Source organism: Serratia sp. Ag1 (genome assembly GCF_000743355.1).
GTDB lineage: Bacteria > Pseudomonadota > Gammaproteobacteria > Enterobacterales > Enterobacteriaceae > Chania.
This window is the reverse complement of the sequence record NZ_JQEI01000014.1, coordinates 57393-115063: the sequence shown is the minus strand read 5'-3', so window position 1 is coordinate 115063 and position 57671 is coordinate 57393. Positions and strand designations below refer to the sequence as shown.

The following is a 57671-nucleotide window of genomic DNA, read 5'->3' as shown; positions in this document are numbered from 1 at the left end:
ATCTGGCTTCGGTGCTGGAGCAACTGCTGCAAGAACTGCATCATCCCGATACCGATAAATACCGTTTGGCGCGTATCCTGCAGCTTATCGCACCACAAGATCCGGCTAATTACCGTCATCGGGCTTTTTTCCTGCGCTTACGGCATTTTTGCTGGCTTTATTTGCGCTGCAGCCGCTGGTTACAACGGCTGGAAAGTGCGACACCGGCGAGTGAGATCAAACCACCGCGAGTCACCGCGCTGGCTCGTCATACTGACAGCTATGAAGCCGCCTATAACGGGTTGCGTACTTTTCTGTGCATTCTGATTGGCTGTGCTTACTGGATCAGCACTCAGTGGGATTCGGGCAGTTCGGCCCTGACGCTGGCGGCCATCAGTTGTGTACTCTATTCATCCACGCCCTCACCGACCAAGTCCGTCGCTACCCTGCTGAAAGCCGTCGCTCTGCTGTCTGTTTTTTGCTTTTTGATCAAATTCGGTCTGATGATTCAGCTCGACGACTTCTGGCTATTCTGCGCCTTTCTGTTGCCGATTCTGGTAACGATGCAAATGATGAAACTGCAGCATCCCCCTTACGCACCGCTATGGGGACAGTTGATTGTGTTTATGGGATCGTTTCTCGCCGTCACCAATCCCCCGAGCTACGACTACCAATCGTTTATCAATGAGAGTATCGGCAAGATTGTCGGGGTGCTGCTGGCCGGGCTGGCGTTCCAGATTCTGCGGCCCAGCTCAGACAAACGTAAAGGCCGGCGTATTATTCGTGCATTACGCCATGACTTTATCGACCAGCTAAGTACCATACCCCAGCAGAGCGAGAGTCAGTTTGAGTCACGGATCTATCACCGTATCAGTCAATTGAGCCAAAGCCAGGATCAAGAGGCCCGAACCTGGTTGCTCCGTTGGGGGGTGGTGCTTCTGAACTGTAGCCATGTCGTTTGGCAGTTGCGCGAATGGCAAACCCGTTCGGATCCGCTTTCTGCCGTCCGTGATGTCTGCATTCATTGCCTGAAAGGCATTATGACGGAGAAAGGGGTACAGCACAGTTCATTGGACGCTACGTTACAGGAACTGCAACGTATGAGTAATACGCTGGCGCACCACCCGGAACAGGCCGCGCGTGATTTGGCAGGGTTGATTTGGCGGTTATACTGCTCGCTGCAACAACTACAGCAGGCAATTACTCCACCTGAGGCGGCGGTGATTTCGCCCGCGACAACTTAACGCGGGCGGTTTAACTTACTTGATAACACCACAGGCAAAACGATCGCCCCCACCACCCAATGGTTTTGGATGATCAGAGTGGTTATCGCCACCTGCGTGAACCATCAGGGCTTTGCCCTCGATCTCACTGATTTTCTTCAACCGTGGTGCCAGAACCGGATCGCTGGACATACCATCCTGAGTGACATAGATAGCCGGTAGATCGCCCAAATGCCCATCGGCGTATGGCCCAAGGTGTTTACCGGTTTTTTGTGGATCAAAATGCCCACCTGCCGATAAAGCGGCCACGGCTTTACCCTCTTTCATGCCCGGCTCACAACTGCCTTTCTCATGCACGTGAAAACCATGCACCCCACCAGGCAACGCCTTAAGCTGCGGTGTAAACAACAGGCCATAAGGTGTTTCACTGATAGTGATTTTACCGATGTCCTGACCAATTCCCTGGGCAGTCACCAGATTCATTTCAACATCAACCGTAGCAGCTTGCGCAACACCGCAGGCCATCAGGCCCAGTGCCGCATACCAATAACGTTTCATCAATCAACCTCCATGCGATAGTTGTAAGCGAGCACTCAGTATAGTGGGTCTGTGAAATTATTCAATTTCCTTTAGATTCAAACAACTACAATTAACACCGATACTATACCTAACGGTTCGAATGGTATAACTTTTGAAATACTGATAGAATAATCAAATAATAAATAGGTGAAAAAGCAATGCGCGGAAAAACAGCAGACGAGATCATATCGAGAGATGGTAACAATTTAGATATTATCAGATTACTTGCCGCTATCTCAGTGATTATTTATCACTCATTCGCCCTCAACCCACAATGGGCTCTGACTGATCCAATAAAAAATCTACTTGGCTATGTTACAACGGGTGGGTTAGCAGTAAAAATATTCTTTTTTATTAGCGGAATTTTAGTAACAAACAGCATATTAACCCGAAAATCCGCTTATCAATTTATAGTCTCGCGCGTTTTAAGAATTTTTCCTGCACTTGTTTTTGTTGTATTCTGCAGTGGATTTATTATAGGACCAATATTCACATCGCTACCCATAAAAGATTACTTTTCCTCCAGTCAACTTTATAGTTACGTTTTCAATAACATTATTTTAAGCACACAGTATTTCCTACCAGAAGTGTTAACAGGAAATAAATATGGCATTAATGGTTCACTTTGGACTATATATTATGAAGTCATTGCATATATTGTTTTGCTTTTGCTTTATTTGGTGGGTTTTCACAAAAGTACATTTATCTCCTCAATAATATGTATGATCATAATCATTGAACCTGTAACACCATTAAAAGGTGTTCTTTTTGCAACCTCAAGTCATAATGCTATATATTTACTTGCCCCATGCTTCGCTCTCGGCGCTCTAGTTGCACTTAACAAAAAGTGTTATAAATCAAATATTAAAATACCAGCTATGCTTTTTTTGCTCCAATTTTTACTCCCTGGTGAAGAAATAAAACCCACGCTGATGTGTTTCTCATTGTGTCTTGCTGCACTACATTTATCATCTTTAGATCTCGTAAAAAAAATCAAAATAAAGCATGACATATCTTATGGTGTTTACCTGTGGGGTTTCCCTATTCAACAAATTTTTTCACAATACTTCAGTTTTGGATTTGTTATCAATGTAACAATCTCGGTAATAGTAACTATGATTATTGCATTAGCATCATGGCTTTTTATTGAAAAACCCTCAATGAATCTTGCCAAAAGAATAGCCCCTTCGAAGTATTTACCTAATTGCACTAAAACCATGCATAATCAGTAATTACCAGACTCTAACTAGGTCTATGACATTCACTTTAGGTCGAAGGTGCATTCTAACGTACTCTTTATAAACAATAAGGTTACCTAAAGCGTTTTTTTTGCTAGAATGCGAGAAGTTTTTTAAGATTACTTTTTTGGAATCAACATGAATGGAAAGTTAAATCCTTGGCTAGATGTTTGCAGAGCAAGTGCGATTCTCCTAGTTTTACTCTCACACGGCAGAGTTTATCTTATTCCATCGATTCCTGACGCTCAATTACTTAAATTTGGCGGTTTTCTAGGTGTTGAGTTATTTTTTGTATTATCCGGTTTCTTAATCGGTCAGATCATTATCAATAAAGTTGAAAACCATTCATCTCCTTTTGGCTGGATCCCAGGATTTTGGTTCCGTAGATGGATGCGAACTTATCCCAGTTACATATTATTTTTAATCATCAATCTACTATTGATTACTACAATACGCAAAGATTCATTCCCTGACTTATTGAAATTTGTTACTTTCACTCAAAGTCTGATCTCACCTCACCCTAGTTTTTTTGGTGAAGCATGGAGTCTTGCCGTAGAGGAGGTTTTTTATTTTATTACTCCTTTAGTTATTTCGCTCTTTCTTTTTTTGACTAAAAACAAAAATAATAGCCTATTTCTCGCTATAGCTATTATGTTACTCATACCATTTTTACTTAGAGTAAACGCAGCCTTTAACACAAATATGACATTTAATGAGATAAGAGCAACTGCATTGTTTAGAGTAGATTCCATTATGATTGGAGTCGTATTTTCATGGGCGCATCTCAAAAATAAAATACCAAGCCAGGTTAAATTTGGTACATTACTCATTCCCATATCTATATATATCGCTTCAAAACCAGATTCCTATATGGATCAGAGTGAGTTTCTTAAGATATTTTTATTTAGTATGGCAAATATCGGATTTGCCTGTCTTATTATTTCAGGTTACAAACTCGAAGTTTACGCAAAATTACGAGGGATAACAGCCAACTTGGCAAGATGGTCTTATGCTGCTTACCTGACTAACTTACCCGTTTTAATGACTATTCGTTATTTTCTATCCCCACCTACAACGCTTATTGACTGCTTACTCCAATGGACATTATTCATCTCAATCACTCTATTGAGTGCTTTTATTGTATACACCATTTTTGAGCGAAATGTACTCAACCTTAGAGACTCAATTATTAAGAAATAGTATAGTTCCTTAATTGTGATACCAAACATCAACCGGGCCGTTCACTCAGCCCGGTTGATGACGATATTTATGGCACGTCGTAACCCAATGCCGCCTTACGGATACGGAACCACTGCTGGCGATTCATTGTTAACTCGCATGCTTTAATCGCTGAACTTACGCGTTCAATTTTACCTGAGCCGATAATCGGTAATGGCGCAGACGGTAAACACATTACCCAGGCATAAACCACCTGTTCAATCGTTTCAGCCCCCATTTCCTGTGCCACAAGCTGTAGTTCATCGCGCAGCGGTTGGAATTCCGCATCGCTGAACAAGCGACCGCCCCCCAGGCAAGACCAGGCCATAGGTTTGATGCGCAATTGCTGGCTCTGATCCAGAGTCCCATCCAGGATCGCTGGCTGATGAATTGGCGAAATTTCTACCTGATTAGTCACCAGCGAGAACGGCAGGCGCGACTGTAACAGGGTAAATTGGGCCGGAGTAAAATTAGAAACGCCAAAATGACGCACTTTGCCAGTTTTGTGCAATGCAACAAAGGCTTCAGCCACTTCGTCAGCATCCATCAACGGATCGGGGCGATGAATCAACAGCAAATCCAGATAGTCGGTATGCAAATGGCTCAACGACTGTTCAGCGCTACGCACGATATGATCGCGATCGGTAATGTAATGGCCGATAGGATTACCCGGCTTGGCGGTGGTCGCAATACCACATTTCGATACCAGTTCAATACCTTGGCGCACCGAGGGTTTCAGCTTGATCGCCTCACCAAACGCCTGTTCACAAGCGTATCCGCCGTAAATATCAGCATGATCGACCGTCGTCACACCGAGTTCAACGTGTTGCTCGATAAACTTCAGCAGTTGCTGGGGGGACATTCCCCACTCCATTAAACGCCAGTAGCCGCAAATCATCTGTGAAAATTCAGGCCCTTGTGGTGCAAGCTTAATACGGTTCAGCATCTCTAAAACTCCATAAGGTTATTCTGCGTCAGCATACACAAGCCCCCAGAGAGTAGAAAGCTGTAAAACGGCGTTAGCCGATGTCAGATCGAGTCATACTTAAAAAAGCGAAGGTTGTTCCGGTGGGGTTTCATCCGATGGTTTACTGACACGCTGCATACGCAGATAACGCTGGCGGCATAAGCGCAAAACATCACGCTTTTGTGCATCACTCATTTGCATCCAGCCAAAACGTTCCTCGCGGCTGCGCAGGCAACCACGGCAAAAACCGCGCTCATCTGTCTGGCAAATGCCTCGGCACGGGCTGGGAATGTCAAAAAACTCAAGTTGCTGCGCCACACGACCTCCTGCGTTTAGGCCGTGCTTTACACTGCCTTACCTAATTGAAGACGTCATCAGCGCCGATAGCAAGTGACTTTTCAACACGACGTGAAAATAGCGGGTTGATTGAACAGTGGCAACTCCACCGCTGTCTTTTCTGCCAGAACTCGAGTTCTGCAGCTCTAAGGTTATCTTAAGTTTCATTTGCTAAATTTCAGCCTATTAAACCATGGCAGGATTAAGATTTAGCAATGCAGTTACGTCGATTTTTACAGTGCAACAGTTTGGAGTTTATTCTTTCCTGCGCTCTATTTTTTACCCTCTTCCAGAACGCTTTATTTTTCCATACCGCCTGGTCGTACATCCATTTCGATAGCATCCATAGCGTCTTTTTTGCAGCCACCATGCCGGTGGTGGTTTTCTGTGCGCTAAACATAATTTTCAGCATCCTGACCATACCGTTCCTGCGTAAGCCGTTGATCATTGCCCTGTTGATCGGCAGTGCTATTACTAATTACTTTATGTACAGCTACGGTGCGGTGATCGACGGCAATATGATGCAAAATGCCTTCGAAACCAACTCGCAAGAGGCTACTGCGCTGTTGACACCGCGTATGGTGCTGTGGGTCTTGTTACTGGGGATTATTCCTTCAGTAGCCGTATGCCTGGCACAAATCCATAAGGTTCACCCTTGGTGGTACATGATGGGTTTACGCGCGGCGAACGTCATGCTTTCCATCGTGGTGATCATGTTGGTTGCTGCCCTGTTTTACAAAGATTATGCCTCACTGATCCGCAACAATAAGAGCGTGGTGAAAATGCTTACGCCCTCAAACTATGTGGCTGGCACCATTAAATTTGCCGAGCATCGCTATTTCAGCAGCAATCTCCCGTTGGTCAAGATTGGTGAAGATGCCCAGTTAGGCGCGGCTATCCGTGGGCAAGAGAAAAAGACGCTGGTGATTCTGGTGGTAGGTGAAACCGCACGGGCAGAGAATTTCTCACTCAACGGTTACCCACGTGAAACCAATCCTCGCCTTAAACAGGATAATGTGGTGTATTTCAAAAACGCCAGCTCTTGCGGAACGGAAACCACCGTCTCCGTTCCCTGTATGTTCTCCAATATGCCACGCAACGACTACGACGCCACTTTAGCGGCTCATCAGGAAGGGTTGATGGATGTGCTGGCTCATGCAGGAGTCAATGTGTTGTGGCGCGACAATGACGGCGGTTGCAAAGGTGCCTGCGATCGTATCCCACATATCGACATGACCAAACTGCAGTTACCGCAGGATTGTGATGGTGATGTCTGCATGGACAATGTGCTGCTACATCAGTTGAAGGACTACATCAACGGATTGAAAGGTAACGGCGTTATCGTGCTGCACCAGATGGGTAGCCATGGACCCGCCTACTATCGCCGCAGTACGCCTGAACTCCGCCAGTTTGCACCGACCTGCGACAGTAATCAGATTCAGGACTGCACGCATGAGCAATTGGTAAACAGCTATGATAATTCGTTGTTGTACACCGATGCCATGCTGGATAACACCATCAAACTGTTGCAGCAATACGGTGATAAATTCAACACCGCAATGATTTACCTTTCCGATCATGGTGAATCATTAGGGGAGAACGGTATCTATCTGCACGGCACACCTTATATGTTTGCGCCTTCTCAGCAAACCCATGTGCCTTTCCTGATGTGGATGTCGGCAGAATATGAGCGTAATTTTGCGATCGACCGCCAATGCCTGACGCGGCTGGCTGAAAACGATAAGGTTTCGCAGGACAATCTGTTCCACACTGTATTGGGTATGCTTAACGTGCAAACGCATGAGTACCAATCCCATCAGGATATTCTGCAAAACTGCCGTACCCTCGCCCAAGGTAAGGCTTAACTTTTATAATCTCCCGGGGCACAATATACCCATTCTAAAGCCGGTATTTTTCACCGGCTTTTTATTTTTCTTGACCTAGACCAATTGGTCTATTACGCTCAATACCATTATGACGAAACCTCTGCATTGCAACGTGGATACACGTGAACATCTGCTCGCGACTGGCGAAACCCTCAGCCTGCGTCTTGGCTTTACAGGCATGGGGCTGAGCGAATTGCTGGCGACCGCTGGCGTGCCAAAAGGCTCGTTTTATCACTATTTTCGTTCGAAAGAAGCCTTTGGCGAAGCCATGCTGCAACGTTACTTTGAGCACTATGATGCGGAAATGCAGAGATTATTCGGCGATACAAAACGCGATGCGCGTCATCAGTTGTTAAGCTATTACGCACAGGCTATCAGCCATCACTGCCTCAGCGAATGCCATAACTCCTGTTTAGCCGTGAAGCTTTCTGCCGAGGTCAGCGATCTGTCTGAACCCATGCGTCATGCGCTGGAAGTCGGCACCGCACGCGTTATTGGTCATTTGCAAGAGGCTCTTGAACGTGGGAGCCGTGAAGGTTCACTGGCGATAGCTATGAGCCCATCAGCAACGGCGGAAACCCTCTATTCTTTATGGTTGGGAGCTTCGCTGCGTGCCAAAATCCGCCGTTCGGTTGCCCCACTGACCAGTGCGTTGGAAACTATCGAATTACTGCTGCGCCCAACGCAGCCCTAATCCCTTTGATTTACCCTGAAAGTGCCATTGCTAAAATACGTTCAACACCAACTAGTCGACCGGTCTATTAAATAGGATGCATTATGAAGATTGAAAAGTTGTTCTCTCCCCTGAAGGTTGGCTCTACAACGCTGCCCAATCGTGTATTCATGGCCCCACTGACTCGCTTGCGTAGCATTGAACCTGGCGATGTTCCGACCGCATTAATGGCAGAATACTATGCACAACGCGCCAGCTCTGGCCTGATCATTACCGAGGCTACGCAGATTTCTTTCCAGGCGAAAGGTTACGCGGGCGCCCCCGGTCTGCATACGTCAGAACAGATTGCCGCCTGGAAAAAAATCACCCAGGCAGTGCATGACAAGCAAGGGCATATTGCTGTGCAACTTTGGCACGTTGGCCGCATTTCTCATAATAGCCTGCAACCGGGCCAGCAAGCGCCGGTCGCCCCTTCCGCCATCGCCGCAGAAACCCGTACCACAATACGCGATAAGAACGGCGCCTGGGTGCGTGTGCCCACATCCACCCCGCGTGCGCTGGAAACGGCAGAAATCGCCGGGATCGTGAGCGATTTCCGTCAGGCAACCGCTAATGCTCGTGAGGCGGGCTTTGATTATATTGAATTACACGCCGCACACGGTTACCTGCTACATCAGTTCATGTCTCCGGCTTCTAATCAGCGTACCGATCAGTATGGTGGCAGTATTGAAAATCGCACCCGTCTGACGTTGGAAGTGGTTGATGCCAGCATCGCTGAAATTGGCGCGGACCGCGTCGGTATTCGTATTTCCCCACTCGGCCCATTCAACGGCCTGGATAACGGTGAAGACCAAGAAGAGGCTGCACTGTATCTGATCGAAGAGCTTAACAGACGTGGCATCGCCTATCTGCACATCTCTGAACCTGATTGGGCCGGTGGCAAGCCTTATTCAACCGCATTCCGTGATGCTGTTCGTTCCCATTTCAAAGGCGTGATTGTTGGTGCAGGTGCTTATACCGCCGAGAAAGCAGAAGAACTGCTTGAAAAAGGCTTTATTGATGCCGTCGCTTTTGGCCGCAGTTATATCGCCAACCCGGATCTGTTAGAACGCTTCAAACAGAATGCCCCATTGAATGAGCCAGATAACAACACCTTCTACGGCGGTGGCGCTGCCGGTTATACCGACTATCCTACCCTGTAAGTGATTTATCTGATATTCAGCCGGTCAACAGCCGGCTGAATTTATCAGTGACAATGTCACGCAAACCACTTCTGCACCCGATGCGTTGAATTGCTTTATATGACAAGGCTATACTGCTCTTCGCGTTCATCTATCTGCCGCTCACTGCGGCACATCCAATCAGAGGAAATTATGCGCCTACTCCATACCATGATCCGTGTCGGTGATCTGCAGCGTTCCATCGATTTCTATACCAAGGTATTAGGCATGCGCCTGCTGCGCACCAGCGAAAACACCGAGTACAAATACTCACTGGCGTTCGTTGGTTATACCGATGAAAGCGAAGGCTCCGTGATCGAACTCACCTACAACTGGGGAGTTGACAGCTACGAGATGGGTTCCGCATTTGGCCACCTGGCGCTGGGCGTAGACAACGTAGCGGCCACCTGTGAAAACATCCGCAATGCTGGCGGCAACGTAACCCGTGAGGCTGGCCCGGTTAAAGGCGGCACCTCAATTATCGCTTTCGTTGAAGATCCCGATGGTTACAAGATCGAGCTGATCGAGAATAAACATGCCAGCCAGGGCCTCGGCAACTGACGTTTCTTCAGGGCGCAATCTAGCGCCCTGCTTTTATCCCCGCTGCATCAAGGCAAGAAATTTGTCATAATGCCCGCTGAATTCGATGAAGATAAGAAACTGATGGCCGAAAAAAGTGATCTTAACGCCCTGAGTGGCCGTTTTCGTGGGTTTTATCCCGTTGTTATTGATGTAGAAACCGCAGGTTTTAATGCCCAGACCGATGCCTTGCTGGAAATAGCCGCAGTCACGTTAAAAATGGATGAAAACGGCTGGTTACAGCAGGATGAAACCCTGCATTTTCACGTTGAGCCCTTCGAAGGGGCTAATCTGCAACCAGAAGCATTGGCCTTCAACGGTATCGATCCGCATAACCCGCTGCGCGGTGCGGTAAGCGAATACGATGCGTTGCACGCTATTTTCAAGGCAGTGCGCAAAGGGATTAAGGATCAGGGCTGTAACCGAGCCATTATTGTTGCCCACAATGCCAACTTTGATCACAGCTTCCTGATGGCAGCCGCAGAACGCGCCAGCCTGAAACGCAATCCATTCCATCCGTTTGCCACGTTTGATACTGCCGCACTGAGCGGGCTGGTATTAGGCCAAACCGTATTAGCCAAGGCTTGTATCGCCGCTGGTATGCCGTTCGACAGCAGCCAGGCACATTCCGCCCTGTATGATACCGAACAGACGGCCCTGTTATTTTGTGAGCTGGTGAATCGTTGGAAACGCCTTGGCGGCTGGCCGCTCGGCAGCACTAGCGCGGAATAAACGCCATAAACAATTCGGGCGGCACCTGCAACAGGGCCGCCCGAAATTTTCAGTAAAATCTTTCGCCATTAAGGCTGCTGATCGTCCTGCTGTTTGTATTTCTCAGCAGTCTCTTTGATCAGGGGTTGCAATTCACCACGCTGGTACATCTCGATAATAATATCGCATCCGCCCACCAGTTCACCGTCAACCCACAACTGCGGGAACGTTGGCCAATTGGCATATTTTGGCAGTTCGGCACGAATATCCGGGTTTTGCAGAATATCAACATAAGCGAAACGCTCACCACACGCAGAAAGCGCCTGGACCGCTTGCGCGGAGAAACCGCAGCTAGGCAGCTTAGGTGAACCTTTCATGTACAGCAAAATAGGGTTGGCAGAAATTTGCTGCTGAATTTTTTCAATCGTCGTCATTATTGCTTCCTCAAGCCACATCTTGGCTACAACATCACATTAGCTATTGTAGCGGCAGGAACAGTATCAAGAAAACGCCATCTTTTGCAGGGACATTTCCAGTTACCGGGTGAGTGCTGAAAACCACACTTTTCCGGTTAAAACATACTCACAGAATAACATTGTTAACCCGACGACTTCACTATTATATTTTCGCATTTGGCCGGTGACGAATAATAAACCGCACCTTGATTTTGGTGTTTTTTTACACATCAATTGCTTGATTTGAAATCAAAAAAAATGCCATTAACGTTTTCTCACAATATGGATTACTATTTATGAGTTCTCCGCTGTTTTATATGGCGAATTTCGGGAATACTGTAGCCCATTAGATATGTGCTTTGAGGCCAAGGTTGGTAACATCGACATGCGCTTAATTATTACACTTTTTATGCTATTGCTCTCACAACTGTTCGCAACTCTGGTGCATGCTGCGCCCAAGGCGCATGTTTCTGCCGAGCAGCGTAAAGGGCATGCTAACGCGGCCCAGCCAGGCGATCGCAAAAAAAAGAAAGCGGACAAAAACAGCAAAAAAGTAAAGGCCGTCACCCCTCAAAAAGCAGCTCAGAAAACCTCGCAACTTAAATCGAAGAGTAAATCTACCCACACTGCCAACATCAAAGTGACTCCACCGAAAAAGGGTTACAAGAAAGGGTATGGTCGCCATCGTGAGCCGGATATGGCTACCGCGAAACTGACCAAGAATGAAAAGCCGCTAAAACTCAGCCCTGCTCACAAAAAACGCTATCAACACGCCAAACAAACGGCCATGGCCAAGCTGATGAGCCAGATGGGCAAACCCTACCTGTGGGGCGGTTCTTCCCCACACACCGGGTTTGACTGCAGCGGGTTGATTTATTACGCCTATAAAGACGTGGTGAAAATCAAAATGCCGCGCACCGCCAATGAAATGTATCATCTGCGTGATGCCGCACCGATCAAGAAAAGCGAGTTGGAAACCGGCGATCTGGTGTTCTTCCGCATCAATAATCGTGGCACTGCCGATCACGTGGGCGTTTATCTCGGTAACGGCAAGTTTATCCAGTCGCCACGTACCGGTGAAGAAATCCGCGTCAGTCAGTTGGATAACGACTATTGGCAAAATCATTACATTGGCGCTCGCCGAGTTGTAACGCCAAAAACCATCCGTTGATCGCTCCCCACGGTGATATCTCAGGCGGCTAAGCCTTACCTGCAGCCGCCCTTTCCTGCCGATGCTTTAAGCAATCAGCCGCTTAACATGCTTTAAACCTTTTTTTCACCCGGAAAGTTGCTAAGATTATTGTCCATAAAAAAGACATCACAACTCTGTTTTCCACCTTCGACCACCGGGTTGAGGGCGGCCAGAACAATAGTGCAATATAAAAAGGAGAAAGCAATGTCGTTTGAATTACCTGCATTACCGTATGAAAAGAACGCTCTCGAACCGCACATTTCCGCAGAAACCCTGGAATACCACTATGGTAAGCACCACAATACCTATGTGGTTAACCTGAACAATCTGGTGAAAGGCAGCGAGTTCGAAGGCAAAACACTGGAAGAGATTATCAAAACCTCAACCGGCGGCGTGTTCAACAACGCAGCACAAGTGTGGAACCACACCTTCTATTGGCACTGCCTGTCACCACAGGGCGGTAATGAACCAACGGGTGCCGTTGCTGCTGCAATCACCAAGTCCTTCGGTTCTTTCGCTGCGTTTAAAGAGCAGTTCACCGATGCCGCAGTGAAAAACTTTGGCGCAGGCTGGACCTGGCTGGTGAAAAAGGCAGATGGCACCTTGGCGATCGTTAACACCTCAAATGCGGCAACTCCGCTGACCGGTGCAGACAAGCCACTGCTGACCGTTGACGTGTGGGAACATGCCTATTACATCGACTATCGCAATGCGCGTCCAAAATACCTGGAAAACTTCTGGGCATTGGTCAACTGGGCGTTTGTTGAAAAAAATCTGGCGTAATGGCTGGGATTTGATAGTAAGGCGCAGCATGCTGCGCCTTTATCATTCTGGCGTGAATTTAGTTTAATGCGGCGATAAAACCGAAAGCAATGATCATTGCCAATGCACTAACGGTGGTAATCAATGACATCTTTAAATCGGTATCCATAACGACTCCCTCTCAGATTGGCTTTACTAAGCATAAAATCCACACTATTAATGCGTCAAATCATTTTCTCTCAGTTCGTGATTAAAATCTTGTTATCATTTCACGCGTTATAATACCGAATAGATCTTCCACTTTGCGCTAAGATGGGACAAAATTCGCAGTTCACAACTGCGTACCGGCAAATGCCCCCCTGCTTAAGCAGCTTACGACCTCACACTAAAAACTCAGCCTCCGCTTCTCTGGAGAAGGGGGCTATAGACGATGGGTAGGCGCAGGCAAACGATTAACATCATACTCACATGCTGTAACATGTGGGTTCAGGAGTCATTCTTTACATGGCAACGATTAAAGATGTAGCCAAACGCGCTGGCGTTTCCACTACCACCGTTTCGCACGTCATCAATAAAACGCGTTTCGTCGCCGAAGAAACCAAAGAAGCTGTTCGGGCTGCGATCAAAGATCTGCACTATTCCCCAAGTGCCGTCGCGCGTAGCCTTAAGGTTAACCACACCAAATCAATCGGCTTGCTTGCCACCTCGAGCGAAGCCCCTTATTTTGCAGAAGTGATCGAAGCAGTCGAGAACAGTTGCTACAGCAAAGGCTATACCCTGATTCTTTGTAATTCGCACAACAACCTCGACAAACAGCGTGCCTATCTGGCAATGCTGGCGCAAAAGCGCGTCGACGGCCTGCTGGTGATGTGCTCGGAATATCCGGATCAGTTGCTGGGTATGCTGGAGGATTACCGCAATATTCCAATGGTGGTGATGGATTGGGGTGCTGCGCGCGGTGATTTCACCGATACCATTATCGATAACGCTTTTGAAGGTGGCTATCTGGCTGGCCGTTATCTGCTGGAGCGTGGGCACCGTGATATCGGTGCTATTCCTGGGCAACTGTCGCGCAATACCGGCGGTGGCCGCCATCAGGGGTTCCTGAAAGCGCTGAAGGAAGCCAATGTTGAGGTGCGTGAAGAGTGGATCGTCCAAGGGGACTTTGAGCCCGACTCGGGTTACAAAGCCATGCACCAGATACTGTCGCAGAAACAGCGCCCTACTGCGGTATTCTGTGGTGGTGACATCATGGCAATGGGCGCTATCTGTGCCGCCGATGAACTGGGCCTGCGCGTCCCGCAGGATATCTCGGTGATCGGTTACGATAACGTGCGTAATGCGCGCTATTTCACCCCGGCACTGACCACTATCCACCAACCCAAAGAGCGCTTGGGAGAAATGGCCTTCACCATGTTGCTGGACCGTATTGTCAGCAAACGTGAAGAATCCCAGGTGATTGAAGTACATCCCAAATTGATTGAGCGGCGTTCCGTGGCTGACGGCCCGTTTATTGATTATCGCCGTTAATGGGGCTCGGTGACTCTTCGCTCAACCACTCCTGGTTGAGCGTTTCGCTATCACCCAGATATTCCAGCAGCCAGGCCATCGCGGGTGATTGCGCGTTCTGTTGCCACGTCAGGCAGCAGGCACTGGCCGGAAACGGTTCCTGTAACTGCAATACCACCAATTCACCGCTTTGCACCAGTGGCAACACGCGGTGTGCTGGCACCATACCGACGCATAGCCCAGCCCGCAGGCAATCAACGGCTGAAACCCAATCAGGAACCGTGAACCTGCGCTGATTATCCAGTGACCAGGTCACTCGTTTAGGCAGATTGCGCGAAGTATCCTCCAGCAACAGAGAAGGATATGGCCGCAACTGTTCGTTACGCAACGGCCCGCTCAACGCCGCCAGCGGGTGCATGGCGTTCACCACACACAGCCAATTCATAAAGCCCATATCACGAAATGCAAAACCACCGCCCACCGGCACGGCACGCGTAGCACCGATTGCCATTTCCGCCCGGCCATCCACCAGCGCATCCCAGACGCCATTGAACACTTCAGGTTGCACCATCAACTCCACATCAGGGAAATGGCGATAAAAGTCCAGCACCAGTTGGCGGCTGCGCTGCGGCTTAACAATGATATCCACCGCAATCTTTAACTGCCCGCGCCAACCATTGGCGACCTGCTGGCACTGGCGACGCGTATCAAGCATTTTTTTGATAACAGCACGCGCTTCTTTTACAAACAGCGCACCAGCCGGCGTCAGTTCCACGTCTCGGTGACGACGTTCAAACAGCGGAACCGCCAACCATTGTTCCAGTTGCCGCACGGTATAACTCACCGCCGACGGCACGCGATGCAGTTCCTGTGCCGCGGCGCTAAAACTGCCGGTACGTGCCACCGCATCCACCACATCAAGCGAATATTCAGACCACATCGTCTTTTGCCTTCAATTTTTTTAACAGCACCTAGCAAATATTACCGTTTCACAAGCAGAGATCCAGCCGGATACACTTGCCGGCGCTAAAAAATCTGTATTAAGAAAATGTTAATGAGAAATACCATGCGAAATTTTGGATTTATGTTTTATCTCGCCGGCCTGAGTATGTTGGGTTATCTGGCGACCGATATGTATCTACCCGCCTTTGGTGCTATGCAGCAAGACTTGCAAATCTCTGCCGGAGCCATCAGCGCCAGCTTGAGTATCTTTCTTGCGGGTTTCGCCTTTGCCCAGTTAGTCTGGGGGCCGCTTTCCGATCGTCTAGGCCGTAGACCTGTGCTGCTGATTGGCTTGGCGCTATTTGCCCTTGGCTGCTTGGGGATGCTGTGGGTGCAGAATGCCGTACAACTGTGGTCACTGCGTTTTATTCAAGCGATTGGCGTCTGTTCTGCTGCCGTCACCTGGCAGGCCATCGTGGTTGACCGTTATCGCGACGGCAAAGTGAACCGCATTTTTGCCACCATCATGCCCTTGGTGGCGCTTTCCCCTGCCTTGGCTCCGCTGGTCGGCGCCTGGTTGCTGAATCATATGGGCTGGCGAGCGATCTTTACCGTCCTGCTGGGTATCTCTGCATTGCTGTTTGTACCCACTTTGTTGCTGAAAGAATCGGCAAGAGTCGTACCTTCTGCCGATAAAAAACCCAATATCAGCTTTCTGCAGATCCTGAAATCTCCGGTTTTCAGCGGTAATGTGATGATCTTTGCCGCTTGTTCAGCCAGCTTCTTTGCCTGGCTGACCGGTTCCCCGTTTATTCTCGGCGAGATGGGCTATAGCCCGAACGATATTGGCCTGAGTTATGTCCCACAGACATTGGCCTTTTTATTAGGCGGCTATGGCTGTCGTGCCGCGTTAAACCGCCTTTCGGGTAAGACCTTGTTACCATGGCTGCTGTTAGCGTATGGAATCAGTATGGTGGCGTTGTATCTGGTTGCCACCTTGAGTCAACCGACATTAACCAGCCTGCTGATCCCATTCTGTTTTATGGCATTGGTTAACGGTGCCAGTTATCCGATTCTGGTGGCCAATGCATTGCTACCCTTCCCGCATAACAGTGGTAAGGCCGCAGCGCTGCAGAATACGCTGCAGTTGGGGTTGTGTTTTATCGCAAGTATGGTGGTTTCGGCATTTATCGCCCAACCGCTGCAGGCGACGGTGACCGTGATGGTGGCAACGGTTGTCTTGGCTGCCTTGGGTTACATGATTCAGCGCGGGAAGGAAGAGGCCGAGGAACTGATTATCCGGCAGAAACATGCCGATTCGCCCTCATAATTTCCGCCATAAAAATGAAAACCCCGGCGTGACCGGGGCTCTTTTAATGACCGATAATCATCAAGCTTTTGGTATCAACGCTTTTTCGGCTTCTATCGCTGCTTCACGGCTCGCCAGCACTCGTTCAACGGTATCGACCACTGCTTGAGTTTGTGGATCAATCTCGATATTCACTTTATCGCCTAAACGCCTTTTGCCCAGCGTAGTGCGCGCCAGCGTTTCCGGAATCAAGTGCACACAGAAACGGTTATTTATCACTTCACCGATGGTGAGGCTAATCCCGTCAATACCGATGAACCCCTTATGCAGCACATATTTCATCAGCTCGGTGCTCGGCATGCGCAGCCAGATCTGGCGATTATTTTCTGAGGTATAAATTTTGGCGATTTCGGCAGTACAAATAATATGACCGGACATCAGGTGCCCACCAATTTCATCACTGAATTTGGCCGCTCTCTCAACGTTGACCTTATCTCCCGTTTTTAATTCACCGAGATTAGTCAAACGCAACGTTTCCTTGATCAGATCAAAACTGACGCGGTTACCTTCGATAGCGGTGACCGTCAGGCAGCAACCATTATGGGCAACCGATGCGCCCAGTTCCAACCCCGGTAACAGTTCACTAGGCATTTCAATAATATGAGTACGAAAATTAGGTTTTTCATCGACGGCAACCAACACAGCGGTGCCTTGCACAATACCGGTAAACATGTAGGCCTCTTTTCTGAATGTGTTCAAAGCGCTATAAGCAGTTTGCCCCAGTTAACGCGGAAAACCAAATTCGCTGCGGCAAAAAAACTGCATTTGCACATTTAATAACTATTACGTCACAAGATTTGCTTAAGGACGCCGAGCAGGTACAATCTTTTCGACAAATATCCGCTATTTTTAATTGTTGCCCGCTGATGGTAACCCCCTCTTCATCATAAATAATAAAAAGGTGTATGCGTGCAGAAGTACTTCATTGAAGCGCGTAGTTTGTTGGCTCTTGCGATCCCAGTAATCATCGCGCAAATATCGCAAACCGCGATGGGTGTCGTCGATACCATCATGGCCGGTGCTTACAGTGCCACCGATATGGCCGCTGTGGCCGTCGGCACGTCTATCTGGCTGCCTGCTCTTCTGTTTGGTCACGGCCTGCTGCTGGCACTAACCCCAGTGATTGCGCAACTGAACGGTGCAGGCCGTCGCGATCGCATCGCCCACCAGGTGCGGCAAGGCTTTTGGCTGGCCTCTGGCGTTTCGGCGTTGATCATCGTCGCGATTTACAACAGTAAATTCGTGATCGACATGATGCACAATATTGATCCCATGCTGGCAGAAAAAGCCGTCGGTTACTTACATGCCATTATGTGGGGAGCACCCGGCTACCTGTTCTTTCAAGTGGTGCGTAACCAATGTGAGGGCCTGTCAAAAACCAAACCTGGCATGGTGATCGGCTTTATCGGCCTGCTGGTTAATATCCCTATTAACTACATCTTCATTTACGGCAAATTCGGCATGCCTGAAATGGGGGGCGTTGGTTGCGGCGTGGCCACCGGCAGCGTGTACTGGATCATGTTCCTGCTGATGCGTTGGTATGCAAAACGCGCGCCGTCACAGCGTGACATCAAACTGACGGCAGGCCAGCACCGAGGCCCGGATTGGCCCACCTTGAAGCGCCTGACGGGGCTTGGCATGCCAATAGCGCTGGCCCTGTTTTTTGAAGTGACGCTGTTTGCCATCGTCGCGCTACTGGTTTCCCCACTCGGTATCGTTTCCGTTGCCGGGCATCAGATTGCGTTGAACTTCAGTGCCCTGATGTTTGTACTGCCTCTGTCACTCGGGGTCGGCGCCACTATCCGCGTCGGGCATCGTTTGGGTGAGGGTTCTGTCGAAGCCGCGCGGGTGGCGGCTTATTCGGCCATTGGCGTCGGGATTGCCATGGCGTGTTGTACCGCATTGTTCACTGCGACATTCCGTGAACCTATCGCTCTGCTGTACAACGATAGCCCAGAGGTGGTGGCTATGGCGTCACACCTGATGCTGTTGGCAGCGATTTATCAGATCTCCGATTCGGTGCAGGTTATCGGCAGCGGTATCCTGCGGGGCTATAAAGACACGCGCTCGATCTTCTACATCACGTTTATCGCTTACTGGGTGCTGGGGCTGCCCAGCGGTTATCTGCTGGCGCTGACGGACTACATTGTCCCAGCCATGGGGCCAAGCGGTTTCTGGACCGGTTTTATCATCGGCCTGACGTTTGCCGCGATCATGATGGCGTTGCGCATGCGCTGGCTGCAGCGGCAACCTGCCGCCATGATCCTGCAGCGCTCCACCCGCTAAAACTCTCCGCCGGTTTGTACCGTGCAGGCCGGCGAGTTCCTCATCAATCTTTGCAGAAAAAACCGCCTCGCTGCGCATAAGCTCAGCAATCGCGTGAAATACCGGATAAAATTGTACTTTTCCCCTTGCCAGCAAGCGGGTAGCTCGTTAATATTCGTCCCCGCTGTCAGCCATGACAGGCAGGAAAAGATGCGTCCGTAGCTCAGTTGGTTAGAGCACCACCTTGACATGGTGGGGGTCGATGGTTCGAGTCCATTCGGACGCACCAAATTCCTGTAGGTAGTTCAGTGCGTCCGTAGCTCAGTTGGTTAGAGCACCACCTTGACATGGTGGGGGTCGATGGTTCGAGTCCATTCGGACGCACCAATTCTTTTCATTCAGCGTGTTCTCCCTGCTCTGCATTTACCATCAATCCTATTACTCCACTATCGACGCTGTTTTGGCAGATAGCCCGGCGCGGTTGCATCAGGTATTATCAGCGCAATAATCAGTTAAAGGCCGTTCCCTCTATGTTGAAATTTAAAGCAGAGACACCATTCGCATTTCTCGATAACGGCCTTGCCCGCCGTGAAGGGCGAATAAATGACCAAACTCCCGCCACGGAAGTAAAATTCAGTGCTGGTACATTTGGTCAGTTGCAGAAACGGCCCTATTCGCAGCAAATCTATGTAATTTCCGGTGAGTTTGAATTTACCGTAGCTAACGATATCCATACCGTTTTTGCTGGTGAAACGCTGCAAATCCCTGCGGCAACCCCATTTGGTTGTTTTTGCCTGGTGGCAGGTAGCCTGTTGGAAATTCCACAACCCGCCTGAATAACGCAGTGATTCCCCGGCAATTTCTTCCTGGTACTTGCCCAAATTATTTACAGTAAGGTTATTTGCGCAACAAACCGATACCGCTGATTTGCATTTGCGCCACATTTGCTCCTGATTTGACTAAACCTGCCATACACATCGGTTTTTTGTTTTGTTTCCCATCACAGAGCCCTTATAATGCGCCACGTCTTTCAGTTGAATGGTTTCAGCCCTTGATCTGCGAAAACGCAATAACCACAATTTCTCATCCCATCCTTATGCGCAGCATACCCGCGCCTCAGCAGCGGCTGAATTTTTCCACATCATTTCCACTGTGGTCACCTATTCTTAACTATGTTTTGCACTACCAGGTTCGCTTCAAATCCCTTACCGATGGTTTAGCCTTCGGTACCGTTAGTTTTATCATCCATCACAACTTGTAGAAAAATCGTCATGAAAAAGACCAAAATTGTTTGCACCATCGGCCCTAAAACCGAATCGGAAGAAATGCTGACCAGCCTGCTGAACGCAGGTATGAACGTAATGCGCCTTAACTTTTCCCATGGCGACTATGAAGAACATGGCAACCGCATCAAGAACATGCGCGCGGTGATGGCGAAAACCGGTAAAACTGCGGGCATTCTGTTGGACACCAAAGGCCCGGAAATCCGCACGATGAAACTGGAAGGCGGCACCGACGCCGCGCTGGTTGCTGGCCAGACGTTTACCTTTACCACCGACCAAAGCGTTATCGGCAATAAAGAACGCGTTGCCGTCACCTACCCTGGCTTTGCTGCCGACCTGAAAGTGGGTAACACCGTGCTGGTGGATGATGGTCTGATCGGTATGGAAGTTACCGCCATCACTGAAAAAGAAGTGGTTTGTAAGGTACTGAACAACGGCGATTTGGGCGAAAACAAAGGCGTTAACCTGCCGGGCGTTTCCATCCAGCTGCCAGCTCTGGCAGAAAAAGACAAGCTCGACCTGATCTTCGGTTGCGAGCAAGGTGTCGACTTCGTTGCCGCGTCATTCATCCGTAAACGTTCCGATGTGCTTGAGATCCGTGAACATTTGAAAGCGCACGGCGGTGAAAACATCCAGATCATCTCCAAAATTGAAAACCAGGAAGGCCTGAACAACTTCGACGAAATCCTCGAAGCGTCTGACGGCATCATGGTTGCACGTGGCGATCTGGGGGTTGAGATCCCGGTTGAGGAAGTGATTTTCGCCCAAAAGATGATGATCGAAAAATGTAACCGCGCTCGCAAAGTGGTCATTACCGCCACCCAGATGCTGGATTCGATGATCAAAAACCCGCGCCCTACCCGTGCTGAAGCCGGCGACGTGGCTAACGCCATTCTGGATGGCACCGATGCCGTGATGTTGTCTGGTGAAAGTGCCAAGGGTAAATACCCGCTGGAAGCCGTGACTATCATGGCGACGATCTGCGAACGCACCGATCGCGTCATGCCAAGCCGTATCGACACCCTGAATGACAATCGCAAACTGCGCATCACCGAAGCCGTTTGCCGTGGTGCTGTCGAAACGGCAGAGAAACTGGACGCGCCGTTGATCGTGGTGGCTACCAGCGGCGGTAAATCGGCTAAATCCGTGCGTAAATACTTCCCTAACGCCGTTATTCTGGCGCTGACTACCAACGAAATCACCGCACGCCAACTGATCCTGAGCAAAGGCGTAGTGACCCAGATGGTGAAAGAAATCGCCTCAACCGATGATTTCTATCGCATCGGTAAAGAAGCGGCGCTAGCCAGTGGTCTGGCACAAAAAGGCGATGTTGTGGTAATGGTTTCTGGTGCTTTGGTACCGAGTGGCACCACCAATACGGCTTCAGTTCACGTGCTGTAATTATTAAACGTGACAAAAATGCTCTGACTAAAACGCCGCAATTGCGGCGTTTTTTATTCTCTGTTAACTATTTTCTAAAAAACGCAAGCCCTAACTGCTCATTATTTAGCTAATTACCATTAAGAGTCGTCTCGTGGAACGGGGCTGTTTTCCCTCGTTTTTTTAACTATTTTGTAAAACAAGATGCAAGTTTGAGCGAACGATCAAAATAAAGGGCCCTAATACAAAAAAATTATTCTCTTTCGAAAAAAGTTTGTGTAATACTTGTGACGCTACATGGAGATTAACTCAATCTAGAGGGTGTTATAATGAATCGTACTAAACTGGTACTGGGCGCGGTAATCCTGGCTTCTACTATGCTGGCTGGTTGCTCTAGCAATGCTAAAATCGATCAACTGTCTTCTGACGTTCAGACTCTGAACGCTAAAGTTGATCAGCTGAGCAACGACGTGAACGCAATCCGTTCTGACGTTCAAGCAGCTAAAGATGACGCAGCGCGCGCTAACCAGCGTCTGGACAACCAAGCTCACGCTTACAAAAAGTAAGTTAGCTTTGGTAATTGAAAACGGTGCACCTTGTGCACCGTTTTTTTTTACCTGCCATTCCTCTCAAAACAGTCCTTGGCGTAGTACTACCGCCAATGAGGCTCTCCGTTCAGTTTTGCCTCGCATAGATAACTCACTAATGCTTTTTATGCCTTTCTCCGGGCAAAAAAAAGAGGCCCAGCACGCTGGACCCCCTCTCGCTCTAAAAGTGATTAATTGGCGGAACTGATAGGAGCGGCCGCAGGAGCATCACTATTGGCGTCCTGAGGTGCCTCAGGCGCGACAGAAACCTCAGAAGGCTCCTGACCTACACTCACCAATACCGGCATGCCAGAACGCCGTACAACCGCACTGTCGAACACGGCTTTGTCAGTCTGTTGGTCATTAGCAAAGGCTTTCTGATTTTTAGAAAGCGGAATTGGCATCGTCTGCGGATCGTCGCTGGCTACTTTCGATAACGGCTGGTGTACTTCCACATAGCGTTTGCCATCAGGCTCGACGGAAGCCTTGACAGGCTCGTTGATGATTTGCACCCGCGTACCTTGTGGGATCGTATTGAACAATGCTTCGATATCCGCTGGGCGTAAGCGGATACAGCCCGAGCTAACGCGCATGCCAATGCCAAAGTTGGCATTAGTACCATGGATCAAATATTGACCATGCCCCATCGACAAGCGAAGGGCGAACAACCCCATCGGATTCTCTGGCCCAGCCGGGATCACTGCCGGTAGTATTTCGCCCTGAGCTGCGTAGCGTTTACGGATGTTAGCCGTGGGTGTCCAGGTTGGATTCGCAATCTTCTGGCTGATCGACGTCACCTGCAGCGGTGTATTCATCCCAGTCTGACCAATACCGATCGGGTAAACGATGACCTTATCTTCACCTTTCGGATAGTAATACAGCCGTAATTCCGCCAAGTTAACCACGATCCCTTCACGCGGTGTGTCAGGTAACAGCATCTGAGTCGGGATCGTCAGCGTAGAACCGGGCGTTGGCAGATACGGGTCAGTACCTGGATTAGCCTCCAGCATGCCTAACAGGCCAATTTTATAATCCGCAGCAATGGCCTCAAGCGAGCGCCCATCGTTCGGCACATTGTAGATAATGTTTTCACCAATCAGACGGCTACCTGCTGGCGGCAATGGATATTCGTTCGCGCTGACGGCTTGCATACCCGTCAGTGCGGTGGCGAAAAGCATGCCTATCAGAGTCAACGTACGTTTCATTCTCATCCCTATTCTTCATCACACCCTTCAAACCTGATGCTGTGGCAGCAAAAGTTAAAGGTATACAGTTCAATCGCAAGGTTATCGGGCACTTGCCGGTGGGTAAATCAGATTAATACTCGAACAATACTAACAAGAAGCGGGATAAAGGCAATAAGTTGTCTAAAAATCAACATGTTATAACATAATCAATACATCGGATTGTCAACGAAACGTCAATGACTAACATGCTGAAATGCCACTGATTTAACCAGAAAAAACAGGGAGGTCGCGGGGATTGTAAAGGCTTATTGACATTAAGTTGCCCGCAGATCGGTTACCTGCGGGCAGAAGGAGTTACTCGATTACCGCCGTGGTGAGGCGAGACGTGCAGCACAGGCGATCGCGGCTATCGAAAATTTCGACCTGCCAGACCTGATTGCGCCGCCCCACGTGCAGTGCACGGCAAACACCGCGCACCTGCCCTTCAAACACCGCCCGGATATGGTTAGCATTGATTTCCAGCCCAACCACCTTTTGTTCCCCTTCGGTACACAGGTAACCGGCCATAGAACCCATTGATTCCGCCAGCACTACCGAAGCACCCCCGTGCAGCAAGCCGAACGGTTGCGTGGTGCGTTGATCAACCGGCATCACTGCCTCCAGATAATCATCTTCCAAGCGGGTGAACTGGATCCCCACATGGCCAACCATACACTTCTCACCAGTGCGGTTGAGCTGTTCTAGCGTTGCCTCACGTTTCCATAGTTTCACACTATTATCTCCAGAAGAGCCTGTAATGGATGCCGCACGCCATTGCCTTCAATACGTTTCACCTGGCTACGGCAGGAATAACCGGTCGCCAGGCAACGTTGCCGTGGCAAACGCTGCAGAGCCTGATGCCAGGAAAGTTCATAAATACCCAAGGAGTTCTGCAGATTCTTGGCTTCATGGCCGTAAGTACCCGCCATACCACAACAACCAACGCTGATGTTCTCCAGTTTTGCGCCAAAACGGCTAAAGACCGCAGCCCACTGTTGAGTACTGGCAGGCAGCGCAGTAGTTTCGGTGCAGTGGCCAAACAAATACCAGGCATCCCCGGTTGCTGGCTGCTCAGGGCGATCGGCCAGCGATTGTTGCAACCATTCATGCACCAGTTGCACCTGGAAGTTGCCACGCTCAGCACCGAGAATTTCCTGGTACTCATCGCGATAACACAGCACCAGCGCCGGATCGACCCCTACCATTGGCATACCGAGTTGCGCCACCCGGTTGAGGAAATCTGCGGTTTTGCGCGCCGTTTTGGCAAACCGCGTCAGGAACCCTTTGATATGCTGCGCTTTACCATTCGGGGAAAACGGCAGCAATACCGGTTGATAACCCAGTTTCTCCACCAGCCGCACAAAATCTGCCACCACCTGCGCGTCGTAATAACTGGTAAACGGATCCTGCACGATCAACACATGCCGTTCACGCTGCGCCTCACTCAACGCTTCGAGCTGTTCCAGCGTCATGGTGAAAGCACTGTGACCAGAAAGCTGCTGACGCAGCGTCGGGCTGGAGAGCAACGGCAAGTCCACCATACCGATGGTGCTACGGCTCAGCTCACGCACCCAAGGTTGTTTAAAGAAGAAGTTGAACACCTTTGGTGCTTTGGCCATCAGTGGCGTATAGCTCTCTACACCGGCAACCATGTAATCGCGCGCCGGGCGCAGGTAACGGGTGTGATAGAGCTGCAGGAAACGGGAGCGGAACCCCGGTACATCGATCTTGATTGGGCATTGGGTCGAGCAGGCTTTACAGGCCAAACAGCCTGACATCGCTTCTTTCACTTCGTGCGAAAAGTCATACTCCCCTTTGCCAGCTCGCCAGCTATTGCGCGTTTTCTCGATCACGCTGCGGAAGCTCAAGCGCTGCTGTGGCAATTGCTGTTCCAGCGCCACCGGATCAACCCCCTGCTCGGCCAGCAAACGCAGCCATTCGCGCACCAGCGCGGCGCGGCCTTTGGGCGAGTGGATACGGTTGCCGGTGATCTTCATCGACGGGCACATTGGGCTGCGCACGTCAAAATTGAAGCACAACCCATTACCGTTACATTCCAGCGCGCCACGGAACGAGGTACGAATGTCGAGCGGAATACGGCGATCCAACGTGCCGCGTTTCACCGCATCCACCTTCATCATCGGTTCATCCACGCCCATCGGTGGGCAGATTTTGCCTGGATTGAGACGATTCAACGGATCAAACGCGGTCTTGATACGGCGTAACTCCTCATACAGCACCTCACCAAAAAAGGCCGGACTGTATTCCGCACGGAACCCTTTGCCGTGTTCTCCCCACAATAAACCGCCGTACTTGGCGGTGAGTGCCACCACATCATCGGAGATTTGCTTCATCAGCACTTCTTGCTGTGGATCGCACATATCCAATGCCGGGCGCACATGCAGCACGCCGGCATCCACATGGCCAAACATGCCGTAACTCAGGTTATGGCTGTCGAGCAACTGCCGGAACTCAGTAATGTAATCGGCCAGATGCTGCGGCGGCACACAGGTATCTTCAGCAAACGGGATCGGCTTCGCCTGCCCTTTGACATTACCCAGCAGCCCCACCGATTTTTTACGCATGTTGTAGATACGCTCAATGCCGCTAAGATCGCTACAGATCTGATAACCAATAACCCCGGACTGCTGCCTGGCAATCAAATCATCCAAACGCTCGCATAGCGCCTGCATCTGCTCATCGATCAGCGCTTTATCATCACCGGCAAACTCAACAATGTTCAGCCCGAGCATCTCTTTGTCTGGCTCGTTGGTGATCAATTCGCTGACCGAATGCCAAACGATATCCTCGCGCGCCAGACTGAGCACTTTGGAATCGATGGTTTCCACCGACAGCGCTTTGGCTTCCACCATAAAAGGTGCGTTACGCAGCGCTGAATCAAAAGAGTCGTATTTCACGTTAACCAAACGACGCACTTTCGGCAGCGGCGTAATATCCAACCGTGCTTCGGTAATAAATGCCAGCGTACCTTCGGCACCGGTAAGAATGCGCGTCAGATCGAAAGTTTGCAGATCGTCGCTCAACACGTGGCGCAAATCGTAGCCAGTCAGGAAGCGGTTAAGCTTGGGGAACTTCTCCAGAATCAGCGCGCGCTGTTCGCGGCAACGGTTGAGCACCGTGGCGTAAATACGCCCTTCCGAGGTGTTTTCCTGGGCAATCGTTTCCGCCAACGGCGTCGGCATAGCGCGGGTATCCAGCATATCGCCCCCCAGCAACACGGCCCGTAGCCCAAGCACATGGTCCGAGGTTTTGCCATACACCAATGAACCTTGGCCGGAGGCGTCGGTATTGATCATGCCGCCAAGCGTGGCCCGGTTGCTGGTCGAGAGTTCAGGAGAGAAAAAGTAGCCGAATGGCCGCAAATATTGGTTGAGCTGGTCTTTAATCACCCCCGCCTCAACCCGCACCCAACCCTGTTCAACATTGATATCCAGAATACGGTTCATATAGCGCGACATATCGACCACGATGCCCGCGTTCAGCGCCTGCCCGTTAGTGCCGGTACCGCCGCCACGCGGGGTGAAGGTCAGCGCTTTAAAACGCTCTTCCGCCGCTAACCGGGCCAGCAGCGCCACATCACTGGTTGCACGCGGGAACACCACCGCATCGGGTAAAAGCTGATAAATGCTGTTATCCGTCGCCATTGTCAGACGATCGGCATAACTGGTGGCCGTATCGCCGCTGAATCCGTTCTGTTTTAACGCTTCCAAAAAATCGAGCACACATTGAACGAGGCCGAGTGCTTGAGAAATCTGTGGGATCATTCGCTTTTTTGACCCTGTCTGTCTAATTTTTAATTACTTAACCGGGCCTAGATGCAGACCCACCCCTATCTTTATATCGCCGGTAAAAGCTAACATACTTCGTTTTGTGCCAGCACTCACATTATCACAAACTGTGCTCAACAGAAGCGCCTACGGCAAAACCAGTACCTGGCTGTGAAAGTTGCCCAAAATGCTCCATGATTGAGCAGATAAAGACTTTACTGAAATAGGATGAAAACGCATTCATGATAGAACCGCAACGCCGATACGATTTGCCCACGATTATTTTTGGTGTGTTGTTTATCGCCATTATGATCGTCGCCAGTTTCTGGGTCGTTCAGCCGTTTATTCTCGGCTTTGCCTGGGCCAGCATGGTGGTGATCGCAACCTGGCCGGTATTGATTAAACTACAACACTTGCTGTGGGGCCGCCGCTCGCTGGCAGTGCTGATCATGACCATTCTGTTGATCCTGCTGTTTGTGCTGCCGATCTCGTTGCTGGTCAGCAGCGTCGTCGACAACAGTGCGCCGATTGTCTCCTGGGTGAACTCTCCGGGTAAGATCCAGATCCCGGACCTGGAATGGTTACGCACTATCCCACTGATTGGTGACCGGGTTTATAGCAGCTATCACCTGCTGGTGAGCACGGGGGGAGCCGCACTGATCGCCAAAGTGCAGCCTTATTTCGGCCAGACGGCAACCTGGTTCGTGACACAGGCCGCGCACGTTGGCCGCTTCCTGGTGCACTGTACGCTGATGGTGCTGTTCAGTGCGCTGCTGTATGCCCGAGGTGAGCAGGTCGGGCTGGCTATCCGGCATTTCGCCGTCCGTCTCGGGGCCGAGCGCGGCGACGCTGCCGTGCTGCTGGCCGGGCAAGCGATCCGCGCCGTTGCCTTGGGGGTGGTCGTCACCGCGCTGGTGCAGTCGGTTTTAGGCGGCATTGGTCTGGCGGTTGCCGGTATTCCTGCCGCTACGCTGCTGACGGTCTTGATGTTTGTGTTCTGTGTCGCGCAGTTGGGGCCGTTGCTGGTTCTGATCCCGGCAATCATTTGGCTGTATTGGACGGGTGAAACCACCTGGGGCACCGTGCTGTTGGTATGGAGTTGTGTGGTAGGCACGCTCGATAACTTCCTGCGCCCAGCGCTGATCCGCATGGGCGCTGATCTGCCGTTAATTCTGATCCTGTCCGGCGTGATCGGCGGCCTGCTGGCATTTGGTATGATTGGTCTGTTTATTGGCCCAGTGGTCCTGGCGGTTTCTTATCGTCTGCTCAGTGCCTGGATCAGTGAAGCACCAGAGCCAAAAACCGACATCCAAGAAATCATTAAAGACTTAGAGCAACGCTAATCCACCTGCGGTCTGCCCGACGATGGGCAGACCGTTCACCTCGCCCATCTCTCTATGCCGCCAAACTTGATTAGGAGGAGTCTTAGTGACGTGCCCGGCGTAACTGCCTATTGTCGTTGCTATACCTTGCTTAAGTCACTGACATCAGCAAGGTATCGAGTTACAAACAATATCATTCCATATCCGTGAATTGCTGTGTGTAGTCTTTGCCTATCTCCTACGATGGGCTTTTTTTTATATCCGTGATATTTCAAATTGCCTCTACGTGGGTTTTATTACCCGGCCCTGCAGCGTTCTGCTCATCAAGACAGCATAAAAAAAACCGCAACTTCACAGTCACGGTTTGGCACTCAGCTCTCGAAAAATGAATTACTTTTTCTTCGACAGATTCATCCAGGTCTGTACTACGGTATCCGGGTTAAGCGACAAGCTGTCGATCCCCTCGTCCATCAGCCACTCCGCAAAATCTGCGTGATCCGAGGGCCCTTGTCCACAGATGCCCACGTACTTGCCCTGGCGTTTGGCGGCCTGAATCGCCATAGTCAGCAGCATTTTTACCGCTTCGTTGCGCTCGTCAAACAGCTCAGAAACCACACCAGAGTCGCGATCCAGCCCCAGAGTTAACTGCGTCATATCATTGGAGCCGATAGAAAAACCGTCAAAATGTTCAAGGAACTGCTCAGCCAGCAAAGCGTTAGAAGGGATTTCACACATCATGATCACTTTCAGCCCATTCTCACCACGCTTGAGCCCCTGACGCGCCAGTTCAGCCACGACGGCCTCCGCCTGAGCCACGGTGCGTACAAACGGCACCATCACCTCAACGTTAGTCAGCCCCATGTCGTTACGCACCCGTTTCATTGCCGCACATTCCATAGCAAAGCAGTCACGGAAACTATCAGCCACATAACGACCCGCACCACGGAACCCCAGCATTGGGTTTTCTTCGTGCGGTTCATACTTCTCGCCCCCCACCAGGTTGGCGTATTCGTTAGATTTGAAGTCAGAAAGGCGCACAATAACGCGCTTCGGCCAGAACGCTGCCCCCAACGTAGCGATCCCTTCAGTCAAGCGGCCCACATAGAACTCAACCGGATCATCATAACCCTGCATCAACGCTCTGATTTCAGCCTGCAGTTCTGGCGGTTGCTGGTCAAATTCCAGCAGCGCGCGTGGGTGCACACCAATCATGCGGTTGATAATAAATTCCAGACGCGCCAAGCCCACCCCTTCGTTAGGCAAACGAGCGAAGTCGAAAGCGCGATCCGGGTTACCCACGTTCATCATGATCTTCAGCGGGAGCTCTGGCAGCTCGGCGACTTCCGAACTTTGCACGGTGAAGTCCAGCATATCGCTGTAAACAAAGCCGGTATCACCTTCGGCACAGGAAACGGTAACCTTTTGCCCATCTTTCAGCAGATCGGTAGCATGCCCACAGCCGACCACCGCAGGGATCCCCAGTTCACGGGCAATGATTGCCGCGTGGCAGGTTCGCCCGCCACGATTGGTAACAATCGCGGATGCTTTTTTCATGATCGGTTCCCAATCCGGGTCGGTCATGTCCGTCACCAATACATCGCCAGGCTGAATACGATCCATTTCACTGATGTCGTAGATCACCTTCACCGGGCCAGCCCCAATGCGGTGCCCGATTGCCCGCCCTTCCACCAGCACGGTACTGTTACCGTTCAGCTGGTAGCGTTCCATCACCTGCTCGTTAGAGCGCACGGTTTCGGGGCGCGCCTGCACAATCAGCAGCTTGCCGGTGTGGCCATCTTTTGCCCATTCGATATCCATCGGGCGACCATAGTGTTTCTCGATCAACAAAGCCTGATGCGCCAGTGCCTGCACTTCTTCATCGGTCAGAGAGAAGCGGCTGCGCAACGCCTCTGGCACATCTTCAATCCGCACCTGTTTGCCATGATCCTGTGAAGGAGCGTACACCATGCGGATTTTCTTCGAGCCAAGGTTACGGCGCACAATCGCGGGTTTGCCTTTCAGCAGCGTGGGTTTATGTACATAAAATTCGTCTGGGTTGACCGCCCCCTGCACCACCATTTCGCCCAGACCAAATGCCGAAGTAATAAAAACCACCTGATCGAAACCGGATTCAGTATCGATGGTGAACATCACCCCAGACGAGGCCAGATCGGAACGCACCATCCGCTGTACGCCAGCAGACAGCGCCACACCACGGTGATCGTACCCTTGGTGCACACGATAAGAGATCGCACGATCGTTAAACAGTGAAGCAAATACGTGCTTGATCGCCACCATTACGGCGTCAATACCCTGCACGTTCAGGAAGGTTTCCTGCTGCCCGGCAAAGGAGGCATCTGGCATATCTTCGGCGGTAGCGGAAGATCGCACGGCAAACGACGCGGCATTTTCGCCATCTGCCAACTGCTGATACGCCAGAGTGATTTCACGCTCGAACTCTGGATGGAAAGGCGTATCGATTACCCATTGGCGAATTTGCGCACCGGCTTTAGCCAGTTGAGCAATGTCGTCAACGTCGGTTTGATCCAATAATTGATAGATGCGCTGGTTAACACCACTTTGCTCAAGAAAATCGTTAAATGCCTGTGCAGTGGTGGCAAAACCGTTTGGCACAGCGACACCCAAATCGGAAAGATTGGTGATCATTTCACCGAGGGAGGCATTTTTACCGCCGACACGGTCAACATCGTGCATACCAAGCTGGTTATACCAAAGTACATTACGCAAATCCGGGCCATTGTTGGACATCGAAACAATCCTTATTGCTATATTCAGTAGGGTCTAAGCGGGCTTTATACCTTAAATAATTCGAGCTGCTTATCGGCGGCAACGCGCAGCCAGCATCCAGGCAACTTGACGTATGGCAGGTATATGCACTCAACAGAGCCGAATCAGACTAGCATAATGAAGCAGGGAAATTGGAAAGGTGAATCGATCAACCCGATGAAAAAATAGATTTTAAGATAAATAGCGGGCTAGCCCAATTAAAAAAGGAATCGTTCCCTTTGATATTAAAGTTATTAAATTCAGTTAATTAAATATTTATACTTCCTGATTTTCCACCCTATTTGGTTAACTGTAAATTTGTAGGAAATAGCAGCACTCGATTCTGCAAAAACGCTGTTAATCAGGACCATCAGTTTTATAAAATTTAAAATAACGTTTTATTAATTAATTCCATGGCCTGTTTTCAGGGTTTTCTGGCTAAAAGATGACTTTCTTGAACGCAATTAACCATGATATTCAATCAGTCACAGGCCATGATATTATCCCTCCAGAATCATTGCGTTCAGCCAAGGAGTTGCGGATGGAAAGAAGCGTTTTTTATATTTCAGACGGTACTGCTATTACCGCCGAAGTGCTGGGGCATGCGGTTCTGTCACAGTTCCCCATCAAGACGACGACCTATACCTTACCCTTCGTAGAAACCGAGGCGCGAGCACGCGGTGTATGTCAACAAATTAACGAGATCTATCACCAGACCGGTGTTCGCCCACTGGTGTTCTATTCGATTATCTCCCCAGAAGTGCGCCAGGTGATCACGCAAAGTGAAGGTTTCTGCCAAGACATCGTACAAGCTCTGGTTGGGCCACTACAGGGTGAGCTGAGTATAGCGCCAACGCCAATCGCTAATCGCACTCACGGGCTGACAGAGAGCAATCTCAGCAAATATGACGCCCGCATTGCCGCCATTGATTACACGTTGGCACATGATGATGGCATTTCACTGCGTAATCTCGATCAGGCGCAGGTGATCCTGCTTGGGGTTTCGCGCTGTGGCAAAACGCCTACCAGCTTGTATCTGGCCATGCAGTTCGGGATCCGCGCAGCCAATTACCCGTTTACCGCCGATGATATGGACAACCTGCAGTTGCCCGCCGCGCTAAAACCCTTCCAGCATAAGCTGTTTGGCTTGACGATTGACCCAGAAAGATTGGCCGCCATCCGCGAGGAACGGCGGGAAAACAGCCGATATGCGTCAATACGCCAGTGCCGGATGGAGTTGGCAGAAGTTGAGGCCTTGTTCCGCAAGCATCAAATCCGCTACCTCAATACCACCAACTATTCGGTGGAAGAGATCTCGACCAAGATCCTCGATATTCTCGGCATGAGCCGCCGGATGTTCTGATCCCAAGTAAAGCAGCAGGAAATGCACCTGCTGCAGCCCACTTTTTGCCCTGTCAGGTTTTTTTACTCAATTTGCGCACCAGAACCGGGCTTCGACGGTTGAATTCAGCGGTTTTTACGTTATTGTGATCCTCATCACTTCCCGGTATTCCTGCCGTAGCGAAGAACCGTTTTAGAGACAATCATGCACAAAACAGATGAACTGCGCACCGCGCGTATCGATCACCTCGTTACGCCCCAAACGCTAGCGGAAAAGTTGCCGATTTCAGACACGATCGCCAACAACGTGACAGCGTCACGTAAACGCATTGAAAATATCCTTGTCGGTGAAGACCGCCGCTTGTTGGTGGTCATTGGCCCCTGTTCCATCCACGATCTGGATGCTGCCATTGATTATGCCGGGCGGTTAAACGTCTTGCGTGAGCGCTACCAGGATCGCCTGGAAATTGTAATGCGTACTTATTTTGAAAAGCCGCGCACCGTGGTCGGCTGGAAAGGGCTCATCTCCGATCCCGATCTGGATGGCAGTTTTCAGGTTAACCGTGGCATTGAAATGGCGCGCAAGTTACTGCTGGCAGTCAATCAGCTCGGCTTGCCCACCGCCACCGAGTTTCTGGATATGGTGATCGGCCAATATATTGCTGATTTAATCAGTTGGGGGGCGATCGGTGCCCGTACCACAGAGAGTCAGGTGCACCGCGAAATGGCCTCGGCGCTTTCGTGCCCGGTGGGTTTCAAGAACGGCACCGACGGGAATACCCGCATTGCCATCGACGCGATCCGCGCGGCCCGTGCCAGCCATATGTTCCTGTCGCCAGATAAACACGGCCAGATGACGATTTACCAGACCAGCGGCAATCCATATGGTCATATCATCATGCGCGGTGGCAAGACGCCAAATTATCATGCCAGTGATGTGGTTACCGCCTGCGATAGCCTACGTGAGTTCGATCTGCCGGAGCACTTAGTGATCGACTTCAGCCACGGCAATTGCCAGAAAATGCACCGCCGTCAGTTAGAAGTTGCAGAGAATGTTTGCCAGCAGATCCGTGCCGGTTCAGAGGCCATCGTTGGCGTGATGGCAGAAAGCTTTTTGGTGGAGGGGACGCAGAAAATCGTTAACGGCCACCCATTAACTTATGGCCAGTCGATTACCGACCCCTGCCTGAGTTGGTCTGACAGCGAACAGTTATTGGCAATGTTGGCTGATGCGGTGGATACTCGTTTCTGATCGCCTTGAGTGGGGTGCTTATCACACCCCACTGGCAGAAATGCGGAGCCCCATGTATGAATAACCCGTTATTATCGATCCCCTGCGTTACCCTGCAGGGCGAGTTCAAAACGCTGGCAGACTTTCCTGCTCGCACCTATCTGGTGGTGAACACCGCCAGCCAATGCGGTTTTACGCCACAATATCAAGGGCTGGAAAATCTCTGGCAACGCTACCGGGAACGTGGCTTGGTCGTGCTCGGGTTTCCTTGCAATCAGTTTGGCAAACAGGAACCGGGTAACGCACTGGAGATCGCCGACTTCTGCACGCTGAATTACGGCGTCAGCTTCCCGTTATTCAGCAAAATAGACGTTAACGGCGCAGATGCCCACCCGCTATTCAATGAGCTGAAACGCCGGGCACCCGGGCTATTGGGCAACCAGCGCATCATGTGGAACTTCACCAAGTTTCTATTTAGCGCAAACGGCCAGCACATCAGCCGTTTTGCTCCGTTCACCAAACCAGAACAGCTCTCCGCACAGATAGAAAAACGGCTAGCTTGAGCAGGAAATCTCCAGATGTTTACCCCACTCTGGCGGTAACGCCGCCAGATCCTCATATTGCATATCGTCCGCAAACGGTGCCAGCAGTGCCTGGTGCAAACGTGCCAGCTTGCTGACATCGTCCTGTTCCGCCGTTTCGATCGCCTGCTGCGCCAGATAATTGCGTAAAATCAACTTCGGATTCGCCATCTTCATCGCCTGTTGCCGCTCAGCATCACTCACCTGCTCTTGCTGCAAACGCAGCCGGTATTGCTGATACCAATGGTCAAACGCGGCGCGATCGATAAACTCATCCCGTAATGGGGATTGTGCCTGCTGCTGTTCAACCCTGCTCAACAGCCGGAACGTGCGGGTATAATCACGCCCTTCTTGCGCCATCAGGCGCAACAACCCCGTCAATAACTCATTATCCGCCGTCGACGGCGTAAAAAAGCCAAGCTTGGCGCGCATCTGTTCACCATACGCCCGCATTAATGCAGGCTCATATGCCGCCAGCGCCTCCTGTAACTGTTCTGTACTCATCAGGCCCGAAAGCGTGTGCGCCAGCCGATGCAGATTCCACAACCCAACTGCTGGCTGATTATCGAAAGCGTAACGTCCTTGATGATCCGAGTGGTTGCAGATGTAATCGGGTTTGTAATCATCAAGGAAGCCATAAGGCCCGAAATCAAGGGTAAGGCCGAGAATTGACATGTTATCGGTATTCATCACCCCATGCGCAAAACCGATGGTCTGCCAATGAGCAATCAAGCGGGCGGTGCGTTCTACCACATCGGTAAACCACAACGAGTAACGCGCTTTCTCGTCGCTCCATTGCGGCCAGTGATGCGCAATCACGAAATCTGCCAGTTGCTTCACCTGCTCTGGCTGCCTGCGATAATAAAAATGCTCAAAGTGACCAAAACGGATATGGCTTTCAGCTACCCGCAACAACATCGCCCCCCGTTCAGGCTGTTCGCGAAATACCGGTTGCTGGCTGGTGACAACGGTCAACGCACGCGTGGTGGGTATCCCCAAGTGATGAAGCGCTTCTGAGGCCAGAAATTCCCGGATCACCGAGCGCAACACCGCTCGTCCATCGCCCATACGCGAATAAGGCGTCAACCCGGCGCCTTTCAGGTGCCAATCCATGCGGCGGCCATCCGCCAATTTCTGTTCACCCAGCAAGATCCCACGGCCATCGCCCAACTGCCCAGCCCACGAACCGAACTGATGGCCGCTATAAACCTGCGCCAGTGGCTGCATGCCCGGTAATAGCGCTTCTCCCGCCCAGACAGGCGTTTTTTCCGCTGTAAACCAGTTGTCATCCAACCCCAACTCCTGGGCCAAAGGTTGGCTGTGGTACAGCAAACGGGCACCCTTGAGTGGCGTGGGCTGCAATTCGGTGTAGAAACCGGCTAATTGCTGATAATAGGTATTGTCAAACTGTGGCATAGGCCCTCCATTACCTTCAGTGTAGGGCCTGAGCAGGTGAATTAATACGGGGGAACTGCAGGGATAATGCTCCGCCCGTTTTACCGGGCAGAGAAGTAGTGAACTAGCGGCGACGCCGAGAGGTTATTATTGATTTACCACGTTGACCAAGAAAATATTTTACGAACGAAAAGATAGCGATAAATAACAATACCGGGATCGCGAGAGCAATTATTCCGTCCATCATCAACCTCATTATGTGTGTTAAAAATAATCAAAAATTATTGCCGAACTCTGCAGAACTCCTTTGCAAAATTCGTAGATTATCCACACCAATGACAGGCCATAAAAATCCTTGTAGCCCTAAAACACCAGCGTTTCTGAGTTTATTGAAATACTCTCTTTTTTCTATTCCACAAACAATCACTCCCTTACAGAGTAGATTAATATTCTTTAACAGTGCATCAATCATCACGTCATAACCAGGATGGGTAAACAGTTGCCAGTAAAAACGTTTGTCTACTTTTACGAAGTCAAACAAACCATCATAGAGCGCGGTGAGCGTCGTTTTCCCTGAACCAAAGCCACCCAACCATAGGGTAAAATACTCACTTAATAACCTGATTTGCTGATTTTTCTTCCCTGCAGCAAGATTCGGGAAACTCTCATTGATCTCAAAACCAATAAACGGCCATTGCTGAATACGCTGGCGTAACACAGAATCACCAAGAAGCAAGTCAACAATCATCGATTCGATACTTATAATCAATAATACATCATGAGTCACAAACCATGATGCTTGTTGTTCAACCAGTAACAATTGCTCATGAAATAGTTCAACCCGTTTATCCGGGGATAATAAATCAATCCCAATTTCCATCGGCATTGCCACATCGCCATCCAGGCTATTGAAACGACTACAGATATCCAGTGCTAACAGTTTCCCTTCCATGGAGTAAATAGGTTGAAAAACAGAATAACAAATAAAGTCAGTTTCGAATTTAACCTTCATTTTAATGCCAAAGATTAACAGCGATTATTTAATGCTATCCCAATGTATTTTGCCATACAACCCCCATAGGATTAATCGCAAATAGCGATGTAATTATCAATAAATGGTTTATTAATTGATAGCTTAAAGCTATACCAAAAAGCATAAAATCTCATTGAGAATTAATTTATCTTAAGACTCTAGTTATCCTCTGCGATCATTTTTTGTTCAAATTTGATTTTTAACAAATGATGGCACCAAGGCTCGCAATCAAGTCATACTGATTTATATAGAAAAATCCTAATAAGAAAAGAATCACAATAACTTTAACCTTTACTTCGCAACGCACGGACACGAATAATGATTAAATAAATTAATGTATTGAGAATTTTCTAACTACGTCGTACTTTGTGCACAAACTCGTTACCACCTTGACTTTCTCGGTATTTGTACTAGCCAATGTGTTTGGCCAGAATGGGGTAACCTGTCAACAACCGTTAACTATTTCCAGAACTGAAATCATTGCCATAAAAAAGGATGGGAGTCCCCATCCTAGGCTGGCGATATGGCTGAAAAAGCTACTTGATGGTTTCCATCAGCCAATTGCGCAATTCAGAAAGCTCGCCTGACTGCTGCGGGAACTGCAACTGTAGGCGATCGCAGCAGGCTGCCAGAGCCTCGCTACGATAAGGGCAGCCCACCAGCAGATTAGCCAAAGCCTGCAAAGGAGCAGGATTAAGGCTGTCGGTAAAAATTTGTGCGCGTACGATAGCGCCCTTTTCAACATCAAAGAAAATATCTACGCCTCCCCAGCTAAAACGTTCATTCAAGAGATGACTGAACGCTGGTGCTTTACCAAAGTTCCATTCCCAACTGCTTTGCTTGGCAAATTGCTGTTCAAAATCAGGTAGATTGGGGAACACATCCGGCGAAATCACTTCTGCTGGAGCGCTGTCGCCGTAGTGGGCGAAAAATGCCTGAATGATGGCGTCACAAACCTGCTGATGGTTAATTTCTGGCAAAAACTCAGCCAAGTTAGCGACTCGCGAGCGGACAGAAGTGATGCCTTTCGCCTGCAGCTTTTTAGGATCGGGGTTAAGGTAATCCGCCAAGCGATCGAGATCGGCATTTAGCAGCAACGTACCATGATGAAAGCCGCGATCTTGCGTCTCACGATAGGCTGAACCGGATATTTTGCGGACGCCTTCCGGCGTATCAATCACCAGATCGTTGCGCCCGGAAGCCGCAGCCTTAATCCCCAACTGCGCCAGCGCTTGCAAAATAATGCCGGTTGATACGGTTTTATCGTAACCCGGCTTGCCCGCCATAAAGGTAAAGCAGGTGTTACCAAGATCGTGAAACACCGCGCCACCGCCACTGCTGCGCCGTGCCAAGCGAATACCATCCTGCTCCATACGCCGGGTATTGCACTCTTTCCACGGGTTTTGCGATTGACCAATCACCACGGTTTCAGCATTGCGCCACAGAAACAGGATTTTCTGCGTGGTCATTTCACGGAAGATGCACTCTTCCACCGCCAGGTTGAACCAGGGATCGTAAGAGTCTGAAATTAATAAACGTAAGGAATTCATGGCATTCACCAATAGTTATGGGATATGCCATGATACACCAGTGCAACAGGTTGCAGGTTAGATTCGGCGCGCCTGCCAGTAGGCTTTCCGCCAGTAAACATTATTCAGCGAGGAACGCGTCACCCCATGGCTGGTGGAAGCATGGATAAACTGGTCATTGGTATTATAAATACCGACATGCAGGCCATTTTCACCACTGCCGGTCTTGAAGAACACCAGATCGCCGGGCAACAGTTCGTCACGCGATACTTGAGTACCGACACTGGTTTGCTGTTCCGTAGAGCGCGGTAACTGCATATCGAAGCGATCGCGGAAAGTACGGTAGACAAAACCGGAGCAATCAACACCACCGCGATCTAATCCCCCATAGCGATAAGGCGTGCCGTACCATTGGCGTAATTGCTCATTCAGTTGCGCGACAACCACAATGGAGTCTGATAAACGACCACTCGGCGGTGGCGCATGGCTGCTGCAACCGGCAAGAATTAAACTGGCTAATAAAAACCACACACGCATCGCATCGTTCCCTTCACTGAATTTGTTACCACAACATTGCCGCAGAGGCATTAATTTAAGGATAGCGCTGATTTATCTTGCAAGACAGGAAAAAGGCAAGCAGGGTGAAGGAGATATCGAGGATATCTCCGCTATTGGGGAGATTTTGGCTGCGATTTACTGTTAATCAGCCAGACACCAAACAGGATCAGCAAGGTTCCCAGCGTTTTCAGCAGCGTCGCGGGCTCCTTGAACCAAGGCAGGAATACCGCAGCCAGATAAACCAACGCATAGCTAACGCTCAATAACGGATAAGCGCGGCTCAGTGGCAGGTAACGTAGCGCAAAGAACCAACACAGCATCGATAGCGCATAACCAAAAATACCGCCGCAGGCAGCCAGTAACGCCAGCCAATGGTGGCGTAATAGTTCCAGCGTGATATCGGCCAATGACAGCAGCGGAATCTGTGCCATTCCCCACTTCATCAGCAATTGTGCCAACGTTACCAGCAGAACGCTGGCACCACCCCAAGCATAGCCTTTCATAGCTTAAGACTCATCAGCAGGATCCCCAGCATAATCGCAGCCACGCCGCACCAATGGCGCGGCGTGGTAGGTTCATCAAACAGCAAACGTGCCGCCAAGGTGACCAGCACAAAGTTAAGGCTGAGCATCGGGTAAGCCACACTGAGCGGCAAACGCTGCAATACGTTGAGCCAGAGCAGCATACCCAGCCCCAGAAAGGCTACCGCCAGAGCCAGCCAGCGCAGAGTGAGGCTCAAGCGCTGCTCTACGGTCTGTTCCCAGGTTTGGGCAGCCTGTTTCTGACATAGCTGCCCTGCACAGGTAAACAGGCTGACCAGAATAACCAATCCATAAGCCATCATGGCTGTTGTTTGTACCATAAAAGCGCCAAGCGATGCATTTCGCTAACGCTGTCTGGCGTTGGCAGATTCTGCGGTACCTGCTCGCCACGAGAGAGCTGCAACACCAGCGACACATTGCCTTGCTTGCGTGCCTGCTCCAGCCACTGCGGGAAGTCCTCGTCACTGATATAGTGGCTGCGTGAATCTTCGTAGTTCAAACCATAGGAAACCTCACCCCGCTGGCTGAACATCAGTATATCGCTACGCTTCAACTCCCAGGCCAGCCCAGCGGCAATCCCTACATTATCAGTTAACACATAGTGGCTCTGGCTAAGAGCTGGCATATTGGCCCGGACAAAATTCTGCGGTTGTTTAGAGTCGACCACCTGCTGCGGAATAGCATAACCAATCAGCAAACAGAGCAGTAACGGGCAAGCCGCAGCCCAAGTCCAGCGCTGCGCATTATTGCGCGCAGAGATAACCGCAAACAGTAGCCAACCCCCGAAAGCAACGAGACCAAGAACGATCTTCGGCCACTCATCTGCCGTAAACAGATGGGCATTAGGCAACCAATCCAACCCCATCAGCAGCAGGGCTGCAATACCAATCACGCCAAATAAGCCGTTTAGTAGCGCATTCACCTTGAATACCCGGGTGCGCAACTGTGCCATACAGTCTTCCGCATAAGCGGCCATCAGCAAGGCCAGAGGTGCCATGCAGGGCAGAATATACGTTGGCAGTTTACCTTTAGCGATGCTGAAGAAAATCAGCGGCATCATCACCCAACTTAACAGGAAGAACAGCTCAGGGCGCTGCGCACGTTCACGCCAGCCTTTCAGCAAGGATCCCGGCAACAACCCGAGCCATGGCAACACGGCGGCAATCAGAATGGGTAAGTAGTACCAGAATGGTGCTTTATGCTGCGCATTCTCTTCGGCAAAGCGCTGAATGTGCTCAACCCAGAAGAAGTAATTCCAGTAATCCGGTTCTCGTTGAGCCACCGCCAGCGCCCACGGCAGGCTGAGCAGCACGGCGAACACAATCGCCACAGGCCCGTAAACCAACAACTCTTTGATTTTGCGCTGCTGGATCACAACCGGGATCACGGCAATCACCGGCACCGCCAAGGCCAGGAATCCTTTGGTCATAAAGCCCATGCCACAGGCCAACCCGAGCAGCACGTAACCCCCCAGCTTGCCTGCGGTGGTGGTGGCTTTTAACGTCAGGTAATAGCTGAACATGGCCGCCGTCAACCACAGCGAGATCATCGGATCAAGCACACTGTAGGTCCCGACACTGAAGACCAGGAACATTGACAGGAAGATCAGCACCGATAAATAAGCACGGCGGGCGTTGTTCCACATTAACCAGGCCAGGGCGAACACCAGCAGGGCAGCCAGACCGGTGCTGAATACGGAAGCAAAACGCACGGCAAAATTATTATCGCCAAAGATTAACTGGCTAACGTTGTTAAACCAGTAACCGGCTACCGGCTTTTCAAAGTAGCGCAAGCCAAGCAGGTTGGGGACAATCCAATCACCCTTAGCCAGCATTTCACGGCTGATCTCGGCATAACGGGTTTCATCTGGTTGCCATAGCAGGCGTCCATTGAGCGGAATCAGATAGACCAGAACAAAAAAAATGGCCAATACGATGGCCCAGGTTCCTTTCAGCGCTTTCATGAAACGTCTTTTTCCTCAACTTCAGTTTGACAGCCCAACCAGCCTTCACGGCCAGGGAAAGGGGCGCGCGAAATGCGGCCCAAGGGTAGCGATGCCAGATCCTGCGGCAATAAGGCACTCAACGAGCAGAATTCAATCCCCTGTTGCTGCGCACGCTGCAACAGATCTTCAAACATGGCCGCCTGAGACATGCCCTCCACTTCTGTGTGAATGGTATATACCGGCACGCCCCGATCATTTTCAATGGCGCGCAGAATATAGTCATTGAAGTCTGCCATGCTGACTTCGCTGCCAATCACTTCATCAAAGGTGGGGAGTGTTACGGGGATTTGTACCGTCCCAGGTTGACCGTCGTTTAATAACGGGCGAAACGGATGTGTGCCACGGCAATCGCTGTTGTATTGGAAATTAAAACCTTGCTTCACTTCAACGACCCGTTGATCGGCACGCCAACCTGCCACCGCCGAGCATTTGACCGGTTGCCCGGTGCTCGCGATCAGCGCGTCGACGCCCAACTGCACTTGTCGTTTCAATTCGTCTTCTGACCAGCGCGCTACGCGTGCCTGCCAACCTTGGTGATCCCAGGCATGCAACCCCACTTCGTGGCCCGCTTCGGCGGTGCGTTTCATCAGCGGCCCTAGCGCCCGGGAGATATTACGCCCCGGCCAAGCCGTGCCCGCCAGCAAAATATCCCAGCCATATAGCGAAGCCGCATTTGAGCGCAGCATTTTCATCAGGAATTGAGGACGCAGAAGGCGCCACAAGTGGCGCCCCATATTATCTGGCCCAACGCTGAAGAAGAAACTGGCCTGAATACCGTACTTATCAAACAGATCCAGCAAACACGGCACCCCTTCACGGGTGCCGCTGAAGGTATCTACATCAACTCGCAGGCCAACCTTCTTCATGCACCATTACCTTCCTCTACCGTGGTGCGCAGGAAGTAATCCAGCGTATCGGCAACGGTCTGCTGCATAACGATTGTTGGCTGCCAGTCCAGCAGACGGCGCGCATTTTTGATGCTTGGAGTGCGGTGTTCTACGTCCTGATAACCTTTGCCGTAGTAGCTGCTGCTTTCGACATCTTTGAAACCGGCAAACGGCGGGAAGTTGCCGCGCAACGGGTGATTATTGAAGCTTTCCAGCAGCATTTCCGCCAGTTCACGAATGCTCGCTTCGTTGGTCGGGTTGCCGATGTTGATGATCTGGCCGTCACACAGCCCATCACGGTTTTCAATAATGCGATACAGCGCTTCGATGCCGTCATTGATATCGGTAAAGCAGCGTTTCTGTGCCCCACCGTCAACCAGTTTGATCGGTGAACCTTCAACCAGGTTGAGAATCAACTGGGTGATCGCACGGGAAGAACCGATACGAGCGGCATCCAGGTTATCCAAACGCGGCCCCATCCAGTTGAACGGACGGAACAGAGTGAACTTCAGGCCTTCTTTGGCACCGTAGGCCCAGATCACCCGATCCAGCAACTGCTTGGACACAGAGTAAATCCAACGCTGTTTGCTGATTGGCCCCACGATCAGACGTGAACTGTCTTCATCAAACTCTTTATCATCGCACATGCCGTAAACTTCAGACGTGGATGGGAAGATAATGCGTTTGTTGTATTTCACGCAGTCGCGAACAATTTTCAGGTTTTCTTCGAAATCCAGTTCGAACACTTTCAGTGGGTTACGGGTGTATTCGATCGGTGTAGCGATCGCCACCAGCGGCAGAATCACATCACATTTCTTGATGTGATACTCGATCCACTCGGAATGAATGCTGATATCGCCTTCCACAAAGTGGAAGCGTGGGTTATCCAGGAAACGGCTGATGGCGTCGGAACCAATATCCAGACCATAGATGTCATAGCGATCTTCACGCAGCAAACGCTCGGTCAGGTGGTTACCGATAAAGCCGTTAACCCCGAGGATCAACACGCGGGTTCTGCGCTTCATGACCGCGTTTGGCTTCGGAGCCAAACGCACGTCGGTCACAATCCCCATCTCCAGCGCCAGACGCGAGCCCTGCACGTATAAGCCAGATTCGCTTTGGCCTGCCACAATTTCCAACGCGCCATCGCCACAGGCAATCACCAGCGGTGAAGTGCTCAGTACTGTGCCTGGCTGTTTGTCATGCTGAGTATCCAGCACGCGTGAACGCCACACGATCAGCTTGCGCTGGCCGAGGTAGCTGAATGCACCTGGGTAAGGCTCGGTTACGGCGCGCACCAGATTGTCGATCTCACGGGCGGATTTATGCCACAGGATCTCGCCATCGGCAGCCGTACGGCGGCCAAAATAGCTGGCATCCGCTTCATTTTGCTTGGTAAAGGTTGCAGTGCCGTTTTTCAGCTTTGGCAGTTGCTGCTTCAGCAAGCTCTGTGCCGCTTCCAGCACTTTTTTATGCAACGTCAGCGCAGTGTCGCTGTCTGTGATTGCCACTTTCTGCTGACCAACAATATCGCCCGCATCTGGGCGCTTGACCATTTTGTGCAGCGTAACGCCGGTTTCTGTCTCACCGTTCAGCAACGCCCAGTTAACCGGCGCACGCCCACGATAACGCGGCAACAGTGAACCATGCAGGTTAAAACCACCGTTAGGGGCCAACGACAGCACTTCTTCGCTCAGCATGTTGCGATAGTAGAAAGAGAAAATAATATCAGGCTGCAGTTCACGAATGCGCTCAACCCACAGCGGGTGGTTGACGTCTTCCGGTGCATAAACCGGCAAATCCAGTTCAGCCCCTTGGCGAGCAACAGAAGAGAAGAAATTGTTTTCACCAGGATCATCAGTATGGGTGAACACCGCTTTCACGTCATAACCGGCTTCAGTCAGTGCCTGCAAGCCAGCACAACCGATATCATGGTAAGCAAATACAATAGCTTTCATTATTCTTCTTCCTGAGTATTTTGGGTCTGCTTTTCGCCGACCACTTTCTGAACAAAATAACGAGGGCGGGCGCGGACATCATTGTAAATCCGGCCGATATACTCCCCCAGCAAACCCATGCCAACAAACTGTGCGCCAATGAAGGTAAAAAGCACTGCAAACAGAGTGAACACCCCGCCCGCAGCCCATTCAGGCCCCAGGAGCAAACGCAGTGCGATCAACAGCACAGCCAAGATAAACCCGGACAACGCAATCACGCTGCCGACCACACTGAGCAAACGCAGTGGCGTGGTCGTCAGGCAAGTGATCAGGTCATACATCAGGTTGATCAGCTTCATCAGGCTGTATTTAGAGTCACCAAACTCACGTTCGGCGTGGCGCACTTCGATTTCAGTGGTGCGGCGGGCGAACGTATTCGCCAGGATAGGGATAAAAGTACTGCGTTCATGGCAGTGCAACATCGCTTCAATGATATGGCGGCGATAAGCACGTAACATGCAGCCGTAATCCCCCATCGACTTACCGGTAGCACGCTGGATCATCATGTTGATCAGGCGCGAAGCTGACTTGCGGAACCAGGAGTCCTGACGGTTAGCACGCACGGTGCCTACCACGTCATACCCCTCTTCCGCTACGCTCACCAGCCGGGGGATCTCTTCTGGCGGGTTCTGCAGGTCGGCATCAAGGGTGATCACCAGATCGCCACTGACCTGATTAAAACCAGCCATAATGGCAGAATGCTGACCATAGTTACGATTCAGCAAGACCGCAATAATACAGCTGCCTGGCTGCTCGGCCGCCGCCGTAAGCATCTCGGCAGAATTATCGCTGCTACCATCATCAACCAGAATAATTTCATAAGGTTGGGTTAATTGTTTGCAGGCAGCGGTAGTACGTTCCAGCAATGCAGGCAAACTCTCCTGCTCGTTAAATACCGGGATAACTACCGAAACTTTACTAATTGGCTCAGCGCTCGACACGAGATGACTCCACTACAGAAGATAAAGCATTGACCACCCGATCAACATCGGCTTCGGTCATGTCAGGGAATAGCGGTAACGTGCATAGACGCGCCGAATTCCACTCGGTATTAGGCAACGAAAGCTGCGGATAACGCTCACGATAGAATTTTTGCGTATGAGCCGCGCGGAAATGCAGGCCAGTGCCAACACCCACTTCTTTCAACCGCTCCATCAGCTGATCTCGCTCGATACCACAGCGTTTTTCATCAACTCGCACCATAAACAAGTGCCAGGCGTGATCGTGCGGGTAGTCCGGCAACCCCAAAGGCTGGAAAGGAGAATCCTTCAGCGCATTGAGATAACGCTCGGCCAGCATTTTACGTCGTGCATTCAGTTCCGGCAGGCGTGCCAACTGCACCACAGCAATCGCCGCATGAATATCAGAGAGATTGTATTTGTAGCCAGGTTCAACCACTTCAGCCTGCGGCTTGCGCCCTTGCAACTGACGATCGAAAGCATCTACCCCTAAGCCGTGGAACTTCAGGCAACGCACGCGATCGGCCAGCGCATCATCATCAGTGGCAATCAGGCCACCTTCGGCGCAGGTCAGGTTTTTTATCGCATGGAAAGAGAAAATTGCCGTGCCGCGTGCGCCGACCCACTCGCCGTTAAAACGCGTTCCCACCGCATGGGCAGCATCTTCAATCAAAGGGAGTTTGTGGCGTTCTGCCACGTCGCGCAGCGCATCCATCTGTAATGGAGCACCTGCATAGTGAACGGGGACAATGGCTTTGGTGCGAGCGGTGATGGCAGCCTCTACGTCGGCGGCGCTAACCATCAGGGTATCACGGTCAACATCGATCATAACTGGCGTTGCGCCAAGCAATTCGATCATGTTGAGTGTGGAAACCCAAGTCTGGGAAGGTGTAATCACCTCATCGCCGGGCCCGATCCCCAATGCCATCAGAGTGATATGCATACCGGCTGTGGCAGAACAAACGGCTATGGCATGCTTACAACCGAAGGTTTTACAAAACTCACTTTCCAACTGCTGATTCTGTGGCCCGGTGGTGATCCAACCGGAGCGCAGTACCTTTTCTACCGCCGCAATTTCTTCATCACCAATCGCCGGGCGAGAAAATGGCAGGAATTGATCCATAATTATTAGACCCCAAACGTCTCAGATTTCTTAAGCCACTGTAAAACTGTTTCATTTAACCAATGTTAAACGCCAGAGAGAATAACTCCTGGTGGATGAGCCGCCAATCTACACAGGTAAGCTTAACTGAACCTTAAGTGGTAAATGACTGGCGAAAGAAACCTCGAAAATACTGTCAAAGAAATAAAAATAGCCAGCAAAATCATAATATTGTGCTGTTATAGTTTTTTACTAACCCGATCTAAACTAGTCTAGCGTAGCACGTCATTAGCGTTTTTCAACGAAAGAACCTCATTTTTTTAAGAAAAATCAGACAACGGATGGGTCACTCGCGGATGATTTAACAATAGCTTAACCGAACAAAGTGACAGCAAAAAACCTCGCTACGCCGTTTTAGTCATAATCCAGCGCCGGTCGCCCAACGCCTGTAAATGAAAATCCACGTCATAAATGCGTGATAGCACTTCTGGCTCCATCACGTGATGAGTATCCCCCTGAGCGACCAGTTGCCCAGCATGCAATAACCAGACACTGTCGGCCTGTTGCAGAGTATGATTGAGATCGTGTGCGCAGATCAGCGCACTGCGGCCACTGCGACAAAACTCCTGCAACAGACGATCCAGTGCCACTTTTTGTGCAACATCCAGGCTGTTGGTGGGTTCATCAAGCAACAGTAATTGGCTGTCCGGGTTCAGACTAGGCCATACCTGAAGCAGAACCGCAGCCAGACGCACCCGTTGCCATTCACCACCGGATAGCTGGGTGAGCATACGTGAGAGTTTATCTGACAATTTCAACTGATCGGACAGATAAAGGATGGTGTTCTCCAACTCACTCTCGCTCGCCCCCGCAGGTTGATGCAAAGCAAGGTATTGGAATACGGGCATCAGAACGACAGGAGGCTGCTGCTGACAGAGGTAAGCACGGCGCATCGCCAATTCACTGCCAGAATAATCCCCCAACGGACGGCCTGACAGCAGGACCTCTCCCTGCCCTGGCAAGATCCCTGCCAGCCGGGCCAGCAGCGTACTCTTCCCTGCGCCGTTGGGGCCGATTAGGTGCACCTGCAACCCAGCGCTTATTTGCCCTGAACAAGGGGCGAAACGACCTTTTACTCCGACTTGGCTGAGTTGCAGCATGTTCTAACAAAACCTCTTTTACTTCGTCAGCGCCAGTTTAACTGCCTGTACTACGGTGGGATCTTCTGGCGTCATATCGGGCGAGAATCGCTGGATCACGGTACCATCACGACCGATCAAGAATTTCTCAAAGTTCCACAGGATGTCACCAGCCTGTTTTGGCGCGCGCCCCTTGCTACTCATGCGCTCAAAAAAACCGCTGCCTTCGGGTACAACAGCCTGCGGTTGCGCCGCAATCAGCGCCTGATAAAGGGGATGGCGGTTTGCCCCATTCACTTCGATTTTAGCGAACATCGGGAACTGGACGCCAAAGGTGCCGCGGCAAAAAGCCAGGATCTCTTCATTGCTTCCCGGTTCTTGCGCCAAAAATTCGTTGGAGGGGAAGCCCAACACGGCAAAACCTTGCTCGTGATAGGTTTCATAGAGATTTTCCAGGCTTTCATACTGTTTGGTCAGGCCACATTCCGAAGCCACGTTGACCACCAGCAGAACTTTCCCTTCAAATTCCCCCAAAGTTGTAGAGCGGCTTTCAATGGTTTGCAGCGGAATTGCGTAAATTGGCTTACTCATCAGGTTTCATCCTATTGTTTTATTTGCAGGTGAAGCAGAGAAAGTGGCTCTGGTTTACACCAGTCGCCGACTTACCTTACGCTTTTTGACTGGGTCAGCAACCAGATAAATAGTGGCGCACCCAACGTAGCAGTTACTACGCCTATTGGTAATTCTGCCGAAAGTAGCGTGGTACGAGCAGCGACATCCGCAACCAGCAAGACGCCCGCTCCCGCCAGCGCGCAACCGGGCAACAGGAAGCGTTGATTGGTCAAGCCACTGAGGCGCAGCATATGGGGGATAACCAACCCCACAAAACCGATCACCCCAGCTAACGCCACGCTGGCCCCCACCAGCCAGCCAACGGCCAGCACCAACAGGTTGCGCCATACATGCAGAGAAAGCCCAAGTTGCCGGGCCTGAACCTCACCCAGTGCCATCAGGTTTAGCGCCTTACCCTGAGCACATAACCACAGCAGCACCGGCAGCAAGACCAGCAGCAACCATTTTTGCCGCCAATCGACCCCACCAAAGCCCCCCATCATCCAATACATCAATTGCCGCAGATCGAGGCTGGAACTGAAATAAACCGCCCAAGTCATGACAGCACTGCAGACAATGCCTAGCGCCACACCTATCAATAACAAACGGGCATTACTCATACCTCGGCGGCGGGCAAAACTTAATAGCAGGAAAGTCATCACCAAAGCACCAAGGATCGCACTCAGGCTCATCAAGGCCACCGGCAATAATCCGTTGCTAAACAACACCGTTAGCACCAACGCCACACCGGCTCCATTGGCCACCCCAAGCAACCCAGGCTCTGCCAGCGGGTTTTCAAACAGCGCCTGCATTGCCGCACCCGCTACCGCCAAACTGGCCCCCACCAGCATTACCGCCAGCGCACGCGGCAGGCGCAGTTGCCAAACGAACAGTCGCGCAGACTCACTCAGCCACTGAGTAGGCCAGATCCAGACATCTCCGGCACTCAAGCTGAAAATAAAAGCCACCAGAACACCCAACGCCAGCAGTGACACATAGCGCTTATCGCGTTGGTGCTGGTGTTGTTGTAACAAAGAGAAGGTTTGGTGGGTCGGCATCAGCACAATAATTCCTGCAGACCGTTTCACGGCCTGATCATTAACATCTTGTAGCGAATATTAGGGGGTTAGTGCCGTGAGGGAAAGGGTTGTGTCACCGTTCGACCAGGAAAACAGCAGGTGACACTTATGTGATATGTTTTCTTAGCTTGGTTGTAGCGCCAACATGATGGGGATTTTTTATTTACAGCAACATCTGACACTCCCTATCCAGTTGCCGCGAATGTTGAGGTTATGATTAATTATTGCATCTGAAATTCGTGCCGAGTTCTTCCCCTACAGAAAAGTAATGGCGAAAAATATAATAAAGCGGCTGCCACTTTTCCACGATAAACCGGGTATTGTGATTGGTACAATTTAACAATTCTTCAGCAACATGAACGCATAAGATACCTGCATCCATTGACACCAGATTGCCTCCTGCTCCCCCCAGATACCGGTGTCCAACAACTCTTGCCTCGATCTGAATGGGGCATTCCTTTATCCTGCCAGGACCCACATTAATACTTTTAACTTCATGAAAACCACCACATGAAAACTTATCTTTTTCGAACAGATACCCCATTTCCTTTTTGAATTCAGGCAGATATTCTTTACCCGTCTTATCCGCTATTAACTCAATATTTCCCCAAAGCTTACTGTCCGGAATATTCAGGACAATATCCGGATTTTCAATTAGATTCTCATAGCATTTACTTGATGTACCAAGCCCGAACACAATGCTTTTATCCAGTATCCACCATGATGATACTGGGCTCAGGTTTGTTGTTCCATTAGGGTTCTGGCTAGATAAAATCGCGACCGGCGTTCCAAAATATAAAGACGTGAAATCTACTTGCTGAGTGCGCACTTTGTCATCCTCTGATAAGTCGTACCCTCAGTATACTTTTTCATAAGATTACAATACTTCGCTATAGACCGAAGTATCCCCTGAAACGGGTCAGTTGAAAGGAAAAAGGCCGCAAACGCGGCCTTTTTGGTTTTACGCAACTTATTCTTTCGGGCTCGCGTTTTCCACCCGGCTTTTTAGTTTTTGCCCCGGACGGAAAGTGACCACGCGGCGCGCCGTAATCGGAATGTCTTCACCAGTTTTCGGGTTACGCCCCGGACGTTGGTTCTTGTCACGCAAATCAAAATTGCCGAAACCTGACAGTTTTACCTGCTCACCATTCTCTAAAGCCCTACGGACCTCTTCAAAGAACAGTTCTACCAGATCTTTGGCATCCCGTTTGCTAAGCCCAAGCTTCTCAAACAGGTGTTCTGACATTTCAGCTTTAGTAAGCGCCATAGGTTCAATCCCTCAAGGATGCTTGGAATCGCTGTTTTAGGGCCTCTACGCATTTTGCAACGGTAGCGGCGATCTCTTCTTCTTCCAGTGTACGAGCGGTATCCTGTAATACCAGACTGATAGCCAGACTCTTGTAACCTTCTGCTACGCCCTTGCCACGGTACACATCAAACAAGTTTACGCCAACTACCTGATTTGCGCCAACTTTCTTACACTCTGCCAAAATATCTTCTGCGGCGACGTTTTCAGCCACGACAACCGCGATATCACGACGGTTTGCAGGGAAGCGAGAAATTTCACGCGCTTGAGGCACGGCGCGGGTTGCGACCTTATTCCACTCCAGTTCAAACACCACAGTACGGCCGTTAAGATCCAGTTTACGCTCAAGTTCTGGGTGAACTACACCGATAAAACCTACGCGCTCACCGTGCAAATAAATCGCCGCACTTTGCCCTGGGTGGAGAGCCGAATGAGCCTCTGCTTTGAACTGAATTTCAGATAAGTTACCTGTCAGCTCGAGCACAGACTCCAGATCCCCTTTCAAATCATAGAAGTCCACTGGCTTTCTTGCCAGATCCCAGTGTTCTTCATGTGTATGCCCAGCAATAACGCCCGCTAGCATGACGTCCTGGCGGATCCCTAAATTCGCTGTAGTATCAGGCACAAAACGCAGGCCGCTTTCAAACAGACGCACACGCGTTTGCTGACGATTCTGGTTATACACCACCGCAGACAGTAAGCCAGTCCACAGCGAAAGGCGCATGGCAGACATCTCTACCGAGATTGGGCTTGGCAGAATCAGGGCTTCTACCCCTGGGTGTAACAGCGCCTGTACTTTCGGATCAACAAAACTGTAAGTAATTGCTTCCTGGAAGCCGTGATCGACCAACATGGTTTTTACACGCTTCAGTTCCAGATCGGATTCACGATGTTTCGTCATCACCAGATCGGCACGTACAGGGACATCGGGAATATTGTTGTAGCCGTACACGCGGGCCACTTCTTCCACCAGATCCTCTTCAATCTCCATGTCGAAGCGCCAGCTTGGCGCAACCGCCAGCCAGTTATCACCCTGCTCAGTAACTTGGCAACCCAAGCGGCGCAAAATATCGCTCACTTGCTCGGCAGGCACTACGTGACCAATCAGACGATCCAGTTTTTCACGGCGTAATGTGATAGAAGCACGCTTTGGCAATGTGCTTTCATCTGTCACATCAATGATTGGCCCGGCCTGACCGCCACAGATGTCGATCAGCAAGCGAGTGGCGCGTTCCATAGCTTTATGCTGCAAAGCAGGGTCCACACCACGCTCATAGCGATGAGAGGCATCCGTATGCAGGCCGTGACGACGCGCACGCCCGGTAATCGCTAACGGGCTGAAGAAAGCACACTCCAGCAGCACGTCCTGGGTTTCTTCATTCACACCGGAGAGCTCACCACCAAAAATGCCCCCCATTGCCAACGCTTTGTGATGATCGGCAATCACTAAAGTATCGGCATTCAATTTAGCTTCATTGCCATCCAGCAAGCGCAGCGTTTCGCCTTCGGTTGCCATGCGAACCACGATCCCACCTTCAATGCGGTTCAGATCGAACGCATGCATTGGCTGGCCAAGTTCCATCAGCACATAGTTGGTGACATCAACCACGGCATCAATAGAACGGATCCCAGCGCGACGCAGTTTCTCACGCATCCACAACGGCGAAGGTGCCTTCACGTTGATCCCCTTCACTACGCGGCCCAGATAACGCGGGCACGCTTGCAGAGCTTCTACACGGATTGGCAATGTGTCGGTGACAGTAGCAGCAACCGGGCTCATGTCTGGCTCGGTGAGCGGCAACTGATTCAACACGGCAACGTCGCGCGCCACGCCGATAATGCCTAAACAGTCCGCACGGTTCGGAGTAACGCTGATTTCGATCGCATGATCATCAAGCTTTAAATAATCGCGAATGTCGGTACCGATCGGCGCCTCTGCTGGCAGCTCAATAATGCCGTTATGATCGTCGGAGATCGCCAACTCAGAAAACGAACACAGCATGCCTTCAGAAGGCTCACCGCGCAGTTTGGCTGCTTTGATTTTGAAATCACCCGGCAATACCGCACCCACGGTAGCCACCGCGACTTTTAGACCGACACGGCAGTTTGGCGCACCACAAACGATGTCCAGCAGGCGCTCACCACCCACATCAACCTTGGTTACGCGCAATTTATCGGCGTTAGGGTGCTGGCCGCATTCGACCACGTGACCCACCACCACGCCGTTGAAAGCGCCTGCGACCGGTTCAACGCCGTCTACTTCAAGGCCAGCCATGGTGATTTGATCGGATAATGCTTCGCTGCTGATGGCCGGGTTTACCCACTCGCGCAACCAGAGTTCACTGAATTTCATGTGATATTCCCGCCTTACTTAAACTGTTTGAGGAAACGCAGATCGTTTTCAAAGAATGCACGCAAATCGGTGACGCCGTAACGCAACATGGTCAAGCGCTCCATGCCCATACCGAAAGCGAAGCCGGAATAAACTTCCGGGTCGATGCCCACATTGCGCAATACGCTCGGATGCACCATGCCACAACCCAGAACTTCCAACCATTTACCGTTTTTGCCCATAACGTCCACTTCTGCGGAAGGCTCAGTAAACGGGAAATAGGATGGACGGAAACGAACCTGCAAATCTTCTTCAAAGAAGTTGTTCAGGAAATCATGCAGCGTCCCCTTCAGATTGGTAAAGCTGATGTCTTTATCAACGATCAAGCCTTCCATCTGATGGAACATCGGGGTGTGCGTTTGATCGTAGTCGTTACGATACACGCGGCCCGGTGCAATGATGCGGATGGGTGGCTGCTGAGCCTTCATGGTACGAATCTGTACGCCAGAGGTCTGAGTGCGCAGCAGGCGCGTGGCGTCAAACCAGAAGGTGTCATGATCGGCACGCGCCGGGTGATGAGCTGGAATATTCAGAGCATCAAAGTTGTGATAGTCGTCCTCGATCTCCGGGCCCGTTTCGACGGAAAAACCCAGCTCACCGAAGAAAGCTTCAATACGATCGATAGTGCGGGTTACCGGATGCAAACCGCCATTTTCCAAACGGCGACCTGGCAGTGAAACATCAATAGTTTCACCAGCCAGGCGTGCGTTCAATACGGCAGCCTCAAGCACATTCTTGCGCGCATTCAAGGTATCCTGTACTTCCTGCTTTGCCTGGTTGATTACCGCACCGGCAGCCGGGCGCTCTTCCGCAGGCACTTCTCGCAGTGACTGCATCTGCAAGGTGAAATGGCCTTTTTTGCCTAAATATTCGACGCGTACCAAATCTAACGCGGCAACATCCTGGGCATCTTCTACGGCTGCCTTGGCTTTGGCAACCAGCTCTGCGAGATGTGGCATTGCTTTCCTCTTCCTTTGGCCGGTATGGCCCTGATTAATTGTTATCTATTATTCGAACACGCCTTTGGTTTACCTTCAAAGAATTTCAAGCCGTAGTCGGGTAAGTGCAACCAACAACGCTACGGTTTGAAAGGCAAAGAAGATGGCCAAAAACAAAAAAGCCTCCGCAGGGGAGGCTCAGGCGCTACTTTTCGTTTCTTTTCTTACGCCGAGGCTCCCTGAAATCAGGCGCTAAAGTAAAAAAAGAAACGGAAAATAGCAGCGTACATGCTTGGTTACCTTTGTTGGTGGATTAACGCACAGTGTGCTGTTGAAAACCAATAAAAGTCAATATTGGTGTTTGAAAAATAAAGATTAAAAGAGGGAGCAAGCTCCCTCTTCGTCTTTCTTACGCCAGAGCTGCTTTCGCTTTTTCGACCAGTGCGCCAAAGGCTACTTTGTCAAATACTGCGATGTCAGCCAGGATCTTACGGTCAATTTCAATAGAGGCTTTTTTCAGGCCGTTAATGAACTTGCTGTAAGACAGGCCGTTCTGACGAGCAGCTGCGTTAATACGTGCAATCCACAGCTGACGGAACTGACGCTTACGTTGACGACGGTCACGGTAAGCGTACTGACCTGCTTTGATTACTGCCTGGAAGGCAACACGATAGACGCGCGAACGGGCACCGTAGTAGCCTTTCGCCTGCTTCATAATTTTCTTGTGACGTGCGCGTGCAATTACACCACGTTTTACGCGAGCCATATGCTCTCTCCTAAAGTCTTATTCTTGATTCAAAAAAATATGGCTTATGCGTACGGCAGGCACGCACTAACCAGGACCAGATCGTTCTTAGACACCATGCCTTTCGGACGCAGGTGACGTTTACGCTTGGTTGCTTTTTTGGTCAGAATATGACGCAGGTTAGCATGTTTACGCTTAAAACCACCGCTGCCGGTTTTTTTGAAGCGCTTGGCTGCACCACGTACAGTTTTAATCTTTGGCATGTTAATTAAATCCACTTCGCATTGTTAAACAACGAATCAGTGAGGCGAATAAAACCCACGCACGTTTGCACGGCGCGGGCTCAATTACTTGGAAGCCTTACTGTTTCTTCTTGGGTGCGAGCACCATAATCATCTGACGGCCTTCGATCTTCGTAGGGAAGGATTCGACCACTGCCAGATCAAGATCTTCACACAAATCTTTACGGACGCGGTTAAGCACTTCCATACCGATCTGCTGGTGCGCCATTTCACGCCCACGGAACCGCAGGGTGATTTTGGCTTTATCACCATCTTCCAGAAAGCGAATCAGGTTGCGTAGTTTGACCTGATAGTCGCCATCATCGGTGCCAGGACGGAATTTGATTTCCTTAACCTGGATAACTTTTTGCTTCTTCTTCTGTTCTTTGGTCGACTTGCTCTTCTCGTAGAGGAATTTGCCGTAATCCATGATCCGGCAAACTGGCGGCTCGGCATTTGGGCTGATTTCTACTAAATCGACGCCCGCTTCCTCAGCTTTTTCAAGAGCTTCATTCAGACTGACAATACCAATCTGCTCGCCATCGACGCCGGTTAGGCGAACTTCTTGCGCGCGAATTTCTCTGTTAATGCGATTTGGACGCGCCGGTTGAACTCGTTTTCCGCCTTTAATACTTTATTCCTCCAGTTGATGAAGACTACGGCTGCGAATCTCTTTCAGCAGCTTGTCTACGACGTCATTTACGTCCAGGCTCCCCAAGTCTTTGCCACGGCGGGTACGAACGGCAACTTTGCCTGATTCGACCTCTTTATCACCGCACACCAACATGTAAGGGACTCGACGTAAAGTATGTTCGCGAATTTTAAAGCCAATCTTCTCGTTTCTCAAGTCCGCTTTTGCCCGAATCCCTGCATCTTGCAGTTTTTTGGTTAATTGCTGGACGTAATCAGACTGGCTGTCGGTGATATTCATCACCACTACCTGCACCGGAGCAATCCAGGTTGGGTAGAAACCGGCATACTCTTCGGTAAGAATACCGATGAAGCGCTCCATGGAGCCAAGAATAGCACGGTGAATCATTACCGGTACTACGCGTTCGTTGTTTTCGCCAACATACGACGCGCCTAAACGGCCCGGTAAGAAGAAATCGAGCTGCACGGTACCACATTGCCATGCGCGATCCAAACAATCATGCAAGGTAAATTCAATTTTAGGGCCGTAGAAGGCACCTTCACCCGGCTGATATTCAAACGGAATCCCGTTTTCGGTCAGCGCAGCAGCCAGATCGTCTTCAGCTCGGGTCCACATGTCATCAGTACCGATGCGCTTCTCTGGGCGGGTGGATAATTTCACCGCGATCTTTTCAAAGCCAAAGGTGCCGTACATATCGTAGACCATCTTGATACAGTCGTTCACTTCAGCACGCACTTGATCTTCGGTACAGAAGATATGGGCATCATCCTGAGTGAAGCCCCGCACGCGCATCAGGCCATGCAATGAACCTGAAGGCTCGTTGCGGTGGCAACTGCCGAACTCACCCATACGCAATGGCAAATCACGGTAAGACTTCAGGCCCTGATTGAAGATCTGTACGTGGCCCGGGCAGTTCATCGGCTTGATGCAGTATTCACGGTTTTCTGACGAAGTGGTGAACATCGCATCTTTGTAGTTTTCCCAGTGGCCGGTTTTTTCCCACAGCACACGGTCCATCATGAACGGCCCTTTCACTTCCTGATACTGGTACTCTTTGAGCTTCATACGCACAAAGGCTTCCAGTTCACGGAAAATGGTCCAGCCGTCGTTATGCCAGAACACCATGCCCGGTGCTTCTTCCTGCATATGGTACAGATCAAGCTGTTTACCGATCTTGCGGTGATCGCGCTTTGCCGCTTCTTCCAGACGCTGCAGATAAGCGTTCAGCTGTTTTTTGTCTGCCCATGCGGTGCCATAGATACGCTGCAGCATTTTGTTCTTGCTGTCGCCACGCCAATAAGCACCAGAAGTTTTCTGCAGTTTGAAATGATGGCAGAAACGCATGTTTGGCACGTGCGGGCCGCGGCACATATCGATGTATTCTTCATGGTGATACAGGCCAGGACGATCGTCACGGCTAACGTTTTCATCCAGAATCGCCACTTTATAGCTTTCGCCACGGGCAACAAAGGTATCGCGGGCTTCCTGCCAGCTCACTTTTTTCTTGATGACGTCATAATCTTTGTCGGCCAGCTCATGCATCCGCTTTTCCAGCAGATCCAGGTCTTCCTGCGTCAGGGTGCGGTCGATGTCAACGTCATAGTAGAAACCGTTATCGATCACCGGGCCGATGGCCATCTTGGTGTCTGGCCACAGTTGTTTGATCGCATGACCCAACAGGTGCGCACACGAGTGGCGCATGATTTCCAGACCTTCGGCATCTTTGATGGTGATAATCGCCAATTGCGCATCAGATTCAATCAGATCGCAGGCATCCACCAGTTCACCATTAACGCGACCAGCAATACAGGCTTTGGCAAGGCCAGGGCCGATATCACGGGCAACATCCATCGGTGAAACGGCGTGGTCATAGTGACGCTGACTTCCGTCA

Annotated in this window: 54 protein-coding genes, 2 tRNA genes and 1 other annotated feature (2 of these 57 cut by a window edge); of the genes, 22 read left to right on the top strand and 34 right to left on the bottom strand. The window is 50.6% G+C overall.

What is annotated here, in order from left to right; all coding sequences use genetic code 11:
* Positions 1-1223, top strand: the 3' portion of a protein-coding gene (locus IV04_RS08710) for an FUSC family protein (RefSeq protein ID WP_037399687.1). The gene continues 811 nt to the left of window position 1, outside the view; 1223 of the gene's 2034 nt are visible here — the last part of the coding sequence; its start codon lies beyond the left edge, outside the window; its stop codon occupies positions 1221-1223.
* 15 nt (positions 1224-1238) lie between these two features.
* Here the strand turns inward: IV04_RS08710 and sodC are convergent, their stop codons facing one another.
* Positions 1239-1760, bottom strand: coding sequence for a superoxide dismutase family protein (sodC, locus tag IV04_RS08705; RefSeq protein WP_037399689.1), 522 nt, complete (start codon positions 1758-1760; stop codon positions 1239-1241).
* 179 nt (positions 1761-1939) lie between these two features.
* Here sodC and IV04_RS08700 point away from each other — a divergent pair, with 179 nt between their 5' ends.
* Both IV04_RS08700 and IV04_RS08695 read left to right on the top strand, forming a co-directional pair.
* Entirely contained in the window at positions 1940-3013 is a 1074-nt protein-coding gene (locus IV04_RS08700) for an acyltransferase (RefSeq protein ID WP_051916731.1), read from the top strand.
* 144 nt (positions 3014-3157) lie between these two features.
* Positions 3158-4219 carry an acyltransferase gene (locus tag IV04_RS08695; protein WP_037399691.1) on the top strand — a complete coding sequence of 354 codons (1062 nt, stop codon included), beginning with the start codon at positions 3158-3160 and terminating at the stop codon, positions 4217-4219.
* A gap of 67 nt (positions 4220-4286) precedes the next feature.
* Here the strand turns inward: IV04_RS08695 and IV04_RS08690 are convergent, their stop codons facing one another.
* Positions 4287-5183 carry an aldo/keto reductase family oxidoreductase gene (locus IV04_RS08690; RefSeq protein WP_037399693.1) on the bottom strand — a complete coding sequence of 299 codons (897 nt, stop codon included), beginning with the start codon at positions 5181-5183 and terminating at the stop codon, positions 4287-4289.
* A gap of 99 nt (positions 5184-5282) precedes the next feature.
* Positions 5283-5522 (bottom strand): DUF1289 domain-containing protein, encoded by a 240-nt coding sequence (locus IV04_RS08685; RefSeq protein ID WP_037399695.1) that lies wholly within the window; start codon positions 5520-5522, stop codon positions 5283-5285.
* Positions 5523-5755: 233 nt separating this feature from the next.
* Between IV04_RS08685 and eptA the strand changes: the two genes are divergently transcribed.
* From eptA to rnt, 5 genes are all read left to right on the top strand, one after another.
* On the top strand, positions 5756-7405 hold the full coding sequence (gene eptA, locus IV04_RS08680) for a phosphoethanolamine transferase EptA (protein WP_037399697.1): 1650 nt from the start codon (positions 5756-5758) through the stop codon (positions 7403-7405).
* Between the two features lie 109 nt (positions 7406-7514).
* Complete coding sequence (locus tag IV04_RS08675; protein ID WP_037399699.1) at positions 7515-8120, top strand: TetR/AcrR family transcriptional regulator; 606 nt, start codon at positions 7515-7517, stop codon at positions 8118-8120.
* An 83-nt stretch (positions 8121-8203) separates the two neighbouring features.
* Entirely contained in the window at positions 8204-9301 is a 1098-nt protein-coding gene (locus IV04_RS08670; protein WP_037399702.1) for an alkene reductase, read from the top strand.
* Positions 9302-9472: 171 nt separating this feature from the next.
* Positions 9473-9880, top strand: coding sequence for a lactoylglutathione lyase (gene gloA, locus IV04_RS08665; RefSeq protein ID WP_037399705.1), 408 nt, complete (start codon positions 9473-9475; stop codon positions 9878-9880).
* Positions 9881-9949: 69 nt separating this feature from the next.
* Positions 9950-10630 carry a ribonuclease T gene (rnt, locus tag IV04_RS08660; protein WP_037399707.1) on the top strand — a complete coding sequence of 227 codons (681 nt, stop codon included), beginning with the start codon at positions 9950-9952 and terminating at the stop codon, positions 10628-10630.
* 68 nt (positions 10631-10698) lie between these two features.
* On the opposite strand, the gene IV04_RS08655 is transcribed toward rnt, so the two are convergent.
* Positions 10699-11046, bottom strand: coding sequence for a Grx4 family monothiol glutaredoxin (locus IV04_RS08655; protein WP_197062176.1), 348 nt, complete (start codon positions 11044-11046; stop codon positions 10699-10701).
* A 403-nt stretch (positions 11047-11449) separates the two neighbouring features.
* Here IV04_RS08655 and IV04_RS08650 point away from each other — a divergent pair, with 403 nt between their 5' ends.
* Together IV04_RS08650 and sodB are read left to right on the top strand one after the other, a co-directional pair.
* Positions 11450-12235: a C40 family peptidase gene (locus IV04_RS08650; RefSeq protein ID WP_037400108.1), complete on the top strand. Its 786-nt coding sequence runs from the start codon at positions 11450-11452 to the stop codon at positions 12233-12235.
* Positions 12236-12460: 225 nt separating this feature from the next.
* Positions 12461-13039, top strand: coding sequence for a superoxide dismutase [Fe] (sodB, locus tag IV04_RS08645; protein ID WP_037399711.1), 579 nt, complete (start codon positions 12461-12463; stop codon positions 13037-13039).
* Positions 13040-13097: 58 nt separating this feature from the next.
* Here the strand turns inward: sodB and IV04_RS26040 are convergent, their stop codons facing one another.
* Positions 13098-13187 (bottom strand): YnhF family membrane protein, encoded by a 90-nt coding sequence (locus tag IV04_RS26040; protein WP_152562843.1) that lies wholly within the window; start codon positions 13185-13187, stop codon positions 13098-13100.
* Positions 13188-13522: 335 nt separating this feature from the next.
* Here IV04_RS26040 and purR point away from each other — a divergent pair, with 335 nt between their 5' ends.
* Positions 13523-14548, top strand: a complete 1026-nt coding sequence (gene purR / locus IV04_RS08640) for an HTH-type transcriptional repressor PurR (RefSeq protein WP_037399713.1) — start codon at positions 13523-13525, stop codon at positions 14546-14548.
* Here the strand turns inward: purR and punR are convergent.
* Complete coding sequence (punR, locus tag IV04_RS08635) at positions 14529-15467, bottom strand: DNA-binding transcriptional activator PunR (protein ID WP_037399717.1); 939 nt, start codon at positions 15465-15467, stop codon at positions 14529-14531. The genes purR and punR overlap by 20 nt on opposite strands.
* 126 nt (positions 15468-15593) lie before the next feature.
* On the opposite strand from punR, the gene punC reads away from it, so the two are divergent.
* On the top strand, positions 15594-16799 hold the full coding sequence (punC, locus tag IV04_RS08630; RefSeq protein WP_037399719.1) for a purine nucleoside transporter PunC: 1206 nt from the start codon (positions 15594-15596) through the stop codon (positions 16797-16799).
* Positions 16800-16859: 60 nt separating this feature from the next.
* Here the strand turns inward: punC and IV04_RS08625 are convergent, their stop codons facing one another.
* A complete protein-coding gene (locus tag IV04_RS08625) occupies positions 16860-17510 on the bottom strand; it encodes a riboflavin synthase (RefSeq protein WP_037399721.1) in 651 nt (216 codons plus the stop codon).
* A gap of 237 nt (positions 17511-17747) precedes the next feature.
* Here IV04_RS08625 and IV04_RS08620 point away from each other — a divergent pair, with 237 nt between their 5' ends.
* The 6 genes from IV04_RS08620 to IV04_RS08595 all read left to right on the top strand — a co-directional run bounded on the left by IV04_RS08620 (position 17748) and on the right by IV04_RS08595 (position 22332).
* A complete protein-coding gene (locus IV04_RS08620) occupies positions 17748-19124 on the top strand; it encodes an MATE family efflux transporter (RefSeq protein ID WP_037399724.1) in 1377 nt (458 codons plus the stop codon).
* A gap of 191 nt (positions 19125-19315) precedes the next feature.
* Positions 19316-19392: transfer RNA gene (locus tag IV04_RS08615), tRNA-Val, on the top strand.
* 21 nt (positions 19393-19413) lie between these two features.
* A tRNA-Val gene (locus tag IV04_RS08610) sits at positions 19414-19490 on the top strand.
* Positions 19491-19633: 143 nt separating this feature from the next.
* Positions 19634-19939, top strand: a complete 306-nt coding sequence (locus tag IV04_RS08605) for a cupin domain-containing protein (RefSeq protein WP_037399728.1) — start codon at positions 19634-19636, stop codon at positions 19937-19939.
* A gap of 435 nt (positions 19940-20374) precedes the next feature.
* The gene (pykF, locus tag IV04_RS08600) at positions 20375-21787 is read left to right on the top strand and encodes a pyruvate kinase PykF (protein WP_037399731.1); all 1413 of its coding nucleotides are present in this window, start codon (positions 20375-20377) and stop codon (positions 21785-21787) included.
* A 308-nt stretch (positions 21788-22095) separates the two neighbouring features.
* Positions 22096-22332, top strand: coding sequence for a major outer membrane lipoprotein (locus tag IV04_RS08595; protein ID WP_005165631.1), 237 nt, complete (start codon positions 22096-22098; stop codon positions 22330-22332).
* Positions 22333-22544: 212 nt separating this feature from the next.
* Here the strand turns inward: IV04_RS08595 and IV04_RS08590 are convergent, their stop codons facing one another.
* The 3 genes from IV04_RS08590 to IV04_RS08580 all read right to left on the bottom strand — a co-directional run bounded on the left by IV04_RS08590 (position 22545) and on the right by IV04_RS08580 (position 27364).
* Positions 22545-23558: a L,D-transpeptidase family protein gene (locus IV04_RS08590; RefSeq protein WP_037399739.1), complete on the bottom strand. Its 1014-nt coding sequence runs from the start codon at positions 23556-23558 to the stop codon at positions 22545-22547.
* A 336-nt stretch (positions 23559-23894) separates the two neighbouring features.
* Positions 23895-24311 carry a 1,4-dihydroxy-2-naphthoyl-CoA hydrolase gene (gene menI / locus IV04_RS08585; RefSeq protein ID WP_037399742.1) on the bottom strand — a complete coding sequence of 139 codons (417 nt, stop codon included), beginning with the start codon at positions 24309-24311 and terminating at the stop codon, positions 23895-23897.
* Complete coding sequence (locus IV04_RS08580) at positions 24308-27364, bottom strand: FAD-binding and (Fe-S)-binding domain-containing protein (protein WP_037399745.1); 3057 nt, start codon at positions 27362-27364, stop codon at positions 24308-24310. The genes menI and IV04_RS08580 overlap by 4 nt, the downstream gene beginning before the upstream one ends.
* Before the next feature lie 245 nt (positions 27365-27609).
* On the opposite strand from IV04_RS08580, the gene ydiK reads away from it, so the two are divergent.
* Complete coding sequence (gene ydiK / locus IV04_RS08575; RefSeq protein WP_037399748.1) at positions 27610-28710, top strand: AI-2E family transporter YdiK; 1101 nt, start codon at positions 27610-27612, stop codon at positions 28708-28710.
* Positions 28711-29079: 369 nt separating this feature from the next.
* On the opposite strand, the gene ppsA is transcribed toward ydiK, so the two are convergent.
* On the bottom strand, positions 29080-31458 hold the full coding sequence (gene ppsA / locus IV04_RS08570; protein ID WP_037399751.1) for a phosphoenolpyruvate synthase: 2379 nt from the start codon (positions 31456-31458) through the stop codon (positions 29080-29082).
* Between the two features lie 559 nt (positions 31459-32017).
* On the opposite strand from ppsA, the gene IV04_RS08565 reads away from it, so the two are divergent.
* The 3 genes from IV04_RS08565 to IV04_RS08555 all read left to right on the top strand — a co-directional run bounded on the left by IV04_RS08565 (position 32018) and on the right by IV04_RS08555 (position 34611).
* On the top strand, positions 32018-32839 hold the full coding sequence (locus IV04_RS08565; protein WP_037399754.1) for a pyruvate, water dikinase regulatory protein: 822 nt from the start codon (positions 32018-32020) through the stop codon (positions 32837-32839).
* Positions 32840-33022: 183 nt separating this feature from the next.
* Positions 33023-34069: a 3-deoxy-7-phosphoheptulonate synthase gene (locus IV04_RS08560; RefSeq protein WP_037399756.1), complete on the top strand. Its 1047-nt coding sequence runs from the start codon at positions 33023-33025 to the stop codon at positions 34067-34069.
* 56 nt (positions 34070-34125) lie between these two features.
* Positions 34126-34611, top strand: a complete 486-nt coding sequence (locus tag IV04_RS08555; RefSeq protein WP_037399758.1) for a glutathione peroxidase — start codon at positions 34126-34128, stop codon at positions 34609-34611.
* On the opposite strand, the gene IV04_RS08550 is transcribed toward IV04_RS08555, so the two are convergent.
* From IV04_RS08550 to thrS, 23 genes are all read right to left on the bottom strand, one after another.
* The gene (locus IV04_RS08550; protein ID WP_037399760.1) at positions 34603-36045 is read right to left on the bottom strand and encodes a YdiU family protein; all 1443 of its coding nucleotides are present in this window, start codon (positions 36043-36045) and stop codon (positions 34603-34605) included. The genes IV04_RS08555 and IV04_RS08550 overlap by 9 nt on opposite strands.
* A 253-nt stretch (positions 36046-36298) precedes the next feature.
* On the bottom strand, positions 36299-37036 hold the full coding sequence (locus tag IV04_RS08545) for an EAL domain-containing protein (RefSeq protein WP_037399763.1): 738 nt from the start codon (positions 37034-37036) through the stop codon (positions 36299-36301).
* A 557-nt stretch (positions 37037-37593) separates the two neighbouring features.
* Positions 37594-38607, bottom strand: a complete 1014-nt coding sequence (locus tag IV04_RS08540; protein WP_037399766.1) for a lipoate--protein ligase A — start codon at positions 38605-38607, stop codon at positions 37594-37596.
* A 57-nt stretch (positions 38608-38664) separates the two neighbouring features.
* Complete coding sequence (locus tag IV04_RS08535; protein WP_037399768.1) at positions 38665-39123, bottom strand: NlpC/P60 family protein; 459 nt, start codon at positions 39121-39123, stop codon at positions 38665-38667.
* A 131-nt stretch (positions 39124-39254) separates the two neighbouring features.
* Positions 39255-39647, bottom strand: a complete 393-nt coding sequence (arnF, locus tag IV04_RS08530) for a 4-amino-4-deoxy-L-arabinose-phosphoundecaprenol flippase subunit ArnF (protein ID WP_037399770.1) — start codon at positions 39645-39647, stop codon at positions 39255-39257.
* Positions 39644-39988, bottom strand: coding sequence for a 4-amino-4-deoxy-L-arabinose-phosphoundecaprenol flippase subunit ArnE (arnE, locus tag IV04_RS08525; RefSeq protein WP_037399773.1), 345 nt, complete (start codon positions 39986-39988; stop codon positions 39644-39646). Before arnE ends, arnF begins: the two co-directional genes overlap by 4 nt.
* Complete coding sequence (arnT, locus tag IV04_RS08520) at positions 39985-41649, bottom strand: lipid IV(A) 4-amino-4-deoxy-L-arabinosyltransferase (RefSeq protein ID WP_037399776.1); 1665 nt, start codon at positions 41647-41649, stop codon at positions 39985-39987. Before arnT ends, arnE begins: the two co-directional genes overlap by 4 nt.
* Positions 41646-42557: a 4-deoxy-4-formamido-L-arabinose-phosphoundecaprenol deformylase gene (arnD, locus tag IV04_RS08515; RefSeq protein ID WP_037399778.1), complete on the bottom strand. Its 912-nt coding sequence runs from the start codon at positions 42555-42557 to the stop codon at positions 41646-41648. Before arnD ends, arnT begins: the two co-directional genes overlap by 4 nt.
* Complete coding sequence (gene arnA / locus IV04_RS08510) at positions 42554-44536, bottom strand: bifunctional UDP-4-amino-4-deoxy-L-arabinose formyltransferase/UDP-glucuronic acid oxidase ArnA (RefSeq protein WP_037399781.1); 1983 nt, start codon at positions 44534-44536, stop codon at positions 42554-42556. The genes arnD and arnA overlap by 4 nt, the downstream gene beginning before the upstream one ends.
* Positions 44536-45516 (bottom strand): undecaprenyl-phosphate 4-deoxy-4-formamido-L-arabinose transferase, encoded by a 981-nt coding sequence (arnC, locus tag IV04_RS08505; protein WP_037399784.1) that lies wholly within the window; start codon positions 45514-45516, stop codon positions 44536-44538. Before arnC ends, arnA begins: the two co-directional genes overlap by 1 nt.
* Positions 45503-46657, bottom strand: a complete 1155-nt coding sequence (gene arnB, locus IV04_RS08500; RefSeq protein WP_037399787.1) for a UDP-4-amino-4-deoxy-L-arabinose aminotransferase — start codon at positions 46655-46657, stop codon at positions 45503-45505. The genes arnC and arnB overlap by 14 nt, the downstream gene beginning before the upstream one ends.
* 383 nt (positions 46658-47040) lie before the next feature.
* Positions 47041-47796, bottom strand: a complete 756-nt coding sequence (btuD, locus tag IV04_RS08495) for a vitamin B12 ABC transporter ATP-binding protein BtuD (protein ID WP_037399792.1) — start codon at positions 47794-47796, stop codon at positions 47041-47043.
* An 18-nt stretch (positions 47797-47814) separates the two neighbouring features.
* Positions 47815-48366, bottom strand: coding sequence for a glutathione peroxidase (locus IV04_RS08490; protein WP_037399795.1), 552 nt, complete (start codon positions 48364-48366; stop codon positions 47815-47817).
* 71 nt (positions 48367-48437) lie between these two features.
* Complete coding sequence (gene btuC, locus IV04_RS08485; RefSeq protein WP_037400111.1) at positions 48438-49445, bottom strand: vitamin B12 ABC transporter permease BtuC; 1008 nt, start codon at positions 49443-49445, stop codon at positions 48438-48440.
* A gap of 238 nt (positions 49446-49683) precedes the next feature.
* A complete protein-coding gene (locus IV04_RS08480; protein WP_037399799.1) occupies positions 49684-50295 on the bottom strand; it encodes a flavin reductase family protein in 612 nt (203 codons plus the stop codon).
* 141 nt (positions 50296-50436) lie between these two features.
* Entirely contained in the window at positions 50437-50733 is a 297-nt protein-coding gene (ihfA, locus tag IV04_RS08475; protein WP_004943604.1) for an integration host factor subunit alpha, read from the bottom strand.
* Positions 50734-50737: 4 nt separating this feature from the next.
* Positions 50738-53125: a phenylalanine--tRNA ligase subunit beta gene (gene pheT, locus IV04_RS08470; protein ID WP_037399803.1), complete on the bottom strand. Its 2388-nt coding sequence runs from the start codon at positions 53123-53125 to the stop codon at positions 50738-50740.
* A 14-nt stretch (positions 53126-53139) separates the two neighbouring features.
* Entirely contained in the window at positions 53140-54123 is a 984-nt protein-coding gene (gene pheS / locus IV04_RS08465) for a phenylalanine--tRNA ligase subunit alpha (protein WP_037399805.1), read from the bottom strand.
* Positions 54124-54274: 151 nt separating this feature from the next.
* Positions 54275-54398 (bottom strand) — a sequence feature (Phe leader region).
* Entirely contained in the window at positions 54348-54392 is a 45-nt protein-coding gene (pheM, locus tag IV04_RS26030; RefSeq protein WP_152562850.1) for a pheST operon leader peptide PheM, read from the bottom strand. It overlaps the preceding feature by 45 nt.
* A gap of 113 nt (positions 54399-54511) precedes the next feature.
* Positions 54512-54868: a 50S ribosomal protein L20 gene (gene rplT / locus IV04_RS08460; RefSeq protein ID WP_004931417.1), complete on the bottom strand. Its 357-nt coding sequence runs from the start codon at positions 54866-54868 to the stop codon at positions 54512-54514.
* A 44-nt stretch (positions 54869-54912) separates the two neighbouring features.
* Positions 54913-55110: a 50S ribosomal protein L35 gene (gene rpmI, locus IV04_RS08455; protein WP_037399812.1), complete on the bottom strand. Its 198-nt coding sequence runs from the start codon at positions 55108-55110 to the stop codon at positions 54913-54915.
* 97 nt (positions 55111-55207) lie between these two features.
* The gene (infC, locus tag IV04_RS25135) at positions 55208-55759 is read right to left on the bottom strand and encodes a translation initiation factor IF-3 (RefSeq protein ID WP_072010856.1); all 552 of its coding nucleotides are present in this window, start codon (positions 55757-55759) and stop codon (positions 55208-55210) included.
* Positions 55760-55762: 3 nt separating this feature from the next.
* On the bottom strand, positions 55763-57671 hold the 3' portion of the coding sequence (gene thrS / locus IV04_RS08445) for a threonine--tRNA ligase (RefSeq protein WP_037399819.1). It continues 20 nt past the right edge of the window; only the last 1909 of its 1929 coding nucleotides appear in the window; the start codon falls outside the window, past its right edge; its stop codon occupies positions 55763-55765.

Coding starts and splice junctions, on each gene's coding strand:
- IV04_RS08590 (WP_037399739.1), bottom strand. CDS start 23,558: ATGAAACGTACGTTGACTCTGATAGGCATGCTTTTCGCCACCGCACTG.
- IV04_RS08650 (WP_037400108.1), top strand. CDS start 11,450: ATGCGCTTAATTATTACACTTTTTATGCTATTGCTCTCACAACTGTTC.
- IV04_RS26040 (WP_152562843.1), bottom strand. CDS start 13,187: ATGGATACCGATTTAAAGATGTCATTGATTACCACCGTTAGTGCATTG.
- IV04_RS08490 (WP_037399795.1), bottom strand. CDS start 48,366: ATGAGTAAGCCAATTTACGCAATTCCGCTGCAAACCATTGAAAGCCGC.
- IV04_RS08625 (WP_037399721.1), bottom strand. CDS start 17,510: ATGTTTACCGGTATTGTGCAAGGCACCGCTGTGTTGGTTGCCGTCGAT.
- IV04_RS08550 (WP_037399760.1), bottom strand. CDS start 36,045: ATGCCACAGTTTGACAATACCTATTATCAGCAATTAGCCGGTTTCTAC.
- rpmI (WP_037399812.1), bottom strand. CDS start 55,110: ATGCCAAAGATTAAAACTGTACGTGGTGCAGCCAAGCGCTTCAAAAAA.
- arnB (WP_037399787.1), bottom strand. CDS start 46,657: ATGGATCAATTCCTGCCATTTTCTCGCCCGGCGATTGGTGATGAAGAA.
- punR (WP_037399717.1), bottom strand. CDS start 15,467: ATGTGGTCTGAATATTCGCTTGATGTGGTGGATGCGGTGGCACGTACC.
- IV04_RS08545 (WP_037399763.1), bottom strand. CDS start 37,036: ATGAAGGTTAAATTCGAAACTGACTTTATTTGTTATTCTGTTTTTCAA.
- pykF (WP_037399731.1), top strand. CDS start 20,375: ATGAAAAAGACCAAAATTGTTTGCACCATCGGCCCTAAAACCGAATCG.
- rnt (WP_037399707.1), top strand. CDS start 9,950: ATGCCCGCTGAATTCGATGAAGATAAGAAACTGATGGCCGAAAAAAGT.
- gloA (WP_037399705.1), top strand. CDS start 9,473: ATGCGCCTACTCCATACCATGATCCGTGTCGGTGATCTGCAGCGTTCC.
- ihfA (WP_004943604.1), bottom strand. CDS start 50,733: ATGGCGCTTACTAAAGCTGAAATGTCAGAACACCTGTTTGAGAAGCTT.
- IV04_RS08675 (WP_037399699.1), top strand. CDS start 7,515: ATGACGAAACCTCTGCATTGCAACGTGGATACACGTGAACATCTGCTC.
- btuC (WP_037400111.1), bottom strand. CDS start 49,445: ATGCCGACCCACCAAACCTTCTCTTTGTTACAACAACACCAGCACCAA.
- arnD (WP_037399778.1), bottom strand. CDS start 42,557: ATGAAGAAGGTTGGCCTGCGAGTTGATGTAGATACCTTCAGCGGCACC.
- IV04_RS08555 (WP_037399758.1), top strand. CDS start 34,126: ATGAATAACCCGTTATTATCGATCCCCTGCGTTACCCTGCAGGGCGAG.
- IV04_RS08595 (WP_005165631.1), top strand. CDS start 22,096: ATGAATCGTACTAAACTGGTACTGGGCGCGGTAATCCTGGCTTCTACT.
- arnA (WP_037399781.1), bottom strand. CDS start 44,536: ATGAAAGCTATTGTATTTGCTTACCATGATATCGGTTGTGCTGGCTTG.
- arnE (WP_037399773.1), bottom strand. CDS start 39,988: ATGATGGCTTATGGATTGGTTATTCTGGTCAGCCTGTTTACCTGTGCA.
- IV04_RS08695 (WP_037399691.1), top strand. CDS start 3,158: ATGAATGGAAAGTTAAATCCTTGGCTAGATGTTTGCAGAGCAAGTGCG.
- ydiK (WP_037399748.1), top strand. CDS start 27,610: ATGATAGAACCGCAACGCCGATACGATTTGCCCACGATTATTTTTGGT.
- pheS (WP_037399805.1), bottom strand. CDS start 54,123: ATGCCACATCTCGCAGAGCTGGTTGCCAAAGCCAAGGCAGCCGTAGAA.
- IV04_RS08535 (WP_037399768.1), bottom strand. CDS start 39,123: ATGCGTGTGTGGTTTTTATTAGCCAGTTTAATTCTTGCCGGTTGCAGC.
- sodB (WP_037399711.1), top strand. CDS start 12,461: ATGTCGTTTGAATTACCTGCATTACCGTATGAAAAGAACGCTCTCGAA.
- btuD (WP_037399792.1), bottom strand. CDS start 47,796: ATGCTGCAACTCAGCCAAGTCGGAGTAAAAGGTCGTTTCGCCCCTTGT.
- sodC (WP_037399689.1), bottom strand. CDS start 1,760: ATGAAACGTTATTGGTATGCGGCACTGGGCCTGATGGCCTGCGGTGTT.
- IV04_RS08670 (WP_037399702.1), top strand. CDS start 8,204: ATGAAGATTGAAAAGTTGTTCTCTCCCCTGAAGGTTGGCTCTACAACG.
- IV04_RS08690 (WP_037399693.1), bottom strand. CDS start 5,183: ATGCTGAACCGTATTAAGCTTGCACCACAAGGGCCTGAATTTTCACAG.
- ppsA (WP_037399751.1), bottom strand. CDS start 31,458: ATGTCCAACAATGGCCCGGATTTGCGTAATGTACTTTGGTATAACCAG.
- IV04_RS08540 (WP_037399766.1), bottom strand. CDS start 38,607: ATGAATTCCTTACGTTTATTAATTTCAGACTCTTACGATCCCTGGTTC.
- IV04_RS08580 (WP_037399745.1), bottom strand. CDS start 27,364: ATGATCCCACAGATTTCTCAAGCACTCGGCCTCGTTCAATGTGTGCTC.
- arnF (WP_037399770.1), bottom strand. CDS start 39,647: ATGAAAGGCTATGCTTGGGGTGGTGCCAGCGTTCTGCTGGTAACGTTG.
- purR (WP_037399713.1), top strand. CDS start 13,523: ATGGCAACGATTAAAGATGTAGCCAAACGCGCTGGCGTTTCCACTACC.
- eptA (WP_037399697.1), top strand. CDS start 5,756: ATGCAGTTACGTCGATTTTTACAGTGCAACAGTTTGGAGTTTATTCTT.
- pheT (WP_037399803.1), bottom strand. CDS start 53,125: ATGAAATTCAGTGAACTCTGGTTGCGCGAGTGGGTAAACCCGGCCATC.
- IV04_RS08560 (WP_037399756.1), top strand. CDS start 33,023: ATGCACAAAACAGATGAACTGCGCACCGCGCGTATCGATCACCTCGTT.
- IV04_RS08565 (WP_037399754.1), top strand. CDS start 32,018: ATGGAAAGAAGCGTTTTTTATATTTCAGACGGTACTGCTATTACCGCC.
- punC (WP_037399719.1), top strand. CDS start 15,594: ATGCGAAATTTTGGATTTATGTTTTATCTCGCCGGCCTGAGTATGTTG.
- arnT (WP_037399776.1), bottom strand. CDS start 41,649: ATGAAAGCGCTGAAAGGAACCTGGGCCATCGTATTGGCCATTTTTTTT.
- IV04_RS08605 (WP_037399728.1), top strand. CDS start 19,634: ATGTTGAAATTTAAAGCAGAGACACCATTCGCATTTCTCGATAACGGC.
- rplT (WP_004931417.1), bottom strand. CDS start 54,868: ATGGCTCGCGTAAAACGTGGTGTAATTGCACGCGCACGTCACAAGAAA.
- IV04_RS08700 (WP_051916731.1), top strand. CDS start 1,940: ATGCGCGGAAAAACAGCAGACGAGATCATATCGAGAGATGGTAACAAT.